At 41.0% G+C, this 57,671-nt stretch carries 53 protein-coding genes (2 of these 53 cut by a window edge); 38 read left to right on the forward strand and 15 right to left on the reverse strand.

Features of this window, described 5'->3' with window-relative positions; translation table 11 throughout:
* From IGI88_RS09320 to IGI88_RS09375, 12 genes are all read left to right on the forward strand, one after another.
* Nucleotides 1–488 carry the 3' portion of a hypothetical protein gene (locus IGI88_RS09320; RefSeq protein ID WP_061054483.1) on the forward strand. 412 nt of this gene lie to the left of the window's left edge, so the window shows 488 of its 900 coding nt (coding positions 413–900); its start codon lies beyond the left edge, outside the window; the stop codon is at nt 486–488.
* A gap of 178 nt (nt 489–666) precedes the next feature.
* Complete coding sequence (locus IGI88_RS09325) at nt 667–1,485, forward strand: MerR family transcriptional regulator (RefSeq protein ID WP_128432463.1); 819 nt, start codon at nt 667–669, stop codon at nt 1,483–1,485.
* Nucleotides 1,486–1,571: 86 nt separating this feature from the next.
* Nucleotides 1,572–2,048: an SAM-dependent methyltransferase gene (locus tag IGI88_RS09330; RefSeq protein WP_034872811.1), complete on the forward strand. Its 477-nt coding sequence runs from the start codon at nt 1,572–1,574 to the stop codon at nt 2,046–2,048.
* A 165-nt stretch (nt 2,049–2,213) separates the two neighbouring features.
* Complete coding sequence (locus IGI88_RS09335) at nt 2,214–2,795, forward strand: GNAT family N-acetyltransferase (RefSeq protein ID WP_061053737.1); 582 nt, start codon at nt 2,214–2,216, stop codon at nt 2,793–2,795.
* Between the two features lie 361 nt (nt 2,796–3,156).
* The gene (locus IGI88_RS09340; RefSeq protein WP_429960371.1) at nt 3,157–5,394 is read left to right on the forward strand and encodes an ATP-binding cassette domain-containing protein; all 2,238 of its coding nucleotides are present in this window, start codon (nt 3,157–3,159) and stop codon (nt 5,392–5,394) included.
* A gap of 235 nt (nt 5,395–5,629) precedes the next feature.
* Nucleotides 5,630–7,105 (forward strand): helix-turn-helix domain-containing protein, encoded by a 1,476-nt coding sequence (locus IGI88_RS09345; RefSeq protein ID WP_429960372.1) that lies wholly within the window; start codon nt 5,630–5,632, stop codon nt 7,103–7,105.
* Between the two features lie 373 nt (nt 7,106–7,478).
* Nucleotides 7,479–12,056 carry a hypothetical protein gene (locus IGI88_RS09350; RefSeq protein ID WP_429960373.1) on the forward strand — a complete coding sequence of 1,526 codons (4,578 nt, stop codon included), beginning with the start codon at nt 7,479–7,481 and terminating at the stop codon, nt 12,054–12,056.
* Between the two features lie 39 nt (nt 12,057–12,095).
* A complete protein-coding gene (locus tag IGI88_RS09355; protein WP_034871937.1) occupies nt 12,096–12,614 on the forward strand; it encodes a hypothetical protein in 519 nt (172 codons plus the stop codon).
* Nucleotides 12,615–12,638: 24 nt separating this feature from the next.
* On the forward strand, nt 12,639–13,202 hold the full coding sequence (locus IGI88_RS09360) for a hypothetical protein (RefSeq protein ID WP_008377887.1): 564 nt from the start codon (nt 12,639–12,641) through the stop codon (nt 13,200–13,202).
* Between the two features lie 34 nt (nt 13,203–13,236).
* On the forward strand, nt 13,237–13,566 hold the full coding sequence (locus tag IGI88_RS09365) for an LPXTG cell wall anchor domain-containing protein (RefSeq protein ID WP_008377889.1): 330 nt from the start codon (nt 13,237–13,239) through the stop codon (nt 13,564–13,566).
* A gap of 173 nt (nt 13,567–13,739) precedes the next feature.
* Nucleotides 13,740–14,135 (forward strand): hypothetical protein, encoded by a 396-nt coding sequence (locus IGI88_RS09370; protein ID WP_086299089.1) that lies wholly within the window; start codon nt 13,740–13,742, stop codon nt 14,133–14,135.
* Nucleotides 14,136–14,260: 125 nt separating this feature from the next.
* On the forward strand, nt 14,261–14,608 hold the full coding sequence (locus tag IGI88_RS09375) for a DUF7006 family protein (RefSeq protein WP_016611346.1): 348 nt from the start codon (nt 14,261–14,263) through the stop codon (nt 14,606–14,608).
* A gap of 373 nt (nt 14,609–14,981) precedes the next feature.
* On the opposite strand, the gene IGI88_RS09380 is transcribed toward IGI88_RS09375, so the two are convergent.
* Nucleotides 14,982–15,725, reverse strand: a complete 744-nt coding sequence (locus IGI88_RS09380; RefSeq protein ID WP_061053741.1) for an EAL domain-containing protein — start codon at nt 15,723–15,725, stop codon at nt 14,982–14,984.
* Nucleotides 15,726–15,861: 136 nt separating this feature from the next.
* Between IGI88_RS09380 and IGI88_RS09385 the strand changes: the two genes are divergently transcribed.
* From IGI88_RS09385 to IGI88_RS09395, 3 genes are all read left to right on the forward strand, one after another.
* Nucleotides 15,862–16,986, forward strand: coding sequence for a GGDEF domain-containing protein (locus IGI88_RS09385; RefSeq protein WP_223273077.1), 1,125 nt, complete (start codon nt 15,862–15,864; stop codon nt 16,984–16,986).
* 459 nt (nt 16,987–17,445) lie between these two features.
* On the forward strand, nt 17,446–17,763 hold the full coding sequence (locus IGI88_RS09390; protein ID WP_005232089.1) for a hypothetical protein: 318 nt from the start codon (nt 17,446–17,448) through the stop codon (nt 17,761–17,763).
* Between the two features lie 58 nt (nt 17,764–17,821).
* Nucleotides 17,822–18,364 (forward strand): DUF3267 domain-containing protein, encoded by a 543-nt coding sequence (locus IGI88_RS09395; protein WP_086299091.1) that lies wholly within the window; start codon nt 17,822–17,824, stop codon nt 18,362–18,364.
* 194 nt (nt 18,365–18,558) lie between these two features.
* On the opposite strand, the gene IGI88_RS09400 is transcribed toward IGI88_RS09395, so the two are convergent.
* Nucleotides 18,559–18,978, reverse strand: a complete 420-nt coding sequence (locus tag IGI88_RS09400; RefSeq protein WP_005232083.1) for a DUF2000 domain-containing protein — start codon at nt 18,976–18,978, stop codon at nt 18,559–18,561.
* Entirely contained in the window at nt 18,971–19,804 is an 834-nt protein-coding gene (locus IGI88_RS09405) for a helix-turn-helix domain-containing protein (RefSeq protein WP_429969528.1), read from the reverse strand. The genes IGI88_RS09400 and IGI88_RS09405 overlap by 8 nt, the downstream gene beginning before the upstream one ends.
* 367 nt (nt 19,805–20,171) lie before the next feature.
* Here IGI88_RS09405 and IGI88_RS09410 point away from each other — a divergent pair, with 367 nt between their 5' ends.
* Nucleotides 20,172–20,276 (forward strand): putative holin-like toxin, encoded by a 105-nt coding sequence (locus IGI88_RS09410; RefSeq protein WP_017144486.1) that lies wholly within the window; start codon nt 20,172–20,174, stop codon nt 20,274–20,276.
* A gap of 518 nt (nt 20,277–20,794) precedes the next feature.
* Here the strand turns inward: IGI88_RS09410 and IGI88_RS09415 are convergent.
* The gene (locus IGI88_RS09415; protein WP_086372608.1) at nt 20,795–22,219 is read right to left on the reverse strand and encodes a glycoside hydrolase family 1 protein; all 1,425 of its coding nucleotides are present in this window, start codon (nt 22,217–22,219) and stop codon (nt 20,795–20,797) included.
* Nucleotides 22,220–22,386: 167 nt separating this feature from the next.
* Here IGI88_RS09415 and IGI88_RS09420 point away from each other — a divergent pair, with 167 nt between their 5' ends.
* Together IGI88_RS09420 and IGI88_RS09425 are read left to right on the forward strand one after the other, a co-directional pair.
* Nucleotides 22,387–23,100 (forward strand): GntR family transcriptional regulator, encoded by a 714-nt coding sequence (locus tag IGI88_RS09420; protein ID WP_008377910.1) that lies wholly within the window; start codon nt 22,387–22,389, stop codon nt 23,098–23,100.
* 145 nt (nt 23,101–23,245) lie between these two features.
* Entirely contained in the window at nt 23,246–24,574 is a 1,329-nt protein-coding gene (locus tag IGI88_RS09425; RefSeq protein ID WP_005227522.1) for a PTS sugar transporter subunit IIC, read from the forward strand.
* A gap of 191 nt (nt 24,575–24,765) precedes the next feature.
* Here the strand turns inward: IGI88_RS09425 and IGI88_RS09430 are convergent, their stop codons facing one another.
* Nucleotides 24,766–25,518: a MurR/RpiR family transcriptional regulator gene (locus IGI88_RS09430; protein ID WP_016611334.1), complete on the reverse strand. Its 753-nt coding sequence runs from the start codon at nt 25,516–25,518 to the stop codon at nt 24,766–24,768.
* Between the two features lie 145 nt (nt 25,519–25,663).
* Here IGI88_RS09430 and IGI88_RS09435 point away from each other — a divergent pair, with 145 nt between their 5' ends.
* The 8 genes from IGI88_RS09435 to IGI88_RS09470 all read left to right on the forward strand — a co-directional run bounded on the left by IGI88_RS09435 (nt 25,664) and on the right by IGI88_RS09470 (nt 34,902).
* Nucleotides 25,664–26,989 (forward strand): 6-phospho-beta-glucosidase, encoded by a 1,326-nt coding sequence (locus IGI88_RS09435; RefSeq protein WP_005232076.1) that lies wholly within the window; start codon nt 25,664–25,666, stop codon nt 26,987–26,989.
* 2 nt (nt 26,990–26,991) lie between these two features.
* A complete protein-coding gene (locus IGI88_RS09440; protein ID WP_139960420.1) occupies nt 26,992–27,717 on the forward strand; it encodes a glucosamine-6-phosphate deaminase in 726 nt (241 codons plus the stop codon).
* A 14-nt stretch (nt 27,718–27,731) separates the two neighbouring features.
* Nucleotides 27,732–28,994 carry a PTS sugar transporter subunit IIC gene (locus IGI88_RS09445; protein WP_429960375.1) on the forward strand — a complete coding sequence of 421 codons (1,263 nt, stop codon included), beginning with the start codon at nt 27,732–27,734 and terminating at the stop codon, nt 28,992–28,994.
* 363 nt (nt 28,995–29,357) lie between these two features.
* On the forward strand, nt 29,358–31,397 hold the full coding sequence (locus tag IGI88_RS09450; protein WP_429960376.1) for a BglG family transcription antiterminator: 2,040 nt from the start codon (nt 29,358–29,360) through the stop codon (nt 31,395–31,397).
* Nucleotides 31,394–31,675, forward strand: a complete 282-nt coding sequence (locus IGI88_RS09455; RefSeq protein WP_429960377.1) for a PTS sugar transporter subunit IIB — start codon at nt 31,394–31,396, stop codon at nt 31,673–31,675. Before IGI88_RS09450 ends, IGI88_RS09455 begins: the two co-directional genes overlap by 4 nt.
* Nucleotides 31,676–31,691: 16 nt before the next feature.
* Nucleotides 31,692–33,056, forward strand: a complete 1,365-nt coding sequence (locus IGI88_RS09460; protein ID WP_086299099.1) for a PTS ascorbate transporter subunit IIC — start codon at nt 31,692–31,694, stop codon at nt 33,054–33,056.
* 22 nt (nt 33,057–33,078) lie between these two features.
* Complete coding sequence (locus IGI88_RS09465) at nt 33,079–33,936, forward strand: transketolase (protein WP_005232060.1); 858 nt, start codon at nt 33,079–33,081, stop codon at nt 33,934–33,936.
* A gap of 3 nt (nt 33,937–33,939) precedes the next feature.
* A complete protein-coding gene (locus IGI88_RS09470) occupies nt 33,940–34,902 on the forward strand; it encodes a transketolase family protein (RefSeq protein ID WP_086299100.1) in 963 nt (320 codons plus the stop codon).
* 112 nt (nt 34,903–35,014) lie between these two features.
* On the opposite strand, the gene IGI88_RS09475 is transcribed toward IGI88_RS09470, so the two are convergent.
* Together IGI88_RS09475 and IGI88_RS09480 are read right to left on the reverse strand one after the other, a co-directional pair.
* Entirely contained in the window at nt 35,015–36,484 is a 1,470-nt protein-coding gene (locus IGI88_RS09475) for a PH domain-containing protein (RefSeq protein ID WP_429960378.1), read from the reverse strand.
* Entirely contained in the window at nt 36,474–36,965 is a 492-nt protein-coding gene (locus tag IGI88_RS09480) for a PH domain-containing protein (protein WP_429960379.1), read from the reverse strand. Before IGI88_RS09480 ends, IGI88_RS09475 begins: the two co-directional genes overlap by 11 nt.
* 382 nt (nt 36,966–37,347) lie before the next feature.
* Between IGI88_RS09480 and IGI88_RS09485 the strand changes: the two genes are divergently transcribed.
* The gene (locus IGI88_RS09485; RefSeq protein ID WP_254907477.1) at nt 37,348–37,485 is read left to right on the forward strand and encodes a hypothetical protein; all 138 of its coding nucleotides are present in this window, start codon (nt 37,348–37,350) and stop codon (nt 37,483–37,485) included.
* A gap of 497 nt (nt 37,486–37,982) precedes the next feature.
* Nucleotides 37,983–38,825 carry a class I SAM-dependent methyltransferase gene (locus IGI88_RS09490; RefSeq protein ID WP_429960380.1) on the forward strand — a complete coding sequence of 281 codons (843 nt, stop codon included), beginning with the start codon at nt 37,983–37,985 and terminating at the stop codon, nt 38,823–38,825.
* Nucleotides 38,826–38,947: 122 nt separating this feature from the next.
* Here the strand turns inward: IGI88_RS09490 and IGI88_RS09495 are convergent, their stop codons facing one another.
* The 3 genes from IGI88_RS09495 to IGI88_RS09505 form a co-directional block, all read right to left on the reverse strand.
* Complete coding sequence (locus tag IGI88_RS09495) at nt 38,948–39,409, reverse strand: GNAT family N-acetyltransferase (protein WP_429960381.1); 462 nt, start codon at nt 39,407–39,409, stop codon at nt 38,948–38,950.
* Nucleotides 39,410–39,507: 98 nt separating this feature from the next.
* Entirely contained in the window at nt 39,508–40,077 is a 570-nt protein-coding gene (locus IGI88_RS09500) for a helicase (protein WP_429960382.1), read from the reverse strand.
* On the reverse strand, nt 40,067–40,975 hold the full coding sequence (locus IGI88_RS09505) for a helix-turn-helix transcriptional regulator (RefSeq protein WP_429960383.1): 909 nt from the start codon (nt 40,973–40,975) through the stop codon (nt 40,067–40,069). Before IGI88_RS09505 ends, IGI88_RS09500 begins: the two co-directional genes overlap by 11 nt.
* 93 nt (nt 40,976–41,068) lie before the next feature.
* Between IGI88_RS09505 and IGI88_RS09510 the strand changes: the two genes are divergently transcribed.
* The 4 genes from IGI88_RS09510 (at nt 41,069) to IGI88_RS09525 (ending at nt 45,755) form a co-directional block, all read left to right on the forward strand.
* Nucleotides 41,069–41,485 (forward strand): effector binding domain-containing protein, encoded by a 417-nt coding sequence (locus IGI88_RS09510; protein ID WP_016611315.1) that lies wholly within the window; start codon nt 41,069–41,071, stop codon nt 41,483–41,485.
* Nucleotides 41,486–41,512: 27 nt separating this feature from the next.
* A complete protein-coding gene (locus IGI88_RS09515; RefSeq protein ID WP_005232023.1) occupies nt 41,513–42,025 on the forward strand; it encodes a ClbS/DfsB family four-helix bundle protein in 513 nt (170 codons plus the stop codon).
* Nucleotides 42,026–42,299: 274 nt separating this feature from the next.
* Nucleotides 42,300–43,031: a class I SAM-dependent methyltransferase gene (locus IGI88_RS09520; protein WP_176285388.1), complete on the forward strand. Its 732-nt coding sequence runs from the start codon at nt 42,300–42,302 to the stop codon at nt 43,029–43,031.
* Between the two features lie 366 nt (nt 43,032–43,397).
* Entirely contained in the window at nt 43,398–45,755 is a 2,358-nt protein-coding gene (locus IGI88_RS09525) for an HAD-IC family P-type ATPase (RefSeq protein ID WP_429960384.1), read from the forward strand.
* 78 nt (nt 45,756–45,833) lie between these two features.
* Here the strand turns inward: IGI88_RS09525 and IGI88_RS09530 are convergent, their stop codons facing one another.
* Together IGI88_RS09530 and IGI88_RS09535 are read right to left on the reverse strand one after the other, a co-directional pair.
* On the reverse strand, nt 45,834–47,048 hold the full coding sequence (locus IGI88_RS09530; RefSeq protein ID WP_016611311.1) for an MFS transporter: 1,215 nt from the start codon (nt 47,046–47,048) through the stop codon (nt 45,834–45,836).
* Nucleotides 47,041–49,377: an alpha-L-rhamnosidase gene (locus IGI88_RS09535; RefSeq protein WP_420658052.1), complete on the reverse strand. Its 2,337-nt coding sequence runs from the start codon at nt 49,375–49,377 to the stop codon at nt 47,041–47,043. The genes IGI88_RS09530 and IGI88_RS09535 overlap by 8 nt, the downstream gene beginning before the upstream one ends.
* A gap of 174 nt (nt 49,378–49,551) precedes the next feature.
* Here IGI88_RS09535 and IGI88_RS09540 point away from each other — a divergent pair, with 174 nt between their 5' ends.
* A complete protein-coding gene (locus IGI88_RS09540) occupies nt 49,552–50,559 on the forward strand; it encodes an AraC family transcriptional regulator (RefSeq protein WP_420658053.1) in 1,008 nt (335 codons plus the stop codon).
* A 226-nt stretch (nt 50,560–50,785) separates the two neighbouring features.
* Nucleotides 50,786–51,712: a LacI family DNA-binding transcriptional regulator gene (locus tag IGI88_RS09545; RefSeq protein ID WP_008377949.1), complete on the forward strand. Its 927-nt coding sequence runs from the start codon at nt 50,786–50,788 to the stop codon at nt 51,710–51,712.
* Nucleotides 51,713–52,125: 413 nt separating this feature from the next.
* Here the strand turns inward: IGI88_RS09545 and IGI88_RS09550 are convergent, their stop codons facing one another.
* Nucleotides 52,126–52,314 carry a hypothetical protein gene (locus tag IGI88_RS09550; protein WP_005227564.1) on the reverse strand — a complete coding sequence of 63 codons (189 nt, stop codon included), beginning with the start codon at nt 52,312–52,314 and terminating at the stop codon, nt 52,126–52,128.
* A 954-nt stretch (nt 52,315–53,268) separates the two neighbouring features.
* Here IGI88_RS09550 and IGI88_RS09555 point away from each other — a divergent pair.
* The 4 genes from IGI88_RS09555 to IGI88_RS09570 all read left to right on the forward strand — a co-directional run bounded on the left by IGI88_RS09555 (nt 53,269) and on the right by IGI88_RS09570 (nt 56,333).
* Complete coding sequence (locus tag IGI88_RS09555; protein WP_016611308.1) at nt 53,269–53,793, forward strand: hypothetical protein; 525 nt, start codon at nt 53,269–53,271, stop codon at nt 53,791–53,793.
* A 244-nt stretch (nt 53,794–54,037) separates the two neighbouring features.
* Nucleotides 54,038–55,345, forward strand: coding sequence for a DUF3440 domain-containing protein (locus IGI88_RS09560; protein ID WP_008377955.1), 1,308 nt, complete (start codon nt 54,038–54,040; stop codon nt 55,343–55,345).
* 36 nt (nt 55,346–55,381) lie between these two features.
* Entirely contained in the window at nt 55,382–55,873 is a 492-nt protein-coding gene (locus IGI88_RS09565) for a hypothetical protein (protein ID WP_050790962.1), read from the forward strand.
* A complete protein-coding gene (locus IGI88_RS09570) occupies nt 55,800–56,333 on the forward strand; it encodes an IbrB-like domain-containing protein (RefSeq protein ID WP_034871891.1) in 534 nt (177 codons plus the stop codon). Before IGI88_RS09565 ends, IGI88_RS09570 begins: the two co-directional genes overlap by 74 nt.
* Nucleotides 56,334–56,384: 51 nt before the next feature.
* On the opposite strand, the gene IGI88_RS09575 is transcribed toward IGI88_RS09570, so the two are convergent.
* Both IGI88_RS09575 and IGI88_RS09580 read right to left on the reverse strand, forming a co-directional pair.
* Nucleotides 56,385–56,537: a hypothetical protein gene (locus IGI88_RS09575; protein ID WP_008377957.1), complete on the reverse strand. Its 153-nt coding sequence runs from the start codon at nt 56,535–56,537 to the stop codon at nt 56,385–56,387.
* Nucleotides 56,538–57,040: 503 nt separating this feature from the next.
* A protein-coding gene (locus IGI88_RS09580) for a LysR family transcriptional regulator (RefSeq protein ID WP_008377960.1) crosses the window boundary here: on the reverse strand, nt 57,041–57,671 show its 3' portion. Its footprint extends 236 nt past the window's final position; only the last 631 of its 867 coding nucleotides appear in the window; its start codon lies off the right edge, out of view; it ends in the stop codon at nt 57,041–57,043.

Genomic DNA, 57,671 nt, shown 5'->3' on the forward strand with positions numbered 1-57,671 from the left:
TCTGTCTGACAGGAAATCCTTCCACTGGCGTTTCAAATAAGGAAATCACAGCGGCAATCAAACAAGCAAGAGCCATTTTCTCTGGGATCATTATTGCTGGAAAAATGCACGGAGCTGGTGTCAATGAACCCGTGTTAGATGAAGAAATTGCGTCTGCGTTCATTCAAGCTGGAGCCGATGTTATTCTTGTACCCATTGCGGGCACGATTCCTGGGCTGAGTGAACAACACATGAGTGATCTAGTGGCCTTTATCCACCAAAAAGAGAAGTTGGTCATGGGCACCATCGGTACTACACAGGAAGGTGCAGATACAGGTACGATCCGTGCCTTGGCATTGACTAGCAAACGTGCCGGCTGCGACCTTCATCATATCGGAGATGCAGGTTTTTCTGGGACCGCTGATCCCGAGAACATCTTGCAACTATCCATCGCCATCAGAGGCAAGCGCCATACCTATCACCGAATGGCCGTCTCAGTGAACCGATAGGTGGAACAAATCGGCACATGCCTATGAAATGCAAGAAGTGTTAGAAGAATTTTTCGTTGAATGTTGAATAATGAAGCAAGACCGAAACAGAGAGTGAGTTCTTTGTTTCGGTTTTTTATAGTGAGTAGCATTGAAGTGTGGATAAAGTGTTTTTATAATAAATCTATCGGAGGTGCGTATGTTTAAGATAGGTGAATTTTCAAAGCTCTCTCAAGTGAGTATCAGAATGTTGCGTTACTATGATGAGATGGGTCTATTAAAGCCCGATAGGATTGATACGTTTACTGGTTATCGACTGTATTCGGCTGTTCAATTGCCTGAACTCAATAAAATACTCTATTTGCGTGATAGCGGCTTTAGTGTAGCAGAAATTGCGGTGTTGCTGAAAAACCAAGAGCAGGACTTCCTTGCAGAACAATTAGAAAGAAAAAAAGATGAAATTGAGACAACTATAGAGGCGGAAAAACAAAAATTAATCAAACTAGAAGTAGCTAAATTAGAATTGACGAAGGAACGAACAGAGCGCCATTATCAGGTCACAATGAAAGCAGTCCCGAGTTATCATGTGCTCTCCCTTCGCAAAGTCATACCAAATTATTTTGCTGAAGAGGAACTGTGGAGAGAACTAGCCACTTTTATGGAGCTTCATAAAATAAAGAATTTCGGACAATCATTTTCGATTTATCACGACCAAGAGTTTAAAGAAAAAAATGTCGATGTTGAATTGTGTGTGCAAGTGAAAGCAGGCCTGCAAGTAGATTCCAAAGTATTTTCTATCTACGAAACGGAGGCAGTGCCAATTATGGCGTGCACGATGGTGTACGGTGCATTCTCCAACATAGCCAACGTCTATTTGTCCTTGGCTGAGTGGCTACAAGAACATCCTTATTACCAAATGGACGGACCAGACAGGCAAATCGTGCATCGCGGTCCTTGGAATGAGCAGGAGGAAAGCAATTATTTGACTGAAATACAAATACCACTCATAAAACGATGAGTAGCAGATTTTTTCTATTTTCTCTTGACTCTCACATTGTGTCAGGCACTATTCTAAGAGCACAAAGAGGAAATGGAGGAAAGAAAATGACAGAATATAAACTACAACCGATCGGAATCATTCAAAACAATGAGGACGGATGCTTGCTCAAGCTAAAGAAAGAATATGTTCCAGCTTTGGCAGGGATTGAAGGATTTAGTCACCTTCAATTAGTATGGTGGTTCAGTGATTTTGCGGATGCAAAGTATCGAATGATTTTGGATGCTGAGCAACCCTATAAACATGCGCCTGAAAAAATGGGGATATTTGCTACGAGATCACCCATCCGACCAAATCCAATTGCATTAAGTGTTGTTCAAGTATTATCAGTCGATGTTGAGAAAGGAATTCTTTCTATTCCTTATATTGATGCAAACGACCAAACGCCACTAATAGATATCAAACCGTACACACCAAGTTTGGATCGTGTAGAAGTGCCCAGAGTTCCTTCCTGGTGCCATCATTGGCCGAACAGTTTAGAAGAATCTGCTGATTTTAATTGGGAAAATGAATTTAATTTTTAGAGGATAAAAAATAGAGGAATCAATCGGTAGATTGTTGGCGCAACAATGAAAATTTAAGAAATGTCGATGTTCGATTCAAGTAAAGAAAAAACGCGGTTTGTTTTTAAGGGACATCCTCCGCTATAATTGGGGGGAACATTAGGAAGAGCGAAAGGAGTACACCACATGCTAACAGGCAACAAAGTCACTTTAACCCCTGCGGAAATCAAAGATAAAGAAGCGGTCTATCAATGGTGTTTTCACTCTGAAACCACAAAATATCATTCCGGACCACCTTCTTATCCTAATGCACCGATCGCCACTGAAGCAGAGTTTTTTGAGGACTATCAAGAGTATTACTTTACTGGTGCCCAACCGCAAGATGGCAGAGGCTTTTTGATTCTACATGCAGGTGAACCTATTGGCTTTATTAGTTACTCCTCGTTTCATCTAAAAGACGGCATAGCAGAATTGGATATCTGGTTGAATCGAGAAGTTCATTGTGGTAAAGGATTTGGTACCGATGCGATCGTCACCCTCGGTGATCATTTACATGAAACATTCGACATTCAAAAATTGATGATGCGACCATCGAGAAAAAATATCCCTGCAGTCAGATCTTACGAAAAGGCTGGTTTTACGCAATCTACCCAAGACCTTGCTGACTATTTGTTGGAAGAGTATCTTGCTTTATATGCCGAAGGGGATTATGGGGCAGAAGAAACGGTGACATTGATCAAAACGTTTCCGTCAACTGTAGTGAGCTGATCTGGCTGATCTGGCCGATCTCTAACATTCGGCTTCAAACGATTAAAGGTTATTTCATGAAAACAGTCCATTTCACTTTGCAAGCAAGGGGAAATGGACTGTTTTTTACCTTTTAGCAATTTAAGGTCATTCAAAATACTCCTTCTTCGCTCTATCTTCTAACTTCGTTCGCACTCTAAATTCCTTCCTATACAATAGTTATCGAAAAATTGCATAAGCCCTCTATCCTTGCTATTCCAACATTGAGAACAAAACATAAAATAAACATAGTTTTTTTGCAAAATTCCGAGAAACAGCGAGAATGTTTGTGCTATAATGGTCGCTCACTGTAAAAATTCAATAGAATCTGGGAGGGTATAGCATGCAGGAATACATTACAATCCACAACGCCAGGCAGAACAATTTGAAGGGCTTTGACTTGAAGATTCCCAAAAGAAAAATCACGATTTTCACGGGTGTCTCTGGTTCTGGCAAGTCATCGATCGTCTTTGACACGATCGCACAAGAAGCTGGTCGACAGCTGAATGAGAACTTTTCGAAATTTGTCCGCAACTTTTTGCCAAAATACAGCCAGCCCGATGCGGATGCCATCGACAATCTTTCGATGGCGGTAGTAGTTGATCAAAGCCGTTTAGGCGGCAATTCCCGCTCTACATTAGGGACGATCACGGATATCAACCCCTTGATCCGCTTGCTTTTTTCTCGTCTTGGTCAACCGTATTTAGGTCCTGCATGGAATTTTTCCTTCAATGACCCTCATGGGATGTGTCCCACTTGCGAAGGGATTGGGCGGATCGTCGGGTTAGATTTAGAAAAGGCACTGGATCTTGAAAAGTCCTTGAACGAAGGGGCGATCCTGCTTCCTGGCTACAAAGTCGGCTCTTGGCTACTGAAGTCCTTCACCAATACGGGCTTTTTTGACAATGACAAGCCGTTGAAAGAATATAGCGAAGAAGAAATGAACCGCTTTTTGTATGCCCAAGGAGAAAAAATCGATTCCTTGTATATGGAAGGCATGAGTTCCACCTATGAAGGCTTAGTCGCTCGTTTTAATCGCTCCAATATCAAAGGTGGCAATGAAAGCTCCGCTGCTACGCAGAAGAAAATCGCTTCTTTCATGAATGAGCAGAAGTGTCCTGACTGTCAGGGAAAACGATTCAATCCACAAGTACTCGCGTGTAAAATCGCGGGCTATTCGATTGCGGACGTTTTGGCGATGCAAGTGGATGAACTATTGACGGTTCTTCAAGAAATCTCGGAGGAGAGTGTCCAACCCCTGCTTCAAAACATCCAAGCGAGAATCACTGATCTGATCAATATCGGGTTGGATTATGTTTCCTTAGACCGTGAAACAACGACGCTTTCTGGTGGGGAAAGTCAGCGGGTAAAAATGGTCAAACACTTGTCTTCTAGCTTGAACGATGTGATCTACATTTTTGATGAACCGAGTATTGGGCTGCATCCAAGGGATGTCCACCGATTGAATGAATTGTTAGTCAAACTACGGGACAAAGGGAACACCGTCATCGTAGTGGAGCATGATCCAGATGTCATTAAAGCAGCCGACCATATTATCGATGTTGGTCCTAAAGCTGGAAAAAATGGCGGCTATATTACTTACGAAGGAACCTTTGAAGGATTGCTGCGCTCAGATACACTGACTGGCAAAGCCTTTGGACAGATGGTGGATTTCAAAGAAGCCCCTCGCAGAAGCCAACAGTTTATCGAAACGAAAAAATCGACGCTGCATAACTTGAAAAATACAGCACTGCGGGTGCCATTAGGGGTATTTACGGTGGTGACCGGTGTCGCTGGTTCTGGAAAGAGCAGTTTGGTAAATGGTGTTTTTGCCAAAGAATACTCTGAAGCCATTACGATCGATCAATCAGCGGTGGCGGGGAATATTCGCTCTAATCCTGCAACCTATTCAGGAATCATGAATGACATTCGCAAGTTGTTTTCGCAAGAAAACAAGGTTTCAGCAGGTCTTTTTTCCTACAATTCCGAAGGTGCTTGTGAAACATGTAAGGGCCACGGGACCATCAAGATGGAGCTGTCCTTTATGGATTCCGTCGAGGTTTTGTGTCAGGCCTGTGGCGGCAAACGATTTAAAGAAGAAGTCTACCAGTATCGCTTGAAAGGCAAGTCGATCGATGAAGTCCTTGCCATGAGCATCACAGAAGCGGTTGAATTCTTTGAGGAAAAAGCGATTCAAAGAAAACTAAAACAGATTTTGGCTGTGGGACTAGGATACATGACCCTTGGACAGCCATTGAATACCTTGTCTGGTGGTGAATGCCAACGATTGAAGTTAGCAAAAGAATTAAGCAAAAAAGGCAATATCTACATTATGGATGAACCAACAACCGGATTGCACATGGCAGACATCAAGAGTATTTTGGCGATCATCGAACGACTAGTGGAAAAAGGCAACACGGTGATCGTGATCGAACACAACCTTGAGGTCATGAAAGCAGCGGATTGGCTGATCGATGTCGGTGTTGATGGCGGGATTCGCGGTGGTGAAATCTTGTACGAAGGAACCCCAGACCAACTGATTAATTGTCAATCGTCGATTACTGCGCAGTATTTATTTTAACGAAAAAACCAAGACTAGCCGTAAGCAGCTCTTTTCATCGAGTGTTGCTTGCGGCTTTTTTCATTCCATCGAAGAAGCGATTACAAGTTAGAAAATAAAATTCAGAACGCTATTTTTTTCATTATTAGTAGGTTTTTTGATAAAAATACTGTAAATTTGAGTATATAATTACCAAATAGTGGTCTATTTATGTAATAGTATAGAAAAGAATCTCTTGAAAAAAGGAGTGGAGTGGATGAGAGAGCTGCAATTGGCCTTCATCAGCAACCGCACAACCGCGCGGTTGTTTCGGCTGTTGAGTACGATTGAGCGAGATCGGGTGTTTACGATTGGCGACTTAGCTGAGCGCAATCAGGTAACTCAGCGGACGATTGCCAATGATATCAAATACATGAAAGAATATTTTGGGGACAGTATAGTTCTTGTTTCCGGCAATAGCGGGTTTGTTTTCGAAGAGAAAAAGCCTACAGAATATCAAAAAAGAAAACAAAGTTTGTTAAAAAATGAATGCTTATTTGAAATTATCGGGAATATCTTTCATGGCAAGTTAGCTAAGGTGGATGAGCTAGCACATCATTACCATTTTTCAGAGAGTACATTTCGGCGCTTACTCAATCAGCGCAACCCTATTTTGAAAAGCTATGGCTTACAATGGACCTCCAATCCTTTAACGATTGAAGGAAGCGAAGCCAACTTACGTAAGTTTTTCAAAGATTTTTATTATGAAGGGGTCGAAACGATCTATACATTGGTCCCAGACCAAGCATTGCATGACCTGATTTTAGGGCAATTGGATGACAAGTTCGGCTATTATGAAATCGGATCTGGGGCGACCCCCGCAGCGTTTTACTATACGTTTTATATTGCCATCAAACGCGCGAGCCTTGGCTATCATATCACTGTGCCCAAAGAACTGGTCAGGCAAGCGTATAAAGGGAATAGTTTCGCCAAACTTTATTCCTTGAAAAAAGGCATTGAAGAAATCTATCAGACCCAGTTGCCCAAAGAAGAATTTGCTTGGATCTACTTAGTCACCTTGTGCAAGCGAACCTTGGATCAAGAAGAACGAGAGGAAAAATTTTACCAACAATTTCATCAAGGTACAGCGATTGCAAACGTGGCCGAATTGTTTCTGCAGAACCATGATGTGCCCAAAGAGCAAGCCATTACGGTGGCGACGTTTTTACGTTCTTTCTTTTTATCGAGGAAAATAAACCATGCGACTGCGCCGGTTTTGAACAAGGAAATGGATGATATCAAAGAAGTGATCATGCGTTCCAACAGCGAGAATTATCAAAAGAACTTACAATTTCTTAAGGAGCAGAGCAAAAAACTCTCTTTGTCTAGTGCTTACTTAGAAGACATCTGTGTCAGTTTAACAATTTATAGCGAGTTGATTTTCGATTATTACGCACCAGCAAAAACCATTTATTTTCTCCTAGAAGGAGATCATTTTGTGTGCCAGCACATTCAAACTCGAGCAATCCAGCGGTTTGGCAGCAAGCACGAGTTGACCTTTGTGCAGCTGCAATATTTAACAAAGAAGACGCTAAATGGATCACATATTGATTTGATCGTGACCAATTACAATCGCTATCTCGTCGATTACAAAGTCAAAACAGATTATTTATTATTAAAATCTCTTCCAGATGATCGAGATTGGGAACATCTTGAACGGAAAATAAACCCGTATCAAAAACCGCTTTTTTAAACCCATTCCCGTACCTTTCACACAGTGAAAGAGGTAGGTTATTTATTCATCTATTTCAGGTGTTTATGAAAATAATGATTTTCTTTTGCTAAAGGACCACGCTATTCTTAGTTTAGTAAGGACCACGCGTGATACACTTACAGTTTTTTTCGTCTCAATAACCTTCGTTTTTAAGAAATAGGAACTCGTATGTAGATATTATTTTACAAAAACCCAATCTAACAACTTTCTTCAGACATTTGATTCGTCCAAATGTCTTTTTTTGTCGTTCCCCCAAAAACGAAGAATATTGAGACAACTTTGTGTGAAAAGGAGGAGACTGTTTCTTAGCTTCAACCTTCTTGACGCACCAAAGACTTGAAGAAAGGAGGATATGATGAAACTACTTACATTGTTTTCTGCAGTATTCCTACTAAGCAGCACGGCGGTCAACACGACGCTGGCGTTCCAGCAAGTTGCTTATGCAGAAACAGAGTCACTTTCTGAAGAGACGCAACACTCCTCAACTGAGGAAACCACTAATTCTGCTGATCTATCGGAAGACCAAGAAACAACCGAAGAAAGCAGTGAAGAACAATCTTCTTCGGAAGCCACGGATGATTCCACGACAGCTAGCCAAGAAAAAGCAGAGGAAAATGAAGCACTGCCCGAAGCAGAAACGCCAGATAGCTCAGAAGATGAAGCGGAAACAGAAGCTGAGAATGAGCAAGTCGAAAGGTTTGATGCTGAAGCTTCAGCGGTCGCATTGACTGTAGCAAGTGAGGCGCAATTGCGGGCAATTTTACTTGGGGAATCCTTCACCGATGAAGATGGCACGGAGTATCATTACGAAGAAATCGCCAATGATCAATCCTTGGTGCTTACTTTTGCCAACAACTTGGCATTAACTGAGCCAATCAGTGGTATCCAACGGGCAGACGTTACTTTTCGTAGTCAAGATACACCTGTGATCGTTTCGCAGACGGCGGCAGAGAACCTGATGCAGTTTGCGGCACCTGTTCAACTGACTTGGCAAGGGGTACAACAACAAGGCATTCAGTCGGCGCAAGGGCTGGCTCAAACAACTGGGGCTTCAACGATTACCTTTGAAGATACCCAACTGGAGCTGACCACTACCGCAGGACGCGTGGTGAATAACAACCAAGCACATCTTCATTTCAAAGGAACCAATGTGGTGACGACAGCGACGTCTTCCATTCCAACGTTATTCACGGCTGAAGGACTCTTGGTCGAAGGCCAATTGACGATCAATCATCGCTCATCAAATGCCACACCAATCTTTGAAATGAATCAAGTAGCAGTCGCTAGCCAAGCTGAAATTTCTGTCACCCGAAGTACCAACAGCAATACTGGCACTGTTTTTCACATGACAGGTACCGCAGCAAGCCTTGATTTTGGTCAAGGAAGTATGACCACGATTCGCCAATCTGGCGCAATGGTTTCCCTACCAAATGCCAATCAAGATAGTCGGTTGACGCTAGCAACCGGGGCAACACTAGATGTTGGCACGGGACAGGGGCTTTCTGGTAATTCCACCAGCACGCTAGGCGAAGTAAGGTTACAAGCAGGGAGTCAGTTAAAACTATCTGAGTACGGGACGGTCAGCGGGACGCCCGCCATCAATGTCGGACACCGCTTCATCGTTGAAAATAGTACCGCGGACCAACCTACCATTATTGAAGGAACGCGGACGGGCACAACGACCGGAGCTTTTATCCAGCTCCAAAGTGCAAATTCCTCCATCGATTTTGGGGAGAATACACAAACGCGAATATCGCAGCATGGACCGATGTTTACGGGTGTGGCTAGTACCACGATAGTGATTCAAGACCACGTGAAAATGAACAATCAGCATAGCAACGGGTTTAATGGCAACGTAGCAGTCAACAGTATTGCGATTGGTGATCAGGTGGATATAACCATAAGTGAACCTAGTAATGCCACTGTTGGTCAAGCGTATCGAACCTTTTTCGCAACGTCTTCGGTTCAAATCGGAAGTCATACAACAATTGACGTGCCGAGAACGCGAACGACCTCTTCAGCAAGTACATCGAATGTCGTCATCGGCTTAGCATCAAGCAACGGGAAAATCACCATTGGTGACTATTCTGAAATAGCCGTGAACCAGCGAGGGGCGTTTGTCAACGCAAGTTTGTCCCATGTCACTTTAGGGAAATACTCAAAACTAACGGGCGTATTAGGGAATGGTTTTACCGCTGGAACGATGGTCGATCAATTTGAGCTGCTTGAAGGGGCTGAAATCAATGTTGCTGAGCATTCAACGAGCACAGCAGCCAATTCTTTTTCCGTGCAACGACGTTTCTTCCTAGGAGAAAAAGCAGCGATCAATTATTCTCGCACATCATCAGCAGCCAATCCTTTCATTGCACTGGGTTCAACGTCGACGGCTTCACAATTTTTGTCAGAAGCAAATGCAACCATCACCCTCAATCAAGTAGGACCATTGGTGACTGGTCGCAGCACAACAGATATCTATATTGGTGAAGCAAATACGATCAGCCTACAAACCGCACAAGGCTTTACCGGTGGTACCTCATCTGCTGCTTCTTCAACCATTCGCCGGTTGCATGTGGGCGATCACTCTGAAATCACCGTTTCTGGACGAAGCAATGCAAATGTTGATTTTTTCCGGTTTAGAGAAGAAATCAAACTAGGTCGTGAAGCGGAAGTAACGGTCAATCATACAACGCGACAAGCTGCACGAGCCGTTTTTCGTTTAACCTTGGCGAATTCGAAATTTACGATGGAAGAAGGAAGTAAAGTCGAAGTTGATACTGGTGGACGATTTCTACAGGGAGTCGGAACAACAGATCTGTTATTCGGCGAAAATTCCTATACGAGAATAAACGCTGCTAGAGGAATGACAGGAAACACCACTGTTCGTTCAGTTACGCTTGCGCAACATGCTGAAGTGCATTTGACAGAGCCAACAACGACGGCGATTCAAAATTCAGCAACAAGTCAAAATTATTCCAGAATCCGAGTATCACAAAGAGTGGAGTTGCAAGACAATGCTACCATGACGTCAAGAAGAGATCGAACGACTTCAGATTCCCGATTTATTTGGTTGACTGCTAGTAATTCATTTGTTCGGATTGGTAAAGGGGCTACCCTCGACGTGGATCAATCTGGAGGAATCTTTAGAGTAACGACTTCCTCTAATTTCATTCTCAATGATGAGGCAACATTTAAAGGTGTTGCGAGAGGTTTAAATACTCAGGCGGGAGGCAATGCCTCAAGCAATCATTCGAATTCATTTGCGAATATCACAGTAGGGGCCAGAGCTAATTTTTCCATGACCGATAATCGGACAGGCATGGGAACATCGGCGGAATTTATCAATCGCCCGTTAGTCAATGTGCGGAATTCATTTTCGGCAGGAGAAGATTCTACGGTTGTATTGGAAACCATAAGAAATAAATCTGAAGTTCTTTATTTCAGACTTGCCAATGCACGATTGAATATAAACAATGTGAATTTGTTTGAAATTAGTCATCCTACGACAAGAACTGGTCAAGCCAATGCGCAATTGCAGCGTTTGATCCGATCTGCACAAAATACGGTTGCGAACGGTTTGAGAATCAATGTTGCGAGTCAAAAACTAGCAGTTTGGGAAAATGCTTCTTTAGATGAACCAACAGAAGAATTTATCAATATTTCCGGAACGATGCGAATCAATCGAAATGGGGGGAATACATTCCCTTATGGCGGCACAGGAAATGGCGAAGCGCGTTCCAGATTACTGAGTGGCGAGCAATTAGAGGGTTCTTTGGAAAGTCTGGAAAAACAAACGGACATTTACCAAGTGATTGCTAAGAATAACTTCAATAAGATTCGTTTTTCAGAACCAGAAGGCCTCATTGCCCGAATCGATGCATTGAGTGATCAGTCGACTGAAATCACTGGTTCCATGTACGAGGATACCGATGTCACCTTGATCTCCTATACAAATACCGATGGAGAAATCGTCGAATTGGACAAAAACTCTGAACGAATCGAATGGGGCGACTATCGGGATGAAAATCAGCTGTATCGCTATTTCCGCATTCCCTTAAGAGAAAATGAGCGATTGGAAACAGAGACAGAAGTGTCGATTTTCTTATCGAAACCTTCGATTGAGACCTATGTCGATGTGACCGCTCGTCAAACCGTGATTAAAGGTGTGAATTTTGAAGCATACAATATCACTTTAGATCGCTATAAAATTAATGAATTAAGCACGCAAGAAGAATTAGATGCTTTGATCCTTCAAGAAAGTCGCGCGCAAGCCGCAAATGTGTTGACGGAAGCGGATATGACGGATGACTTTCGCATCGTAGAAACGGATCTTACACGAGAAGTGGACGAAGACGGCAGTTACTTCGCTGTTCTTGAGGTGGGGAATAAAGCCTACCAGATGACTATCGGTATCGATGTGACATCGAAACTGGAGCATATGCGAGTGACGATCCCGACCAAAATGGTCTTTGAATCCTTGTACAATACGGCGGAATCGAATCGTAATTTTGAAAGCCAAGCGTATGAGATCCGCAATCAATCGCCAATTGCTGTGGATACCTATATCAATCAATTGGCGATCGATGATCCTGCCGGAATCGTCTTGTTAGAAGAGGGAGAAGATCCCCTCGATTACGCTGAAAGTGAAAGCGAAGAGGAAGACCCAACCCTTACTTATGACGATATCTCAACCCCGCTGTTGCGACTGAACCTAAAAACGGAAGAAACCCAGATTCAACTCTATGAAGCGATGGAAGAACAACACTTGGTTCGCTTAGAAGAAAGAAGCCGCGTGCCGATTTCCTTAACGGGGGATTTCTATGGGGACTATCCCCAGTGGGTCGTTGATTCAGAAGCCGATCAAGGCGGGTATTATGAAGACTTGCTTGTACCGAATTATCGCATCGTCTTACGCTTTGTTCCACGAGACTAAGAAAAAAAGATCGTACCAAATGGGAAGGAGGTGAATCCATTGGAGCAAACGAATCAAACCGAAAATAAAAAACGACGGAAATGGCTCTGGTGGTTGTTGCTATTGGCCGTACTTGCCGGTGGACTCGGGTACTATTTCTATCAATCAAAAGAAGCGGTTCCGTTGATCAGTGCAGACCTTTTGCCTGAATCTGGCGATGCCACCGATCAGCGATTATCTGAACGGGCGCAGGAAATTGCAGATGCGAATTATTTCACCCTGCAAATCAATCCAGAAGCCATTTTTGAAGATGGTCAAAGCACGGGATCCATCGAAATCGTTAATCCAGGCACCAATGTGTACCCAATCGCCGTGGATATCTCTTTACTGTCGAGCGGGGAAGTCATCTATTCTTCCGGTGCGATCTATCCAAATCAATTTGTTGAAAATGTCGCCTTGGCGACACCATTGGCAAAAGGCGAGTATCCTGCCAAAGCCACCATCAATATTTACGACCCTGAAAGCAAAGAAAAACAAGGGGTCACTGAAGCTGAATTAACGATTATCGTTAAGAATTAAAAAAGGAAAAGTGAGGAAATAAAAATGAAAAAATTTGTAGCAGCTATTCTAAGTACAGCAACGATCGCAGGAGTAATCGCAAGCGGCACCACCGCTTTTGCGACACAAACTATTGACGGACGTGAAGGCGATACGTCAGGAGATGTCCAAGTAAACGGGATCATCGGTGAATTCGATAATACAACACCTGGACCAAATCCCGATGATTTGAACCAATGGATCAATGTAACGATTCCAACGACTGCTTTGTTCTATACGACAGAAGCGTCAAGTCATACAGAGATCGTTTCGCCTACGTACACAGTGACAAATAACTCAGCAGTTGGTGTGATCGCTTCTGTTGCAGGTGTTGATACACCATTGAATATGTCTGAAGTAGACTTGTTAAACGTAAACGGGATTGAGTTGTTTGAAAACGGCACACCAACTGTAACAGAAACAGAATTGTTTACCCTTGAAGGCAACCAAGGAACGAATGAAGGGACGTTTGCGTTCACTGGTGAAGCAACTCCTGTCAATGCATCAGAAGAATCAAACCCAAGTTTCAAATTGGTCTTGAGTTTTGCGCCGGATGTAGAGGAAGACTAAAAACTGAAATCCCAGTAAAGAAGGGATCTATCGTATGAAAAAACGAAAAAGAATCATTTTTTTCATCGCTGCATTACTGGCTCTGACTGTCTGGGATCTATCAGAAACCGTTGTCGCAGAGGCGACAACAGGGCAGGTCACTGTGACTGGTCGAATTGGTGAAACAGCGAAGGAAGAGGAAGAAGCAGACGATGACAATAAGAAAACGATCGTCGCAGATGCTTCTCAAATCGGACAAGGGAAATTACCGCAAACAGGTTCTTCAAACACCACTCGTTTGATCATCCTTGGGTATGCACTCTTAGTACTGTTTGTCATTGCAGCGACAAGAAAAAAGAAGCACGGTGAAAGCGTCGCTCCTTAACTATCGTCATCGCTAGAAGCGTAAAGGAGAAACTGTGAGGAAAACTTACAGTTTCTCTTTTTTAATGAAAGAGTAGAGCGGATAAAAAATGAATCAAAAAGGTAAGCAGTCCTTAGTGATACCACAAACGCTGTATAAGTGAGGTCAGTGATAGTTTTGAAAGGATACAGAAGATGAAGATCAGGAAAGAAGCGTTTGAAAGAACCATCATAAATAGTGAATATATTGGCTACTATTATCATCTGCTGACTGCAGATTCTAGCCCCTATCCCGAAGGGGAACAAATAGATAAGATGCGTTACTTATTAGAAAATAATCACATAGAAGAAATAAAAGCGAATGCTCGCTATTTGTTCATTTTTCGTACGTATAAAGTACCTAGTGTCCTACAAAAAGAGTATCAGTTGTTGGAAGAATGCGTCTCGTACATCTCAAATTTGAACACCCATTTGTTGATGCCTCAAGAAGCAATTGAGCAAAGTCTTTCAATCAAGGCAGAAGATGAGGCGAAGGATCAAAAAGAGCATTACAAGCAGCTGGTCAGAGGGTTGCTGGATATTCTTCATTGACTACTGGACCTTGGTGTTTTTTCAGTAGCTAGAAAAAGTAGTGAATAGATAACGAAAAAGAATAGGCTGAGACTTAGGAAGAAAATAAGGGGGCTTGTTCCCCTCAAAGAAAGGAGCAAAGAAGCTTGACTGTATTTACTTCAAAGATAGAATATCTTGATGGATTTCAAAAGAAATTTACGGATTCCAATCGTGAAAATGGTGCCTTAGCCTCTTATGTAGAAAAGCAATTAACGTTACTTGATCAATTGGTAGCAGGGATTTCTCCAGAAACATTTTGGGCGATCACCCCAGATATTCTGGGAATCGATGCCAAACTGGTTTTAGTCACAGAAATGATGCGATTTGACGATTTTTCCGATGACGAGATCATCCGAATCGTCGAAAAAGATTATCGCTTTTATCTGAAAGAATTGTGCGGTTACAATCTAGGAATGGAAACGAAGCATTCTCTGGTTTTCAACGTGAGATAAATCAAGGAGGGGAATAGTCGGAATCACTTCTAGCAAAACGATTTGGTAAGAAGTGATGAGTATTTTTAATGTTTCTGCAATTAGTAAAGGTGTGCGATTGAAATAGAAGGTTTGTATCGAAAAAAAGGGTGAATAGACAAAAAGCATTCAGGAATTGGTTTCTTGAATGCTTTTTGTCTATTCATCTATCTGAAAAAGGTCTTTGCTTTGGTTTCTACTCCCTCTCATGTAAAATCACCGTTAAAACGATGCCGAATCAGTAAAAATTCTGCAAATAAAATTATTTGTGTTATATTTGAAGGGCATCTGTTCATTTTTTTAATATTCGTTTATTTTTAATCGCGTATAGTGAGAAAAATAAACGACGCGATGGCTATTTTTTTCGCATTAATTGATTAGCTGGGGAAGGTTTGTCCAAATAAAACCCTTGTTGAAGAAAAATCTCTTCTTCAAGCAAGTACTCATGGATATCCGAGGTTTCGACCCCTTCGACAATAAATTGGATTTTACGATTGCTGGCGATATTTCGCCAGAAGTCGATCAAAAAGAAAATCTCCTTTTGGGACAGCACTCGCAACGAGATAGGCGAAAATTTGATCACATCGATTTTATCCAGCATCGGTGCAATATTTGTCAGTGAATGAATGCCTGTCCCTACATCATCCAATGCGACAGAAAAGCGCATCTTTTTTATTTGGTTGATTTTGTTCATAAGAAAAGACTTGGGATCACAGGCGATAGAAGGTTCCGTATCGTCTTCGGTGATCTCAATCAAAATACGATCATGGTAGGGTGCTAAGTCAGCTAACATCAGAAAGGTTTCTGGGTAGCTGAGTTGTTGCGGGTGGATATTAAGACTGATTTTTGTTTCTTCATTCGGGTGAAGTAAGCTGAAAATTTCATTTCGGTACCATTGCAGTAAGCGAGTGTGTAGCTTTTTGTATTTGATCACTTGCTGGAAGAAGGAAAGGGGAAACCTATTTCTTTCGGTACTTCTCAATAATAATTCGTAGCCAATCACTTTCTGACTATCTGCTTTCATTTGAAAGATAGGCTGGGCATCAAAATATAATTGAGGAAATATCGATAAGAGTTCTTGTTCTATTTTCTCAGACATTGGTTTCTGCTCCTTTCTGGGGTAGTTTTATTTTTGGTTTCATGAAGTGCAGGAAAGGAAGATCGAGTTCTTTACCTGCATTGTTAAAGAATCGAGCCTTTCAAAATCATGGGCGAAGGATTTTAAAGAAAAATCTATGAAAGAAAGAAGGAATAGTGTGTTTGTCCATCTGATTTATGCTGCGATCTATTCTGTTTTAGTTGTAAGCTTGCTCATTTCGTATGATCTGTTTATCAAGAACTTCAAAGAATTGAATTTACGCTTGTCATTTAAAATTCTTATCGGTGTCGTTCTGTTCATTTCGCAAGTCTACTTTATTATATCATTTTCTTTGAACAGTATCGGTTATGTTGCGTATGAATATACGATTCCAATCTTTATTTATTATTTTGGTATCCTCAAAGAAAAAATATATCTGATTGGGCTGGTCCCCGTCATCTTGCTAACTTTTTTTGCATTGATCAATAAATTCGAATGGGGAGCCATGCTCTTTATTATCGGATTAAATTACATCATTTTAATCATTACTTGCTTATTAAAGAAAAGATTTTACGGACAGACAAATCATACTGTCTTTTATCTATTTTCGATTGTGGTTACGGTTGTCTCGCCGATGGTCAATGCATTGCTTTTTCATCGCCGTGAAGTTGGTCTTTGGGATGCTGTCACTTTAGGGATTGGATCAGTGGCAATCGTTTCTTTATGGAAGTATTATCTGCAGAATCAAAAAAACTTTCTCGAAAAAATCAATACGAAGATCATTGAGCGCAATTATGATGAGTTGACGAAGGTAAAAAATTTCCGTAGTTTGAACGAAGATATTTCAAAATTGGTGATAAACGAGAAGGATCAGCTGGTCGTGGTGATGATGGACTTAGATCATTTTAAGCAGATCAATGATCACCATGGACATCAAATCGGCAATCAAGCCTTAACCTTCTTTTCGGATAAACTGACGACATTTCTCTATCAAAAAAGTCCTTCCCATTTAATCGAAGTCTATCGGTATGGTGGCGAAGAATTTTTAGTCCTATTTAAAGAGAATACTTCCGTGTCAGTGAAAAAAATTATTGAAGAATTTCATTTGTTCTTAAGTAATGAACAGTTGAAACTAGAGGGAACACAACTGACCCTTTACTTTTCAGCAGGGATTTCAGAAGCAGGTCCTACGTTAGACATTTCAGAAATCTTTTATCAAGCGGATCAAGCATTGTACGAAGCCAAAAGGAAGGGCAGAAACCGCACGATTATATTTTCTTGAGACGCTTGCTTTTCTAAAGAAGGTTCCGCAGTCTTTTCTCAAGTAGATTGGGTGTTGTAGGAAACCAAAAGGAAAGACAAGGCCGTATGATTTTTTTAGACGAATGCTTTTCAGAAGAAGTTTTAATAAAGAGACAATGTTCGCAGGCTTCTTTGTCCAGCGTCGTAGCTTTTTCAAAAGGAAGAGGGGAAGCAATCTGGTAAGTATAATGGTTTACTAAACGGTTTCCGATTATCTTGAGAGGTTAAGCGAGGATAGAAAGGCAAGGAGAGTGCTTTTTAAGAAGTGGGAAGAAACCACTTCTTTTTTTGCACCAAGCATTGGGTAGCCGCACTTGGCAGCATCGAATTGGTTTTCTGCGTGTTTACACCCTTAGAAAGTAATGGTATATTTATTTGATAAGTAAATAAAATTATTTTTTTCCTGTGTGTAACGAAGACTGACTAAGGAGACTTCCCTATGAAACCAATTCGGCGATCACTGTACCAAAGTGCTTTATACGTAGCTATTCCTTTGATCGTGAGTCTACTGATTGGCTACTTAGCCAAATGCTCACTCCTGATTCCTGCATCCATTATATATGGCGTTCTCTTGGTGTTTATGATCCCTTCCGACAGCTTTTTATCAAGCAGCGTGGACTACCAAACGAAAAGCATGAATCCAAGTTTTCGTCCTCCGCCATTAAAGAGAAGGATCGAAGGTGCGCCAGAAACGATCAATTTCCTCTTCGTTTTAACGGCACTGGTTTTGTGTTTGCTGCTCTTGTTGGTTGGGTAAAGGGAATTCATAGAAATTAAGTACTAAGAAGAATGTCGAAAAGAAAAGGAGAACAGCGATGAAATTACTCAAACAAATTAATTTAATGGATGATAAAAAAACAATAAAGAGATTGAATCTCGCGGCGATCCCTAGTTTTATTTTTTTCTATGTGTTCTTTACACTCTTTGTCTTAGGTGGTCATGGGTCAAATGCTGAAACTTCGTTTATTTTCGATCTTTTGCTCTTAATGGTTGCGTATTTTATTCTCATCATTGTTCATGAATTGATTCATGGTGCCTTCTTCAAGCTTTTTGACCCTAAAGGGAAGGTAAAGTTTGGGTTCAAAAATGGGGTAGCATATGCCACGAGTCCCCATTCCTTTTATTCAAAAGGGAAATTTGCCATCATTTTATTGGCGCCATTCATTGGCATTTCTGTGGGCCTCTTTCTATTATATTTATTTGGCTGGTTGACGGCATCTCTTTTTACCTTGATTGCTACCGCACATGCCGCTTCTTGTGTGGGAGACTTTTACTTTCTTTTTCTGATTGTTAAAGCACCAGCGAACAGTTGTGTAGAAGATACTGAAGTGGGGTTGAATATTTATCAAGGAGAGTAGTTTATTTTTTCAATTGATCTTGGCAAAATCAAAGAGCAAGAAAATGTATGCTAGAAAATCTCTTACAAAAAAACAAACACCTCAAAAGTGTTTGTTTTTTTGTAAGACTGTTTATAAATAACGTATATAGCAAGAAGACTGTTCGGCCGACAAAAAGAAAATTTGTTTTAAACGACCGTTTTCTTACTAGCGCTTTACCGATACAACGGCAAACTACCAGCGACTTTATTGATACTCTTTTTCTTGCCTTTTAAACAAAGACCAAAATAAGCCAGTGTTTCTGTGGGAATCGTCTCAAGCGTCTGACGGTATTGCTCGTAAGAATTGGTGGTCTGAGCAACGTCGGAAAAATCAATGATGGTTACTTCTGGATCTGCTTGCTGACTGATCGATTCACGAATGGTCTGCAACTGCTCCTTGTTCGTTTTTAAGATAGGAATGGGAAAGTTGACAATGCCAAGGTGTTTTCTGCCTGTCGAATCGTAAATATCTTCTCCGATTCCTTCGGGAAACAATTTGCCCAAGGTTGCGCCTAAAATTGCAGCAGTATTTGCAACTAAGCCAATCGGTAATTGTTCATCGATAATCATGACACATTTTTCTTGGTTATTCATACGTTCTCACTCCATCTTCTTGGTAAATTGTTTGGTAAGCTTTCGGGGTGACCCCAATCAAGCTTTTAAAGATACGGGTAAAATGACTTTGGTCACTAAAACCTGTCAGAAAAGCGACTTCTGCAATTGCTTCTTGTGCTTCCAGTCTTTTCTTGGCAGCATTGATGCGCACCGTACTTAAATATTGAAACGGCGACAGCCCATACGCTTTGGTAAATTGCCGAATCAAGACGTACTGATTCATTCCAAGAACGTCACTTAATTCACTCAAGGACAATTTTTCGGCATAATGCTGATCGATATAGGTTTTTGCCGCTGCGGCTTTATTTGAAACCGGATCTGTTTGTTCGTGGGTGAAATCCGCATACTGAACAAGCAGGTCGTGAAGGAGACAAGTAAAGCGTTCTTGCCTTTCAAACTCATCGCCGCGATCCGACAGCAGCAGCCGATGAACTGCATGAAGTTCCTCTTTTTCTTTCACTTGGCGAATGACCGGTTCAGGAAAGTGGGGCGTCAATTGAGTGTTAAAAATTTTTTGTACTTGTACCGCCATGTTCTCCGGGGTTAAGTGGATATTGCGGTAAACCAGCTTCTCCTCCGTGAGTTGCTGGCAGCGATGGGCAGCCTTTGGTGGAATCAAAATCAAGTCGCCTGCTTCAACGATATAGCAGGTATTTTGACAGGTGAATTGACGCGTTCCAGCTTCCATCAAGCCAATCACATAATATTCGTGCCAATGGTTAGGAAACTCCTGCTGGATGCCGTTAAATAATAAAGCCTCTACACCAAGGGTGCTATCTTGAATGATTTTTCGTTCATTTCTCATCTGCATTCTCCTTTTTGTTACTATAACAAAAGTGGTTTTTGGTGAATAGAATGATATTGACTTTTGACTATTTTTCTTGATGGAAGGCCCTTGATTGGGATTGAGAAAAGGGGCTGGAGAAGGTCGGAAAAGAGTGGACCAGGATTGAAGAGAGAACAGCGGGTTATTTTGACGATTTTATGTAATGAATCAAAGCAAATGGACCATGCACCGTGAAAAAATAATGACAAATCCTTGGCATTTGAAAGTTTTATTGATGGAAGTATGGTACCATTTGACTGCAGTAAAGTTTGTGACGGTGGCTATCTTTGAAAGGTGGTGGTGCTTATGAATGTAAGTACTAACTCCTCAGAAAGGAGAAGCCTTTTTGTCCACAGCGGAAGCAATCGGGCTAATGATCAGTTTTGGTACATTTACCGCCATGCTGATCTTTGGTATCCTAGCCGCAGTGAAAAATGACAAAAAAAAATAACCGTCGACTTTAACAGGGAAACGGTTATCTTTTAAGTTAAAAAAACTGTCACCGTCTTAAATGGCGCTGCAGAGGGGTTGTGGCAACAACTCCTCTTTACATAGTTAGTATAGCAAGAAGAGAGTGATTTTTCAACTTTAACAAGGATATTTTCAAACAAAATCGATAAGCGACATAGGCAAAACCTTATTCTCAATTGGAATAAGGTGTTCGATGTAGTCATTTTTGAAAAGTGTTCGAACATCTAAAAACGAATGCAATGTTTAAAGAAAAGGGAAGCATTATTATCGAAACTAGCGGCTAATAAGTTCCAGATAAATTCTGGTACATTTATTGCCGTGCTGCTCTTTCGTATCCTAGCCACAGTGAAAAATGACAAAAAAATAACCGTCGACTTTAGCAAGGAAACGGTTATTTTTTTACTAATAAAACCCTGTCGCCTTCTTAAAAGGTGCTAGAGAGGAGTTGTGGCAACAGGTTTCTTCTATACAGATCACTATCGATCATATTCGTGAATGCTAATCTACCAATCGCTCGAGATCGTAGGAAAAACCGTTTTGCTTACTTAGTTCCTTGTAAAACAAGCCACTTTTCTTTATTGTACGTTTCTGTGTGGCTAAATCTAAAGAAACTAAGCCGTAGCGGTTTTTATATGCATTGATCCATGACCAACAATCAATGAATGTCCATAGATGATACCCTTTTATATTACAGCCATCTTGAATTGCTTTCCATAAATAGGCGAGATGATCTTGGATAAATTCAATGCGATAGTCATCAATCACCTGACCATTTTCATCCATGAACCGTTCTTCATTAGCAACACCCATACCGTTTTCTGAGATAAAGGATTCAATATTTCCATAGTTATTTTTGATGTCCATACATAAATCATAAATTCCTTTTTCATAGATTTCCCATCCACGATATTCATTCATTCGACGACCAGGCATAATATGCGGTTCAAAGAACCATTCTGGTAAGAATGGACTTTCTAAATTAACGGCAGAAGTTCTTGCTTTGACACGGCGTGGTTCATAGTAGTTTAGACCAAGTATCTGCGCGGTATTCTCTTCAATAATTTTTAGGTCTGTGTCATTGAAATCAACGGGTAATTGGTCATATTCCTCCAGCAAAGAGACTAGTTTTTCTGGAAATACTCCTTTGACCATGGGATCTAAGAAACTACGAGTATAAAAAAGATCCGCAATTTCTGCTGCTTTTTTATCTGCTGAATTTTGGCTTCTTGGGAAAGTCGGACTCAAATTGAGAATTACTCCGATTTTGCTAGATAGCTGGTATTTTTTAAAAGTTTGAATGGCTTTTGCATGGGCTAATATGGTAAAGAATGCTGCTTGAGCACCACGTTTAAAATCAATGAGATTTGGATAGTGAAAATCTTCTAAATAAGAGCCCAAGATTGGCCCCAAAGGTTCGTTAAAGGTGAACCAATGATAAACTAAGTCGCCAAACGCTAGAAAACAGGTATCAGCAAAATTTACATAAGCTTCAACAACTTCACGTGATTCCCATCCCCCTTTATCTTGTAATTTTGCTGGCATGTCAAAATGATAGAGATTCGCAAAAACTTTGATATTATTATTTTTCATTTCGGTAAAAAGATCTCGATAATAGGCTATCGCTTTCTCGTTCGCTTTACCAACCCCATCATTTGGAAACATTCGTGCCCATGAGATAGACACCCGAAATGAATTGTGCCCGGTTTGTTTCATCAATTGAATATCTTCGTGGTAACGATGGATATGGTCTGTCGTAATACTAGGTCCAATTCGTTTATAAAAACGATGAGGTTCTTCGTGAAACCACCGATCCCATACGGTCTCTGCTTTTCCTGTTTCTCCACGCCCTTCAGATTGTTCTGCTGACCAAGCGGATCCCCACCAAAAGTCATCTGGAAATGTTAACTGAGTATGTATTGACATTATCGTTTCCTCCTGTTCGTTTTTAACAGTGTAACATTGCTTTTGATATAAATAAATACTTTTTATTAAAAATATATATCTTTTTATGGTGGGTATGGTTTTAGCTGTAAAAAGACAATTTTTATGTTAAAGTATAAGTAATAGAGATGAGTATGAGGGAGTAAGTTATGAAGAAACAGCCAAAATATATGGAGGTTTATACGGAGGTAAAGAAAAAAATTGCCAATGGAACCTATCAAATCGGTGAAAAATTACCTACGGGCGATGAACTTGCGCATGAGTATCAAACAAGTAAGCTCACTGTGAAGAAAGGTATTGATATGCTAGTATCAGAGGGAGTTTTACGAACACGTAGTGGATTTGGAACGGAAGTTCTACGCAGACCAATTGATAATTCGAAAGTGTTTGGACCAAATGAAGGTCTTTTTGATTTAGTAGGGGAAGAACATGTGACTTCTGAAATCCATACGTTCTCAATTGAATTGCCATCGAATGAAGTTGCAGAAATTTTAGAAATAAATCAAAAAGAGTATGTCTATAATATTATTAGAAGTCGTTTTATTGATGAACAGCCTTATTCTATTGAGCAAACGTTTATGCCACTTTCTGTTATACCGGGGTTAGAACCAAAGCATTTGAAACGTTCCGTATATGGCTACATTACAAATGAGCTTAGTCTAGAGATTAAATCTTCCCATATTTGGATCAAAGGGGATGTGGCAAATGATTTCGATGCGGAAATTCTTTCTGTAAAACCAGGCGAGTTTATGATAGAGGTAGACAAAGTGGTGTCATTGTCTTCTGGTATACCGTTTGAATATTCTCTTTCGAGACATTTATACAAAGATTTTATTTTTGAAGCAGTTTTTGTTGAGAAGTGAAGACTAACGAATTTCGTTGGTCTTTTTTTGACTTTCAAAAAAAGATATATAATTTTAAATAAAGATATTTACTTTTTGGAAGAGCTGGTGTATGATCATCCCATAAGCAATCGCTTACAACTAAAAAAGGAGACTGATTGGAATTATGAGTAAAAAAGATGCTATTTTTGAAAAGTTCGGAATAATAGCCACAAGGTTAGGGAACCAGATTCATCTTCGAACACTAAGGGATGCTTTCGCCACTTTTATGCCTTTTATGATGTTGGCGGGATTTGTTACATTGATCAACTATGTTATTTTAGAGCCAACAGGATTTATGGGAAATATTATTGATCCAGCAACATTAACGACGATTCAAGAGATCGGGACTTCCATCAGTAATGGAACGCTAAGTATAACGACACTATTAGTTGTTGCGGCAGTTTCTTATCATATGTGTGTTAGCAGAAATTATACAAATCATATTGCTGCTGTTCTAGTCGCTATTTCAACGTTTATTGTTCTCACCCCTATGATGACGATGTTTACACCAGAAGGAAGTCAAGAAGCGCTGGAAGTAGGTGGGGTTATTCCTGTCACTCATACTGGTGCGTCAGGAATGTTCGTTGGAATTTTTGTGGGCTTAGCTGCTACGGAACTCTTTATTAAGTTATCTAATAATAAAAAGTTACAAATTCAATTGTCAGGAAATATCCCTCCAGCTGTGTTGAAGTCTTTTAACGTCCTTATTCCAATCATGATTACCGTGACTACCTTCGCAATTGGTTCATTTGCTGTCAATCAATTATTCAATATGGATGTTAATTCGTTGATTACTACTCTAATCACTGGGCCTTTAAGTAGGGTAACGACAGGTTTACCAGGGTTCCTCTTAATTACCTCAATTGCAAATCTCTTTTTTGGGTTTGGAATTCATCAAGCAGTGATATCAGGTTCACTTCTCGATCCGTTCTTGATTCAAAATATGCAAGAGAATATGGCTGCTTATGCGAATAGGGAAGATATTCCACATATCATAAACATGGCATTTAAAGATACGTTTGCTGTTATGGGAGGGTCAGGAAATACTATTGCTTTGCTAATTGCTATTTTTATCTTTAGTCGTCGTAAAGATTACAAAGACTTTGCAAAATTATCCGTAACTCCAGCACTATTTAATATCAGTGAACCGATCATTTTTGGTTTACCAATTGTTTTCAATATTAGTTTGATTATTCCATTTGTATTGGCGCCGATTTTTTCTCTAACAGTTGCATATTTTGCGACAGCTGTTGGTTTGATTAATCATGTAGTCGTGCAGATACCTTGGACCACTCCTCCCGTCATATCTGGATTTTTAGCAACTGGTGGCGATTGGCGAGCATCAGTCTTGCAAATTGCGATCATTGCTGTGAGTGTTTTTATCTACTTACCATTTTTACGTATCGATGAAAAAGTTACCTCAACAATAGGAAATGAAGAGGCAAATGATTGAGAAGAGGAAACTTCACAAGATTTTTTGAAGTCTTCTCAAACCAAAGGGAAGAGAAACAAATAAATTGAACAAATTTGTATATCAAAAAGAGACCACATAGATACATGTGAGTCTCTTTTTTTTGTGGAAATATCAATCAGTGAACTTGTGAATAGAGGGAAAGAATTACCTGAAGAATTTTTTTTACAAATCTATTGAGTTTCCATTCTTTTTCTCACGGTTTTGGCTAACTTTTCAATAATATACATTGCCGGTATCTGGGTTGTAATATCAGCTTCATTAATTTTTTCTAGCGAAATATTATAGGTTATTGAAATATCAGCTAATTTAGAAAGTGTTGAATTAGAGCTGCTGGTAATTCCTATTACTGAGCTTTCTGATAGATTCAAATGATTTAAATATTGAATGATTTCTGTGGTCTCGCCGGAAACGGATAAAGCGACGATACACATTTTTTTTGCTAACTCAGTGGATAGGTAATTAATAGGATAATTACTAGGATCTTCAATGCGAATCGCCATGTTAAATAGTGACGAGAAATAAAGAGAACCATATTCAGCAACAACATTTGAGGAGCCTACGCCAATAAAAATAATCAGCTCTTTTTCCATCAATAAGTGAACTGCCTCATCAAATTTATCTTCAAAGAATTTGTCTTGTGTCCGTGCTAAAAAATTCAAGAGTTCACTCTCAAAATCAAGTGTTTTTACCTCTTTTTCTTCTTTAAGAGATTCGAGATACGCACTAAGGTAAATTTTAAATTCAGAAAAACCGGTACAGCGAAATTTTTTACAAAAGCGTAATACGCTGGCAGTACTCGTATGACTTTTCTCAGCTAATTCTCGAATACTCATGGAAGCAACTGCATTTACCTCTGAAATAATTGCTTTATATACCTCAATATCCGTTTCATTTAAGTCTGGTTGATAGTCAAGAAACAACATAGTAATCCCCTCCTGTTACAAATTGTAACAGGATTGTAACCGGTGTCAATCGTCTGTTTTTGTAACCGTTTACTTAAAAGCGGTATTTAAGGGGATAAAAATAATCTATACTGACCATGTAGTTAAGTTAAAGGAGTGTTTCAGGATGGATAAAGGAATAAAAATTGCAACAATTGGCGGTGGATCAAGTTATACACCAGAATTGATAGAAGGATTTATTAAACGATATGCTGAATTACCGATTTCAGAATTATGGCTTGTGGATATTGAACAAGGAAGAGAGAAATTAGAAATAGTTGGGGAACTTGCTAAACGTATGGTAAAAAAAGCGAACCTTCCAATGAAAATTTATATGACTCTTGATCGTGAAGCGGCATTAAAGGATGCGGACTTCGTTACGACGCAATTTCGTGTAGGTCTTTTGGAAGCGCGAGCGAAAGACGAGAGAATTCCTTTAACATATGACACGATTGGACAAGAAACGAATGGTCCAGGAGGGCTTTTTAAAGGATTACGCACGATTCCTGTTATCTTAGAAATAGTGAAAGATATGGAGCGCCTTTGCCCAGAAGCATGGCTGATCAACTTCACTAATCCAGCTGGCATGGTGACAGAAGCTGTCTTACGCCATAGCAATATGCGTAGAGTAGTAGGTTTGTGTAATGGACCAATTGGAATAGAACGTGGCATTGCAGAAACATTAAAAGTACCCAAACAAGAATTATATGTTGAATTTACTGGGCTAAATCATATGGTTTTTGCGAAAAAGATTTATCATAAAGGGATTGATGTGACCCAAAAAGTACTTACATTGATGACGCAAGATACTGGCGATGCAGTTGGTCTGAAAAACATTGCTGATTTAGAATGGGAACCAAATTTTTTCCGAACACTTGGCATGATTCCCATCGGCTATTTAAGGTATTACTATCAAACAGCTACTATGTTGTCTGAGCAAAAACGATCAGCAGAGAAAGAAGGAACTCGTGCAGAAGTTGTGCAGAAAATCGAACATGAGTTGTTTGAACTTTATAAAGATGAACATCTAGCAATCAAACCACCTCAATTGTCAGAACGTGGGGGCGCTTATTATAGTGAAGCAGCATGTAATTTAATTAATTCCATCTATAATGACAAACGTGATATTCAAACGGTCAATACAAGAAATAATGGTGCCATCAGTGATATCGATTGTGATTCAGCGGTTGAAGTAAATTGTTTGATTACAAAACAAGGACCGATCCCTTTGACTACAGGTGAATTACCTATTCCTATCAAAGGACTAGTTCAACAAATTAAGTCTTTTGAACGTATAGCGGCCCAAGCAGCTGTTACGGGAGACTATAACACTGCTTTATTAGCGATGACGATCAATCCCTTAGTTCCAAGTGATAGGACAGCAAAGCAACTACTTGATGAAATGCTTTTAGCACACAAAGAATATCTGCCGAATTTTTTTAAAGGAGAATGACAATGAAAGTAAAATACTATGTTGAGGCAAATTACCAAGAAGTCAGTAAGATCTGTGCAAAACTCATTTTAGATGTCTTAAAAGAAAAGCCAAATGGGTTATATTGCTTTGCAGGTGGTGATACACCCGTAGGAACGCTTAACATCATTGCAGAAGCAGCAATCAACAAAGAAATAGATTTATCCCAGGCAAAGTTTATTGAACTAGATGAATGGGTTGGAATCGATCCGAAAAATGAAGGCAGTTGTCTATCCTATTTAAAAAGAAACTTATTCAATCGGGTTCCTATTGACCTAAAGCAACTTCACACATTTGATCCTTTAGCCGATGATTTAAATGAGGAATGCAAAAAAGCTGATAAATTTATCGAGGAGAATGGAGGATTAACACTGAGTTTGCTTGGGGTTGGAGTAAATGGTCACTTAGGTTTTAATGAGCCTGGTTCGTCCTTCGAAGATAAAGCTCATATAGTGAACTTAGACGAATCAACCCAAAGTGTTGGGAAAAAATATTTTTCAGACGAGAAAGTTGATCGTACGAAAGGAATTACGTTAGGGATAGGACAATTATTACAATCTGGAACAATGATCGTACAAGCTAGTGGAGCAAAAAAGAAATCTGCGATACAACAATTTCTATGCGGTACGATTACAAAAGAGTGTCCAGTTACTTCTCTATGGTTGCACAAAGATCCTGTATTGGTGGTTGATAAGGAAGTCGTGAACTAAAAGGAGGAAAAAAGATGCAGGTCATTGAGAACAAGGTATTGCCTATATTGCTGAAAATAGGCAATAGTAAACACTTAGTTGCTATAAGAAATGGGATTTCCATGACGATTCCTTTTACTATTGTTGGAAGTATCTTCCTAATCATTGGTAACTTTCCAATACAGTCATGGATGGATTTTGTGTCAAATTGGGGGCCGCAGTTGAATGCACCAGTCAATGTTACGTTCGGAATCCTTGGACTGATATCTGCAATTGGAATAGGCTATCATTTAGGAAAAGAGTTTGGTGTTGATGCTATTTCTAATTCGATACTCACAACTATCGGCTTTCTTCTAGCAACATTAAACGATGACTGGACGATAAATTTGGCTAATTTTGGTGCTAGTGGTATGTTTACCGCGATCATTGTTGGGGTATTTGTCACTCATGCTTTTAAATGGTTTGTCACTCACAACATTGTAATAAAAATGCCAGAAGGTGTGCCGCCCACTGTAGCAACTTCTTTTGCAACGTTAATCCCAGGGGCATTTATTCTGACCGTTATATGGATCGTCAGAACTTTATTAGGGGTTGATATCAATGAAATCATTACTATTGTTTTCCAACCTTTAATGCAAGGGATGGGAACACTCCCAGGCATGCTGTTATACACACTTCTCGTTTGTTTGCTATGGATATGTGGAATCCACGGAGACAATGTTTTGTCTGGAATTGCGACCCCTGTTTTCCTAAGTTATCTTGCTGATAATACGGCAGCTTTTCAAAGTGGTGCAGAAGTACCTCATGTTTTTGCCGATGGATTTTGGATTGTCTTTATGTGTTTAGGCGGAACTGGAGCAACACTCGGTCTAGTGTTAAATATGCTCCACTCCAGAAGTAAGATGTATAAGTCGATTGGACGATTATCTTTGCCGTCAGCTATTTTTTGTATCAATGAACCGGTTATTTTTGGTTTGCCTATTGTGATGAATCCTGTAATGCTTATTCCGTTTATAGCAACGCCTATGGTCCTATGTATCGGTACGTATATCTTAATGAATATTGGTATAGTAGGACCGATTGTTATTCAAGTTCCATGGACTATTCCTCCTATTATTGGTCCTTATTTAGCTACTAATGGTAGTATTGGAGCAGCCGTTTGGTCTTTTGTATCGATTTTCATTTCATATTTTATTTATATGCCATTTTTCAAAATATTGGAAAAGCAGCAAGTGAAAAATGAAACCGCAGAGGTGCAAGAAACGGAAACAACGATTCCTGTGAGTATAAGTGAGTAGATAGAAGAAGCCTATTTTCCATCATTCATTAAGATAAGTATTTTTAGGTATTAGAAAATAACTTTAAAAAAGTATATTGGAAAAAAGACGATTGTCCTTCATGATTCTGATAGTTTCAATAATAAAACAACAAATAGCATCATTATCTAAGCGAATCAGTAAATGATTCGCTTTTTTTAATGTTGTATTTTTTATCATTTGCTTCTATCAATAAAACCTTCTCGAATACTTTATTGGATGTTATGGTAATCCTTGAAATCTCCTCTTCGGTCCATCGTTTTAAAAAAACGGAGCTTCAGTTGTACCGAGAAATGATGGCGATTTCATTTTGTGCAAGCTATAGTTTAGGTGGGGGTAGCAAATATGATTCATTTCAAATTGACGTATCTGTTTTCAGAACCAAATATTGAGGCGTTTCTTCAGTTGACGAAGTGGAGGGATGAGGAATTTCTGGCGGAGATTGCCAAGATCAATCAAATCACTGAACAGCGGTTGAATCAACGAATCACGATGCATGAGGGAGAAGTTTTGATTCCTTCGCTGATTCAGCGAAAATGGCCGGAAATTCTTTTCGATGTCCAGAAGAACACGTTGTTTTTTTCGGAAGAAGAGCGGCGGTCCATGATTTATCTTCTGACTTTTTCAGCAGTGAAAGACTTATCCGTCTACCAGTTTCAAGAGCTGTTCTATGTCAGTAAAAATACGATTTTGAAGGACTTAAAGGGGATCAGAGAGGAACTTGCAGCTTTCAAGATTCAACTATTGTACTCTCGAAAATATGGCTTTTATCTAGAGGGAGAGGAATATCAGATTCGCGCTCTTGCTTTTCGAAAAGTCAGTGCGTTATCCAATACGAAAAATGGGAATTTGCTTTTATTTGAGGGAATCTATGAGCAGAATAAAACGATATATATTCAAATAAGAGATCGTTTGTCCGCAACATTGACTGCCTTCAATCTGGTGATCGTACCGAGCCGCTTCGAAGAAATGCTTTATTTTCTTAATTATTTATCCTTTCGGATGGCAGAAACGGCTGTTTCTTTAGCGGAGACAGAAACATCGCTGCTACAGTCGCTGCATGTCCATCAAGTTAGTCAGCAGTTTTTAGCAGAATTTCCTGCCATCAAAGATCGGAAAACAGAAGAACTTTATGTAACGATCCTGTTGAAAACGATTCTGCAAGGAGATATCGAAGATACTTCATTAGAGTTTTTATTGGAATGTGCCAGTAAGATCATTCATGAAATGGAACGGCTGGCAGCTATCGAGTTTGTGGACTATCGCACCCTTTTGATGAACACATTCTATCATCTTGTCCCGGCGTATTTTCGAATCCGCTTCGGTTTTCCACTGGAGAATGTACTGATTGAAGAAATCAAGCTGCAATACAATGAGTTGTTTGAACTGACGAGACGAGCACTGGGTTCTTTAGAAGACCTAGTCGGTACGATCCCTGATGAAGAAATCGGTTATTTTACGATTTTGTTTGGTGGAGAAATCAGTAAACAAAAGGCCAAACGTGATTACTTCCAATTGAATGCATTAGTTGTCTGCCCAAGCGGCATCAGTTCATCCTTGATTTTGGAATCAGAATTAAAGGAACTGTTTCCCCAGATCCATTTTTTTCCGGCTCGTTCGATCGAAGAGTATGAAAATGTTCGTTTCAATGACGAGATTGATCTGATTTTTTCCAGTGCCCCGATCAAAACCAAACGACCATGTTATGTGATCAATCCGATTATGACGCCCATTGAGAAGGATGAACTGCTTAGAAACGTACAAGCGGCATTCTTTCCTTCAAAAACTGGTTTGCATTCCATTGACGATGTGTTAGAAGTGATTTTGCCCTATGTTGATTTAAAAGCAGGCATCAGTAAGCAAAAGCTGAGAAAAATTTTGCAAAGAAAAATCAATCGAGAATTGAATAGAAGGGAAGACCAACGTCCGATGTTATCAGATTTATTAACAGCAGAAACCATCCAATTTACTGAGGTGCCGCTGACTTGGCAAGAAGCCATTCGAGAAGCTGCTGCGCCATTAAAAAAGACCAATAAAATTGAGGAACAGTATATAACCGCCATGATCAATAAAGTGGTAGATCACGGTCCTTTTATCCATATTGGAAAAGGCATCGCTTTGCCCCATGCGCGTCCAGAAGATGGGGTCAATGCGATCGGGATGTCGTTATTAAAAGTCAAAGAGCCAGTGCTTTTAAATGATGATCCGCAACACCCCATTCAAGTGTTTATATGTTTGGCGGCGGTTGACAATGAGCTCCATCTAAAAGCGTTAGCGAGTTTAACAAAAATTTTGTCGAATAATGAAAAACTAACTGCGTTACTTTCCGCAACCAATGCGGATCAAATAATTGAAGTGATCAGAGAAGGAGAAGATGAAAAATGAAATTTGCAGCAGTGTGTGGGTCAGGATTAGGATCAAGTTTTATGGTGGAGATGAATATCAATTCTGTTTTAAATGAATTGGGTGTCTCAGGTGTGGAAGTGTCCCATTATGATTTAGGAAGTGCCGCACCCAATATGGCGGATGTTTTCTTTGTTGGTGGCGATTTAGCCGATAGTGCGCAGCATCTAGGTGAGATCGTGGTGTTAGACAGTATTATCGATCTCGATGAATTGAAGCAAAAGGTTCAAGCCGTTTGTCAGGAAAAAGGATTACTATAAAAAGGAGTAGACAGTCATGAACGAATTTTTAGATATTCTTGTTGATATCGCGAGTACCCCAGCGATCTTAGTTGCGCTGATCGCCGTTTTGGGGAATGTGCTGCAGAAAAAAGACATTGCCACGATCGTCAAAGGGGGCATCAAAACCTTTGTTGGGTTTCTCGTGGTCACTGCCGGGGCTGGGGTGATCGAAAGCTCTCTGGCGCCATTTGGGGAGATGTTCCAAGCAGCCTTTAACATGCAAGGGGTCGTACCTAATAACGAAGCGATCGTTGCGCTAGCGTTGACGACATACGGCACCTATACCGCACTTATTATGTTAGCCGGAATGGCCTTCAATATTTTGATTGCCCGTATCACTCGCTTTAAATACATTTATTTGACTGGGCATGCCACGTTGTATATGGCTTGCATGATTGCGGTGATTTTGAGCGTTACTGGAATGAATACTTTTAATCTAGTTTTATTTGGCGGCTTAGCGTTAGGGATCTGTAACACGATTTTCCCAGCGATCGCACAACCGTTTACTCGAGAAATTACTAAAAATGATTCCGTCGCATTGGGGCATACGGGGAACTTCGGCTACGCATTGAGCGGGTTGATTGGGAAATACGTCGGCAATAAGGAAAAATCTACCGAAGACATCAATTTTCCGAAAGGCCTGTCTTTCTTGCGGGACTCTACTGTTAGTATCACGATTACGATGGCTATTGTATACGTGATCGTAGCAATTTTTGCTGGGAGTGAATTTATTACAGAAAATCTTAGCAATGGCACGAACTCGATCATTTATTCGTTGCAGCAAGCTGGTTCGTTTGCCGCTGGTGTCTTTGTGATTTTAGCTGGTGTCCGTCTGATTTTGGCAGAAATCGTACCAGCCTTTAAAGGGATTTCCGAAAAGCTTGTTCCTAATGCGATTCCTGCATTGGATTGCCCGATCGTCTTTCCTTATGCGCCAAATGCTGTTCTGATTGGTTTTCTAACCAGCTTTGTCGGTGGGATCGTTAGTTTGATCATCATGGTCTTCACAGGAACAACCGTTATTATTCCAGGTGTCGTGCCCCATTTCTTCTGTGGCGCAACAGCAGGTGTTTACGGCAATGCAACGGGTGGTGTGCGAGGCGCCGTGATTGGTTCCTTTATTCATGGGATCATTATCAGCTTCATGCCGATCTTGTTGATGCCAGTCATGGGGGATCTTGGGTTCCAAGGATCAACTTTCTCTGATACCGACTATGGAGTTGCAGGGATCTTCCTAGGAAACTTAGCCAATATGGGCGGTCAAATCGCCATCTTCTCAGGGATAATTGCGGTAGTCGCGGTCTTGATCGGATTGACGATTTTCAAGAAAAACAGCCGGGCAAAATCTGTTTCTGAATAAATAGAGGATGGAGGGATAAATAGTGGCAATCAGTGAACAAGAATACCACGAACTCGAAAGATTAGCGGCAAAGATTCGTTTAGATACCCTTTGCAGCATCAAGAAAATGGGGCAAGGCCATCTGGGCGGTTCCTTTTCAATTGTTGAATTATTAGCCGTTTTGTACGGCAAACAGCTGCGGGTCAATCCACAAGATCCACAGTGGGCGGATCGTGACCGACTCGTTTTATCAAAAGGACATGCTGGCGCCGCACTGTACAGCGCATTAGCAAATACGGGCTATTTTGATCGGTCGTGGTTATGGACGATCAATGAGGGCGGCACGAGACTGCCTTCCCATCCGGATCGCTGGAAAACGCCGGGGGTTGATGCCACCACAGGTTCACTGGGGCAGGGGACTTCAATGGCTGCCGGGATCGCGACGGGTCTGCGCTTGGCAGGGAAGGACAATTTTGTTTATTTGATCGTCGGGGACGGCGAACTAAATGAAGGACAGTGCTGGGAAGCCTTCCAATACATTGCCCACTTCAAACTGAATCACTGTATCGTCATTATTGATGACAATAAAAAACAGCTAGATGGGCCAACCAAAGACATTCTTGATCCCTTTGACATCCAGCAGAAGATGACTGCATTTGGCTTTTATACAGAAAAAGTTCCAGGAGCAGACATGCAAGCCATTGATGAGGCAATCGAGCGCTGCAAAGCGATCGAAGACCAAGCGGTTTGCATTGTCTTGGACAGCGTGAAAGGACAAGGCATTCCTTTCTTTGAAGAATTAGATGCCAATCACTCCGTGAAGTTTACCACGGATGAAATCAATCAAGCGGCAGAAGCGGCAATCAAAGAATTGACGATAAAAATCGAAGGAGGACGCTAAGGCATGTTTACATTAAGCAAAACCACTGCTGCTGGTAAAGAGCTGCGAACATGTGTCGTTGACACATTGGTGGAACTCATGGATGAAAATAACCAGCTAGTTGCGTTGGATGCCGACCTTGGCTCTGCCAGCGGCTGGACAGCGATTGCCAACAAACATCCCCAACGCTTTATCAACATGGGGATCGCGGAAGCCAATATGGTTGGCGTCGCTGCTGGCTTGAGTTTAACTGGCTATACACCTTTTATCCACACTTTTGGGCCATTTGCAACGCGCCGGGTATTCGATCAGCTGTTTATTTCTGGCGGCTATGGCGGCAATACGATCAATATTTACGGTTCTGATCCGGGGTTTGCAGTCGGACACAACGGCGGCACCCATACGACATGGGAAGATGTGGCTTTGATGCGAATGATTCCCCAATCGATCGTCTGCGATGCAGCGGATGAAGTCCAAATGGCGTGGATCATAAAAACTTTTAGCCAATTATCAGGCATTCATTACGTACGAGGCAATCGGAAAGCGGTTCCGACGATTTATGAAAAAGGCTCGACCTTTGAACTAGGAAAAGGCAATGTTTTAAGACCAGGCGATGAACTGTTGTTGATTGCCAGTGGCCAACTGGTTTCTGAAACACTGCAAGTGGCAGAAGAATTAGCAGAAATAGGAATCAGCTGCGAAGTGATCGACATGTTCACCATCAAACCGATCGATAAAGAATTGATCATCCGCGAAGTTCAGGGAAAACGGCAAGTCATCACCATCGAAAATCATTCTATCACCGGTGGACTAGGGAGTGCCGTCGCCGAAGTGCTTGCTGAAACTGGCAGTGCTGTTCCCTTAAAACGTATTGGTGTCAACGAACGATTTGGCCAAGTCGGCACACCCGATTTCCTGCAAAAAGAATATGGCTTAGATGCTGCTTCAATCAAGCAGCAAATAGTTGAGGGGAAGGTCAGGGAATAGAAAAAGGAAGCATCAACGAATCAATGGTTGGTGCTTCCTTCTCATTTATTTCAGGACTTGCAAAAAACGTCAAACAACGCGTCAGTTCTGCTGTTTGACGTTTTTTTATGAACTACGACAAAAACCAGCGCCGTAACTTTTCTGCTTCGGTTAATGGGAAGTAGAAAAGCTTACTTTCGGTGAAGGTATCTTCGGTTTTGATGGTCAACTGTGACTTGCCCAGACCTTTTTTGTGCTGCCAATACGTCGTGGTGACGGTGAAATCTTGGATTTTATTTTTCTTCAGATAAGCGGTCACCTTTGTTAAGCCGCGAATCGTTTGACACAACAATACATGGTTATCTAAAAATTGATACCCTTGTATTTTGCCCCGCCAGATGCTTGATAACACGAAGGAGCCAAAGAACACGAAGAAAATCAGCGCTAACCACCAGAAAAAGAAGGCGGAGATTCCTACAACAAGCAGCCCGATAAGCAGTGGCCAACGGCAAAAGTACCAAAAGTTGGGTCGCGGATTTTTCACTAGAGCGGTTTGTTGAAACGACCATTCAGGTAAAAAGCGGGCCAATGTTTCGGTCAGCTGCGCCTCTTTCAAAATGGGGAACAGATAGACCGTATCATCGCTTTCTGAAGAACTGCCAGCAGCCAGCAGTAACTTGACGGAGCTTAGATGAAAGATTCGGCGATAAAGATTTTGTTCGACACTTAGCCCTTGGATCCTAGCGAGGGGTATCGTTTGGTGTCGTTTAGAAAACAAGCCTTGCGTGATCAGCAGCTGTTGTTGGTTCGTTTCCACCGTAAAGCCATAATAGCGGAAAATATTTCTAGCAATCGCAAGAAAGAAAAACAAAATTAACAGCCCCAGCAAAAGCGCAGCACCAAATAAAAGGCCGAGTTGCTGCAAATCCGATGCATAGGCAAAGAGATTGGGAATGTTGTCGATCACGTTGTAGCCGATGACTAGAGCCAAGGTGAAAACAGAAAAATCAGTGATAGAAAACAAGAAAATCTCCTTGAATTTCAAAGTGAATGTTTCTAACGGCGGATTTGCTGTTTCCTCACCCGAAAAAACAGTAGCGTAATTATTGGTTGGTTCTTCTCCACTAGCTGCTTGGGCAGTCGGCTCTTGTGGTGTCGCAGCTGCTTTTTTTGACGCTTCGATGGAGGCAATGAGAACCAGCGGCAACGCTGGGAAAAGAATTTCGGCTTCGCCACTCGAACTTGCGGCGCTTTCCAATTTCACTTCAGCTAGTTTAAACGGACGTAAATAAAAGTAATGATTCTCTTGAATGGTTTGGATGCGTTCAAACGGCAAAATCGTTTGTTTTTGGATAAAGAGTCCTTTGTTGACTAGCACACTCGTTTGATCGATTTGAAAGGTAAAGCGGGTGTATGACAGTACCGCAAAAATCAAACAGACCAGTAAAAATAGCAGAATGCCTCCCAGAATCATTGGCAAAGAAGGGGCGTCGTTGAATAATTTGAATACAAGCAGAAACGCTAGTACCAGAAAATTTTTGCAATTTTTGAACCAATAAAGACCGATACACAGCAACGGCAGTCGTTGTTTTTCATAGATCATCTTTGACCACCTCGACTAAAGTCATAATGGTTTCTCGCAAGCGTTCGGCTTGCGCCACTGGTAGGCCTTCAATGGTGTGGTTGGTGGCAGCCGTATGGATCTGTAAGGAGACTAAGGAGTATTTTCGCAAAAAGATCCCTTGGTCTGTTTCGATATGCTGGATTCGGGGGATCGGAATATACGTGGTGCTGCGGAATAGATAGCCGTGTTGAATGGCGATATCATTTTCTTGGATCTCGTAGCGATGGAATTTGTAACGGTAGCTCATCAGCACAAAAGAAAGCAGATGGCTGATCAAAGTCAGCGCCAATAAGCTTGACCAAAGGGTGATCACCCAGAAATGCAGCCAGTTTTGCGTGGCTAGAAACCAAAAAGAAGCAGCGAAAATCAGGCTGAAAATAATCAGTGACGTAATCCTTCGCAACCGCCAAACACGAATGATGGTCTGAGGCATTTGTTCATTTAATAAGGGATAATTCAAGGGAAACATCCTCTCTACATAGAAATAAATAGGGTTACCCACAAATATAGTGGAGATAGAAGAAAAAAACAAGGTCAGGAATTAAAAATAGTTAATTGTGATTTAAATATTGTTGCGAATAGGTAAAAAAAGAAAAAGCCACGTTTAGCTAACCAATGAGAATGAGTTTGTTCGTCATGAAAAAAGCGAATCTGCTATTGACTCTCCCTCAAGAGGAGCCAGTATGCTTTAGTAGAATGGGGCGATTTCTGTAGAAAATGATTGAGGTTGCTGGGCTGTCAAAAGAAATCAATGGACGCAAAACAAATGATCAACTGACCTTTTTGGTATTGGAATACCGCTGGTCGTACTATTTTTGACCAATAGGATTGGTGGAGATAAAGTGAGGGGGGCTGTTTCTTATACATCCCAAGATAGTGATTTGGCCTTCAAGCAGATAGAAGAAGTGCCGGAAGCAGTTTGTATGGTCCATAATGGAGCCTATGCTGCAGTTATTCAGTTTGTTGAAAACAACGGCTAACGAATCACAGGGCCTTTTCGTGAAAGCTATATTGATGGCATTTGGAAGAAAGAAAGTGAAGAGGAATGGCTGACTGAGATCCAGCTTCCTGTTGAAAAAATCAGCAGGCGACAGTAAGCAGAGATGTAGTTTGATGCAGTTTTTTTGTTAGGCAAGGTGTGAATTGCAGTAAGAACTTCTTTTATCGAAGGAAAGCAGGCGAATCTCATTGACAAATCGGCTGGCTCCTTCTAAACTAAAAGCAGAAAAACAAGAGAAAAAGGTGATGGCTCCGGCCTATCTGCTGTTATTCCTTCGTTAACAGGGGTAGGACTGGAAAAGAGTAAATAAAATCAATTTCATAGGCAAAAAATTGACTGCATGCAGTTTTATTTGAAGTGCCTATCATTGATTTTATTTTACTCTTCGCTTTTTGATCTTCATCGTTTGAAGGTTGACCGCAGAGTGAAATCTGCGGTCTTTTTTGTTTTTCAATTATTTTGAAAGGGGAAAAGAAGATGTACCAAGAATTGAGAAAAGCAATCGAGCGGCCACCGCTCTATAAAAAAATGGCAGAGGCGTTTTGGGACGATGCGTATATTTCCAAGCAAATGTTAAAGGCTCATTTGGATCCTGATTTTGAGGGAGCGAGTAGAAAGGTTGACTTTATCGACGAATCCGTTCGATGGATCAGTCGCCTTGTTCCGCCAGAAAAACAGACGCAACTTCTTGATATCGGCTGCGGACCAGGGATCTACGCGGAAAAATTTGCAGCGCTGGGCTATGAAGTGACAGGCGTTGATTACTCCAGAAGATCCCTTGCCTATGCGAGAGATTCTGCGAATAAGCGGGAACTAAATATTACCTATCTATTTGATAACTATTTGGAGATGGCATTGCCTCAGCAATTTGATTTTATTACCTTGATTTATTGCGACTATGGTGCCTTAAATCCAGAGGAACGCAAACTACTACTAAAAAATGTGCTGGCGCATCTAAAACCGGGTGGCAGATTTTTGTTCGATGTATTTACGATTACACAGTTTTTAACGCTTAATGAAGAGCAGACCTGGGAAAGTCACGAATCAGAAGGTTTTTGGCGGGGGGAGCCCCATCTTGTGCTAAATCAACGATGGAAATATCCTGATCACGTATTGCTAGAGCAAACAACGATTTTAGCAGAAGGTGAGACCACAAATTATTATTTATGGACGACCTATTTTGCAAAAGATGCATTGATAAAAGAAGCTAGGGCTGCCGGTTTTGATATTTGTGAGATATTCGGTGATGTCAAAGGTAGTCCTTATAGCGAAGAAGGCTCGACAATAGCGATGCTACTGAAAAAACCATTCCCTATCTGAAAGAGTAGTTTTCTGTAAATAGAAACAAAAAGAAACGACGATTTTTCGTCGTTTCTTTTTGTTTGGCTCGGAACTGATTGATCAATTTTTTCGTACTAATGCTCGGGACTATTCAACACCACTCATTCAGCGAAACGTCGAACCATCGTAATATCTGTTTCCAAATAGCCCATTTTTTTGTATAGCTGATACGCAGATTGATTATGGGCAAAAACGTGCAAGCCGATCTCAGTGATGCCTTGCTGGATCGCCCACTTTTCCAAAGCTTGTAACGCTTTGGTGCCATAGCCTTTTCCTCGTTGGTCTTCCTCGATGATAAAGTCATAGATGAAGGCTTTCTGGGCAGCTGTGTTGATCCAAATCACCCCGATCGGTTCACTAAAATCAGCTGCAAATAAAGAAAACAAGTGATTGTTTTCAGTGGCAGTCCCTTGAGGAAGCAAAGAAGCAAAACTCTCTTTGGCGAGGGTGAGGGCCTCGTCTTTGGTCCATGTGCCCGCTTGGACTTTGTCATTGGCGTATTCTAAAACAGCATTGGCTAAGTAGGCAGCATAGTCGCTGTCTTTCATTGGGATTAAGTTCATCTGTTTCTCCTTTCGTCCTTTTGGGTCCTCCCTATCCTGCAGAATGATTGTAGTAAGGGGAAATGGGGACGTTTGATTGGTAACTATTTGTTTCCCCTTCAGATGAAGGTCTCTGACAACGGGTCTCGTCGTTTAAACAAAAATAGGTCATCCGGGGAAAATTGGTGGCGTGCATCGCAAGTATAGCCTCGCAACCAGTCACAACCATCGATGCGGCGAATGTAGAATCCTTTGGGGAAATCGTCGGCTTTTTCCAGTGGCATAGAAGCGATCGTGATTGCAGCAGCTGGCGCTTTTCCGTGGGATTTCAGTCCGGTACTATTTGCCAGTTGACGATAGCTGAGGCGAAAATGTAAGGCCATTTCCAAGGTACAATCGGTCAATCCGTAAGAAAATGCAGCTGCAAAAATCTCCGTCAAAGCCCCACCTTGTGTGAGTCCCAGTTCTTTAAGGGAAACAATCACACAAGTAGTACGCTGTTTATCGGCACTGAGGGAGAGGTGGGGATGGCGCAAGAGCTGGTTGGCATACGCGTTTAAGTGAATCTGCTGTTCTTCCAACTGCTGGCAAAGGCGGGCTAGCGAAACCCCGCCATAGTCTACGATCACTTCTTTCAAATCAAACACTCCTTTCAATAGGGATCCATTTCTTGAAAAATCAGTTCGCACCCTCGTTCTCAGTCAAATTGGCATAAATCGCAGCAACTTCTTCTTGGTAACGATTCTTTAGTCGAGGGGGACTTAAAATGCGTAGGCTTTTTCCAAAAGAGAACAAATAGGGCACCACCCAGCTTTCCTCGGGTAAATCAACGGTAACCACAGCAGTGCCTTCCTCCGTCAAAGTAATATCCTGATGATCGAACTCATCATATACCCGATAAAGAACGTCGGCTTGAAAGAATAGACGAGCGGGATAGGTGTCAACAGTCAATTCAATGGCAGAATTAGGCGCAGTGACCGGAAAAAAATGCTGTTCAGTGACGCGGACCTGACTCATACGGCTGATTTTAAATGTCCGAAAGGCATTCTTTTGCTGGTCGAAGGCTTGCAGATACCATGCTTGCGAACGAAAAAGCAGTTTGTAAGGCTGACAGACGCGTTTTTGCGGTCCCTGTTTACTGATATAGTCAAAGGTGATCACGTGGTTCGTTAAAATACTCTTTTTTAATAAATCAAACGTGTCGTTGCCGTTTTCTCGCCGATGCCAAGTGGAAAAATCAACTTCTAGCCAGTCTGCATCGTTTTGCTGGAATAAGGATTGCAGTTTTGCCAATGATTCTCCGCTGATCTGTGGCGTCAGCTGGCGAATCCCTTTCAACGCCAAAAGCAGGTTTTTCCGTTCTTCCTCTGATAATAACACTTTATCCAACACAAAACTGCTTAACAAATAGACGCCGCCATTTCGACCCGTTTCGGTATAGATGGGTACGCCAATACTGCTTAGGGTATTGATATCTCTGGTGATGGTGCGAGTCGAGACTTCAAATTGTTTAGCTAATTCAGAAGTGGTTGCTTTTTCATGATTCAACAGGTGGTAGATAAGGCCGAACAGGCGTGTCGTGCTCAATTGATTTACTCCTTTTATAAAAAGATGATAAAACACTGACAGAAGGTGTCTAGGTTTCTATCGTATCATAAAGACAAAGAAGGAGGAACTCCAATGAAATTTTCGATAATGGCAACGGAAAGAACCAATAATTTTACTGATCCAGCGATTCAAGCAAAAATCATTGGCTTATGGGAGAAAAACAGCGAGGCGGTCAAGAAAGCCGCAGAAAAAGGAACGGTCATCGCTTGCGTTTACCACGAGTATGAGTCAAACTATCAAGGAGACTATGCCGTTTCGCTTTGTTTCGAAGAAACGGAGCAAGCAGACTTTGACACAGAAAAATATACTTGGAAAAAGTATCCGGTCGATCGGCGCGATGCGCAGGGCATTCTGACTACTTGGCGTCAAGTCTGGTCAGAGGAAGAAAACCAGCAGTTGCAGCGCAGGTATTCCTTTGATTTCGAACAGTATGCGCCAGACGGCGAAGTAACGATTTTTATCGCCATTGAAGAAAGCGACAAAGAGTAACCATTTTCCTGAATAGGAGGACAGTCAATGAGACAGTACGAAAGCAAAGCAGACTTGATCCAAGAGATCACAGAACGTTACCAAAAATTTCGCCAAGAATTTGTTGAAATTCCCGAAGCGTTACGAAATCAGCGAACAGCTGGGGTCGATAAGACGCCTTCAGAAAACTTGTCTTACCAAATCGGCTGGGTCAGTTTGTTATTGTCATGGGAAGCACAGGAACAACAAGGGATGAGCGTTCACACACCTGCTGAAGGGTATAAATGGAACAACCTTGGCGGATTGTATCAATCCTTTTATCAGACATATGGCAGTTTGACCTTAGCACAGCAGCAAGAGCTCTTAGACCAAAAAGTGACGGCCCTTTGCCAGTGGATCGAGGGCTTATCCGATCAGGAATTGTTTGAAGCAGGGCAACGGGATTGGGCAACCACCAAAGCACAGTGGCCAGTCTATAAATGGATCCATATCAATACAGTAGCACCCTTTACCAATTTCCGAACGAAAATCCGAAAATGGAAAAAGGAAGCACTGCATTGATCAATAGAGAAATGAATGAATCGAACAGGAAAATCACACCCTTTTCATAGTGTGATTTTTTGCTGTACATAAAAAAACGGTTTATTGAGAAACAATGGCAAAGAAGCGCCAGCGACTTGCTATCAATTGTGAGAGACTGAAAATCGTGCTATGATGGCGTTAATCAGAGCAAGGAGGAAAAAGCTGATGTGTGGTGGCATTATTTCCCAAAAAATTGCCTAAGCCCATGTAGATCAAGACCAGCAAAAAACGATTTACATGGGAGGAACAAATGATGAAAGAAAACAAATATGATGACCAAACGTTTTTTACTAAATACAGTGAAATGACTCGTTCACAAAAAGGCCTGCAAGGAGCTGGAGAATGGCAGACGCTAAAACAAATGTTGCCGGATTTTAAAAAGAAGCAGGTGCTTGATCTAGGTTGTGGGTATGGATGGCATTGCCAATATGCTGTAGACCATGGAGCGGCAGCAGTACTAGGAACTGACATTTCTCAACGGATGCTTGAGGAGGCCAAGAAAAGGAACCCTGATCCGAAAATAACGTATCAATGTGTCGCAATGGAAGAAGTGACACTTCCTCCAGCCACAATAGACGTTGTTTTAAGTTCATTGGCGTTTCACTATGTGGCAACGTTCGAAACATTGATCAAAAGCATATCGGTCTGTCTGAAACCTGGTGGTGTACTCGTATTTTCGGTGGAGCATCCGGTTTATACTGCGGAAGGATCGCAAGATTGGCAGTATGATAGGCAGGGGGAAATCCAGCATTTCCCAGTCGATCATTACTATTATGAAGGCAAGCGGGAAGCGCAATTTTTAGGTGAAACGGTGACCAAATACCATCGTACCCTGACAACCTATTTAATGACCTTATTGCAAAACGGCTTCATTTTAGAAAAAGTGATTGAGCCGCAGCCGCCAGAAGAATTACTGGAAGTACCGGGAATGAAAGACGAAATGCGCCGACCGATGATGCTGCTAATAGCTGCTAGAAAAAGCTGACTTAAAGAATTGTTAAACAGTTGATCTGTGAAGATCAGCTGTTTTTTTGTTTTGTGTCATCGTAAGAAACAACCGATGAAGCCTGTGATCGCTTGATGTGTAGTGGGGTGAGTTAACAAAATAAACTGTTATTTTAATTCCTAAAGTGACGCGAAGGTGACAAAAATGAAACGCCATTACTTAAAAGGGTATGCTATATTTTAGACAGTACTTGTTTTTTTACGGAAAAAAGCCGATAGATGATGGCGTAACTTACGCAATCGCCGCCAATTGGTTTTATAGAAAAAACGCAAAACCATTACCTAGTCCGATGCACGTTTGCTGAATATTCAGCAAACGAAAAGTAAATGACTATGATTAGAAAGGGTGAGGATCATCGAAAACAACCAAACCATTGGCTTAACGTCAGGGGAAGTCAAGGCGCGGGTGCAGCGCGGTCAAGTCAATAAGACAAAAAAGGATACGACGAATACGTACCCGAAAATCCTGTTTACCAATATCTTTACCTTTTTCAATTTAATCAACTGTGTCCTATTCTTTCTCGTCTGTTTGACGGGTTCTTATCAAAACGGTTTGTTCGTCTTTGTTGTCTTCAGCAATGTGATCATCAATCTCTTTCAAGAAGTTCGTTCCAAACGAACGCTAGATAAGCTGGCACTGCTAAAAGTTGCCAAAGCCGATGTTTATCGGGATGGTAAGCTGGAGAATTTGCCGATCCACAAACTCGTAATGGATGATGTGTTACGACTGAAAAGCGGGGATCAAGTGCCGACGGATGCCAAAGTCATTCAAGGATCTTTAGAAGTCAATGAATCCTTGCTGACTGGTGAAATGGATACGATCCACAAACAGCCGGCAGACGAGTTGTTTTCTGGCAGTTTTATCACTGCTGGTGAAGCGTTGTGCCAAGTGATCCACGTAGGCGCTGATAACTATATCGCAAAAATCAACAAAGAAGCCAAGACCATCAAACGACAAAAATACTTGATCCAAGGCAGTTTGAATAAAATCATTCGTTGGATCAGCTTGATTTTGGTACCGTTATGTACCCTCTTGTTTGTCAAACAGTTCTATTTCTCTCATGCGGCTTTCAACACCGCCATCTTACGGACGGTGGCGGCAGCTGTAGGGATGTTCCCCGAAGGTTTGTTTTTATTGACCAGTGTCACATTGACCATCAGTGCCGTCTACCTGGCGCGCAAAAAAGTGATGGTGCAGGAATTGAACTGCATTGATGCTTTGGCACGGGTCGATGTTCTTTGCTTAGACAAAACCGGCACGATCACCGAAGGCAAGATGACGGTGGAAAAGACGATTTCCTTTCAATCGGAAACACCGTTGGCAGAAATCACCGGCAACTTAATGGCGCAGCTACCCGATCAGAACCCAACGGCAATGGCGCTACGAACCTTTTTTTCAGAAAAAACGACGTACCAGATGCAGCAAGTCGTCCCCTTTTCATCTGACCGCAAATTCAGTTGCGTCACGTTTGAAGGGCAAGGCACTTATTTCATCGGAGCTGCGTCGATTTTACTGGGAACCAACCATGAAACTGTCTTAAAACAGGAAAGACAGCTGGCAGAAGAAGGCTACCGAGTGATCGTTTTGGCGCACAGTGCGCAAGGCTATGAGGAGGCAGGACTGCCGACGGATATTGAACCGTTAGGATTTTATTTACTGTCAGACACGATTCGTGAAGATGCCAAAGAGACCTTAGAGTATTTTCGTTCACAAGCAATCCAATGCAAGATCATCTCTGGCGATGATCCAGTGACAGTCAGTCAAATCGCGAAAAAAGTCAATCTACCAGGGGCTGCTGATTTTATCGATGTATCAAAATTAACTGCAGCCGAATTAAAAGAAGCTGTCAGCAACTATCAGATTTTTGGTCGAGTGACGCCGCAACAAAAGAAAGAAATGGTACTCTTCTTGAAAGAACAAGGGCATACTGTCGCGATGACTGGCGATGGCGTCAACGATGTTTTGGCGCTGAAAGAAGCCGACTGCTCCATCGCGATGGCTTCCGGTGTCGATGCTGCGCGTCAAGTATCAAATTTGGTGCTTTTGGAAAATCAATTCGATGCTTTGCCATCGGTCATGGATGAAGGCCGCCGAGTAATCAATAACATTACTCGCTCAGGTTCATTGGTGCTAGTGCAAGTCTTATTCTCCATCATGATTACTATGGGGACGTTGTTATCAGGAACGACATATCCTTTTGAGCCGATCCAATTAACGATCATCAATGCCTGCTTTGTCGGCATTCCGACCTTCTTTTTAAACTTTGAACCAGACTTCAATCGGATCAAAGGGGACTTTATGACAACGATTTTCAAAAATGCTTTTCCAACAGCATTGACGATTACGGTAGGAACTCTGCTGATCATCAACTTTGGCTATTGGTTCAACAGTAGCAGCAAAGCTCTATCGATCATGAGCATTATTTTTACCGCTTGGAACTATCGCTTGATCCAGAAAAAAGTCTATCCAGCGATCAACAGCTATCGAACGATGATTTTTTTCAGCACCCAGATCTTGTACTTTGCTGCCTTGATCGTCGGTCGTGACCTCTTTAACCTAGGCAATACCAGCTATCTCAACCTCATTCTCTTGATTGCCTTGTTGAATTTTTCCGCCTATATGCAACGCTTTGCGGATAAGGGAATCGAGTTACTGATGCGAAGGTATACGAAGAAACGAGCACTGCAGAAAGTGCAAAACTAATAGAATAAGCCTGAAATGAGTGTTATCCATCATTTCAGGCTTATTTTTTAGCAAAAGGAGCTTTAAGCAATCATATGATTAAGACTGTACTTGTGAAAGGGAATCCTTGTCTAGGGGAGCTTGATTCAATGCGCGTTTGCCGATATTGGTTACTAAGATGATCAGACTGAGGATCACGCAAGCAATTCCACCGAATAAGAAGGCTTGTTCACCCGGATTAATCGTTAACCAACTTAGGATGATAGGCGAGAAAATACCGCCCAGTGAGTTCAAAAATTGGAACACGGACATAGCAATTGCAATCTCAAAAGGCCTTGCTTTCAATGAGATATAGTAAGGAATGGTAGCCATAACCATAGCCATAGCAAATCCTGAGAGAATAGCACCGATCGACATGGTCAGTACCGTTGAAGAAAAACGGCTGATCAGAAACGTCAAAGCTAACGATAGAAATCCTAATGCAAGTGTTTTATCTTTTGTCACGCGATTGATGTATTTCAAACTGAAGCCGGCAATGAACCCACCGACTGTTCCAATTGCATTGACTAATCCAGTCGTACTTGTACCGCCAATTTCTTTATGGTTGATCAAAATAGAGAGATTACTTGGATAAATTGTGTAAATAAATGACATGAAGAATGCGAGTCCTGCAATAACAAAAATCAGTTTACTCATTGATTTTAAAACATCAATGGGGGCTGAGGTTGACTGGTTCTTTTTGTCAGTTGCAGTTTGTTTGGGAATTTTATCCATAGGCAGATTCACTAGTAACAATAAGAAAACCAGGATCGTTATTAGAAAAATATAGTAGGTATTTTGCCAATTTGAGGCACCTAACAAACCGCCACCCAGCATCATTACAACGGAGCCTAACGAAGTAATTGCTGTTCCGATACCCATTAAGCCGGCTCGTTCTTCTCCTTCAAAGTACTCTGAGAGCAACATAGGACTGAGTGTATTCATAAACCCAATCCCAATGCCCAAAATAAGCGCAAACCCCAATAGGAGATTGATGCTTGAATGAAAGAAGATAGGGACTAATCCCCCAATAGCTGTTAAAAGGATTCCGAAGAGAGCTAAGATTTTTTTGGGGCATTTCATCGCTAATACTCCTACGAATAATGTGGTAATCAAAGATCCTAAACTAGGGATCGTACCGATCATTTGGATCTTTGCAATCGGCTCATTAGGAAAATCAGCAATAATGGCACTGTAAGCATTAGTCACAACTAAGGCACTCATACTCATAAAACTCAGACTAATGATGCCGATTTTTAACCTCAATTTACTCATATATTTTCTCTCCTTTAATCGTTAAATGATGTTTTCCAGATGTTAAAACTTTTGAGGTCTCTCCATATTGGAAGATTGCTTTCGTATTTTGTGGCACACTTAAATGGAATTGGTCATTGCTCCGTTCGATTTCAATGTCACCGTATGCCGTTGTATAATTCAAGTGATAGCTTGAGATCGCGGTTTGCTCAAGCGGTGAAATTGTAAAAGAAGTAAAACCGGGTTCTGTTACTTGCAATCCTGCCAAACGTCTCACTAGCCAATCCCCAACACAACCAAATGCATAGTGGTTGAAAGAAAAATCACAGACTGTACCATCAGGTTGAATCGATGCCCATGACTCCCAAATCGTGGTTGCCCCATGATTGACTTCGTAAAGCCAAGAAGGACATTCCTCTTGTAGTAAGAGCTTCAGTGCCAATTCTTGATAGCCATAATCACAAAGAACGTCAAGGAGATAAGGGATGGATAAAAAGCCAGTGTCTAAGCAATAATTGTTTGCAATAATCAGCTCGGTTAGCCTTGCTGCTGCAGCTTTTGACGCTGTTTCGTCTAAAAGATCAAACGCCAGTGCGATCACATAGCTTCCTTGAAAATCAGCGGTAAGGTGATCATCGCGCCAGTAATATTTCTGAAAAGCTGCTTTTACTTTATTACTAAAATCACTCCAATTTTCTTCCTCTTCATCCAGTAGCTGGCTGATTTGAGCAAAAAGTTGAGATGAATGTGCTAGAAAAGCCGTACCGAAAAGGTCTTTCGTGACGAATGCTGTTTCCATCGGACCTTTAGCGTCCTCACCGATCATGAAGCTAGGAAACATCCAGTCACCAAAATGAAACTTTGTATCCCATAAATACTGTTTGTCATCCGTCTTGTCCCCAGCGGCGCTTTTTCGACTAAAGGAGAGCCAGCGCTTCATGGCTTGATAATTTTCGACTAAAATCTCTAACTTGCCGTACCGTTGATACAATGTCCAAGGAAGTAAAACGATTGCGTCGCCCCAACCAGCAGAAGACAAAGAACCAGTAAGTGACTCTCCTTCAAAATAATCTCGGGGGGCAGGGGTATAGTCGACGATTTGTCCATCTGCTTGTTGCTCCAAGCGGACATTGTCTAGCCACCGCCCTAAGAAGTCATAAACATCCATAAAGAATGTTGCTGTTGGACCGAACACTTGAATGTCACCTGTCCAGCCGACCCGTTCCCGTTGTGGACAATCTGTCGGAATCGATAGCATATTCCCTTTTTGACTCCATTGAATATTTTCGATCAGCTGATTTACTTTTGGATTGGATGTAGTAAAAGAGCCGGTTGTTTTCATATCAGAGTAAATGGCGTATGCCCAAACAGACTGTTTATCTGGCAGGACGTCAAGCCCGTCAATTTTGATGTAGCGAAATCCGTGAAAGGTAAAGTCAGGCTCTAGCCAGGCTTCACGGCCATTGCCAATAAACACATCTTTTTGGTCTTTGTTTCTACCAACGATATTATTGAAAAAATGACCCTCCCGATCGAGCACTTCGCTATGCTCAATGGTGATTTCCTGTCCATCAGCCAATGGAATCTGTAACTGGACGCGACCTGCGATCACTTGGCCGAAGTCTACGATCACTGCGTCTTTTTCCCACCAAATACCCTTTGCTGCAAGCTTTTCTTGGCGTTTGACTTGCGGTCCTCTTTGAGGAGTCAAATGGTCGAAGCCATAATCTGCTTTTGACACTTTCGTAAATCCAGTTAGGTCAAAATCGGTTTCCCAGTTTTCCTTTTCTAAACGTAAGTCTTGTTTTTCACCAATGAAAAGATCACTGTAGACGTATTTGCCGTGGCTGCTAAAAAAATCTTCGTCGGTCACAATGATTTCATGCGTACCGTCGGTATAGTGGATTTCGATTTCTCCTAAGATACCTAGTCGATCACCGAATTGAGCACTGCCGCCACTGACACTGACCCTGCCGGCGTACCAGCCATCAGCTAACGTTACCGACCAAACATTTTTTTCTTTTAACAAGTGAGTCACATCGTAGGTCTGATATTGAAGATACTGCGTGTAAGAGGTATAATCTGGCGCAAATAATGCTTCTGACACCGCTTGTCCATTGATTTTTGCTTGATAGATGCCGTGTGCCGTCATCGTAAGGGATGCTTGTTTGATAGACTTGTTTTCAATAGTGAATATTTTTTTCAAATAATGTGGTGGGAGTAACCTTTCTTCGGGGGGATCCTGCACAACTTTTTTTCCTGAAAACATATCCGCCAAACTGAATGGTGGTTCTTTTCGAGTTGGCTCTTGCTGCGGTTCGATCCAAGTCGCTTGCCAATTTTTTGTCATAAACGGTCCTTCTTTCTTTCAAAATTTGCCCTAAATGAAGCTTGCAATTCTTTTAATGGCTTGTTAGTATTACTACTAAGTTTTTGATACCTAAATTGTAAGCGCTATTCTTTTTTGTGTCTTAGCTATTATTGCCAACCCGATTAGTAAAAAAAGACATTGGAGGATTTCACAATGGCGACACTAACGATTCTTGAAAAAGCATTAAAAGAGGTTTATTTGGCTTGCCCAGAATTAGAACTCCAGGTACCGTTTCATGACAAAGTCATTCCCAAAAATTTAGCTTCTAGCAAACGACTGATCCTAGAACAAATTTTCGCGGAATTCAGACCAGAACTCTCGGAGCACTACTTGATCGAAGAAAATGCTGACATTCAAGTGATCAAACACATTCGCTATCTACCAGCAAATTATCATGCACATGAATTTTTCGAGATGATCTATGTGGTAAAAGGTAGATGTTATAATTTTTTTGAAAATCAGACCTATGAATTGAAGGAAGGGGACATTGTAGTAATTGCACCACGGACGATCCACGCAATCAGTGGATTTTCAGATGGCTTGGAAGCAGTCAATATTTTAATTCGCAAAAGCACCTTCAACGCTTCTTTCTTTGGGTTATTAGAGGATAAAGATATTTTGTCGCACTTCTTCCTGAATGCGCTTTATGAAAACAGCAAGCGATTTCTTTATTTTCATACACTCCCCACAGCAGGGCTGACGGACGACATTCTATTAATGACAGAAGAGATCAACAAAACGGATGGCTATTCACAAAGAATGCTGAAGAACATTCTCGATACCTTTTTTATCAAGCTTTTAAGAGGGTTTCAAACCAATCAAGTCAGCCTAGATACTGAAGCAGGAGAGGAGTCAGAAATAATCGATATGCTTCAATATTTGCAGAATCATTTTGCAGAAGTATCAATTGCCGACTTATCTAAGAAGTTCAACTATAGCCAGCGACAAATTGCACGTATTCTAAAACATAAAACTGGTAAAACTTTTTCACAATTGATATTGGAAATGAAAATCAGCAAAGCCAAAGTCTATTTAAAACAAACCAACTTACCCATCCAAGAAATTGCTGAACTCGTCGGTTATGGCGATTTGAGTAATTTTTATCGCTATTTTTTTAAAGTAACGGGTTGTTCGCCAAAGCAGTTTAGAGAAATGAATTGAGCGCTTATCAAAGAGAACTGCTCTTCTAGAGATGTTGAGCAGTTTTTTCGTATGCTATGTAGTAGTTAAAGAAAAAATAATGTGGGCAATAGTCTTGCTATGAAACTCGTTTCATACCGTACAATCAACCAAGGGACCTTTTCAGAAAATTTGTCGAAAGTGAATCAGTAAATTTTCTATGGTAGACTTAGGTCAATCGTAAAACAAACAGATAGGAATGAAGGAAATGGCAACGATACGCGATATAGCAAAAATCACTGGTTTTTCGATCACGACAGTCTCTCGTGTGATCAATGGCCATCCTTATGTCGATGAGCAAAAGCGAGCAGCGATTTTGGCGGTGATGGAAGAACTGGATTACAAACCGAATAAGATCGCCCAAAAGCTCAGCTCGGGGAAAACCTATAATATTGGGGTCATCGTGCCGTTTGTCAATCACGCCTTTTTTGATGGGATTCTAAATGGCATTATGGAAGAAGCCTTTGCTAAAAAATACAAAGTGACGTTATTGCCGACCAATTTTGATCGGAAATTGGAACTAGAATATCTAGAAGAATTCGCTGCAAAAGGGTTTGACGGATTGATCGTCATTACCCGCGCAAATCATATCGAGACGTTTTATCCCTACATGGAAAAAGGACCGATCGTTTTTTGTGAAAATTCGACCGGTACTGCTGTTCCTTTCGTTGCGATCGACTTGGTCGGCTCTGTGACAGCTAGTATCAATTATTTAAAAGAACAAGGCGTAAAACGTTTGGGACTGACGCTCGGGCGCAGCAAACGTCTTAGCTGCAATTCAGTCAATACCATCGCAAAAGCCAAGGAGCTGTTTCCTGCTTTTTCGGAAGCCGATATTTATTGGGATTGTATCAAAGCCCAAGACGGGATTTCCGCAGCAGCCTTTTTTAAAGAACGAGGAATCGATGGGGTGATCACAAATGGAGACGAAATCGCAGCAATGATTTTGAATCAATACTCCCACGGGACAGCACCCATCGTGATTGGGCAAGAAAACCTGCTTATCAGTCAAATGCTGCATTTTTCTTCCGTTGAGTTTCATCTGAATCAGTGCGGCAAAGAAGCCTTTCGCTTGTTTCAAGAAAGAAAACAAGAACAGATCATTCTGCCTTATGAACTTATTATTCGTGAATAATCATTGTCATAAAAAGAACACACCTTATTACGAGAGGTGTGTTTTTGCCTGATTTTTAAAGGGAATTTGAGGAGATAAAATAAAAAAATGAAGAAAAAATCAATTTTGAATGCTTGCTTTTCACAGAGTAAAGGGCTACCATTGGTCTGTGGCTTTTTCGCCACAAAAATAGGAAACGTATCAGACAAGAGTACTTGGGGAAGATTCTCTTGGGGGAAGCCTGATACGTTTCCTTTTGTTCATTCTAACACTATTTATATATAAAGTAGAGAGATATTGAGTAGATAAATAAAAATACTGCTGTAATTGATGAATAGGAAAAGAGCAAGCTCACAAAGGACTACTTTCAAATCGTTTTCCTACAACATGTTGGATGGCAAATGGCTCCTCATGTTTTGGTTAATAAAAGAGGATCAACTAACTAATTGTGTGGCACCAACTAGAAAATTACATAGCTTAGCAACACCTGTTTCAGCTGTTTCTTTGATTAGAACAGTTGCAGTATTTTCGTAAACATGAATCACACTAACTTCTTGTAAACCGGTAAAGCCAATAACATTTGCCTGATAGTTTTGACCAGGGAACACTTGGTATTTTTCCATGTTTTTATCTCCTTCATTATTCTTATTTCAAAAGAATAATAATTAAAATTTAAGAAAAAGTAAAGTGAAACGATTTTTCATTCAAAAACATAGCCCTTTGGCGTTTGTCTCGAGTAGTTTCGATCTTTTTCTGCAATTTTTCATTATTTTTTTCAATAAATATGCGGTGGCTTATTGAACTTTATTCAAGAATATATGCCTCTTTTTTTAGCAGCAATCACAGATTTCATCTAAACGAATGGGAGAAAACAGCAGCTGAATTGTTTGTTTTGTACCGGATTGGGGCTTATAATAAAAATAGGAAGAAGGATCGACGTCATCGCTTCCTAAATCAATTGAAAAGGGCGTGGAAGTTATGGAAAACGTATACCGAAATAACTTTGTCAAAAGAACTATTCAACTGATGTTTGCACCAAAAAAAATCAGAAAGCGTCCACCAGAACAATGGATCAAAATGCCTACCGACCGAGGTATTCGGAGAAAGGACGCGTGATCCAGCATCTCGCAGCTATGCGTGAAATAGTATTTGAAGAGAAAAGAACGTTAGGAAGTCCCGAACGCGGGACTTCCTTTTTTGTGTCAGTGACATTGGGAATTTAACGAGAAAGTAGTTGCCAGCAGGTTCTCTTGTGAAGGGCTCCTTTCAGAAAAGGATATAAAAGGAAGCTTGCACTTTTCCTAGCGCTCAATAGACGAACCGAAGAAATCAATAGATAGCAGTGTTAGTGGATAAAGGATCGAAAGGATTCTTTCCAGCTGTTTTCAATTTTAAATTGGGTTTTCCAAAAAGTATGATATTCAAAGTGGCGTTAGTCTACCTACGTGATCAGAATGGATGATTGATAAAAGAAGGGGAATATAAAAGCCACTTTTTTCGCACATAGATTCTGTTAAAATAAACTTAGAGGTTCAAACCTGTAAAATAATCTTATAATTTTTAAAGAAGGTGAAAGCATGGACTACCCAGAAATCGCAGGTCATTTCCAGACAACATCCTTTGATCCCCAACCGTTTGTGCAAACGGCGATCGATGATCGAAAGATAAGAGAGAGGCTAGTGGAGAATATCGTTGATGGTCAAAATCATATCAATGAGTATTTTAATAGTTATTTGATCATTAAAGAAGTAGCCGTTAAAAACCCTGAGCTGATTTATGATGAATGGGAACGGATCTGGGCCTTGCATACCCATAAAAACTCCTATCATCGGTGGATCGCTCATGATTTGATCAGTCAACTTTTGGTGATTGATCATGAAGACAAGTTTGAAGGGATCAAGCAAGAGTATGTACTGCTGCCTAAAGGAGAAAAAATTAGTAATTTCTTGAAGATGACTGAAAACATCAAGGAAGCCAGTCGATACAAAGACCTTCAGCAAGAGATTCAGCGTTTACTTGAGGATCAAGAATGGCTGTCCCACTTCAATGAAAAACAAGTGAAGCGTATTGAAAAAGTCCTTCAAACCCTTTTGGCTGAATGAATCAAGAAAAGCAATAAAACTTGTTTCAGAAGGAATTTTTCTACTATTTTTTCCCACTATTTTTCTTGATTACTAGGAATAGTAGTGAACAATGGGGAACACATTGCAATGATAGCTAACAATTATTTGCATGTATCGAATGCAAAATCTCCCTTAAGTCCTTGTAAGAAGCTAAGTGAAACTTTATACTAGAATGTAATACTTATTCAAAAAAAGGACAAATAAAATGAGGACATGAGCTTTTATGAAGAAATATTGTAAGGATAATGTGCTGGAAGCGGCGATGACGCGCCTGGAATATATTTTTGATACCTTTCCCCATGTTTATTTCTCTTTCAGTGGTGGAAAAGATAGCGGTGCCATGATTCAGTTGGCTGACCAAGTCGCCCGACAAAAAAAGAAAACTTTTGATCTGCTGATTTTAGATATCGAGGCAAATTATGATGCTACGAGAACGTTCATGGAAAAAATCAAAGCGTTACCAACTATCAATCAAACCTTTCACTTCTGTTTGCCCTTTTACGAGGACAACAACACTAGCGTATTTCAGCCACAATGGCTGATGTGGGATGAACAAGAACGTGAGAAGTGGGTACAGATGATGCCAAAAGATGCGATTTCACTTGCTGATTTAGATGAATCATTGATGGAAATCTATCAGAGTGCAAATATGAATCCAGATAAGTTCTTACGAAACTTTGCTCACTGGTACGCAAACTATCATCAGTGTGAACCCGTTGCTTGTGGCGTTGGCATCCGAACACAGGAAAGTCTATACCGATATCGGTCGATCACTTCGCCAAAGTATAACTTTCGGAAGCAATGCTGGATCAAACGGCAAGTAGCAGATTCCATGGTCGTCAATTTTTACCCCATCTATGATTGGAAGACAGAAGATGTCTGGGGCGCCTATGCCCATTTTGACTGGCCGATAAATGGCTTTTATGAAAAATTATATGATCATGGCGTTCCGATTCATCAAATGCGAATCTGTCAGCCTTATGGTATGCAGCAACGAAAAGGCTTATATCAATATGCTCTGGTGGAACCGGAAACGTGGGAACGGGTCGTCAACCGCGTGTCAGGAGCCAATTTTGGTCGATTGTATGCCCAGACGGGATTATTGGCGCATTACAATACGAGAAAGCCAAGTCATATGACTTGGCAAGAGTATGCGGTCTTTTTACTGGAATCAATTGGACTTTATTCAAAGAAATTACAGGACCATTATTACCGCAAAATCACGATCTTGATTGATCATTATCGAGAAAAGCACGGAATCGAAGTGGAAGACATTCCCGATGTGACCAAACGTAAGGAGTGGCTGAAAAACGAAGTACTCTGGCATGACTGGAAAGGGATCGCTCGTGCGTTAGAAAAAAATGATTTTTCTTTGAGCACGCGACAATACAGTCTGACGAAAAAAGATGAGACGGAATTGTATGAGTTGGCGGTCGATTTTGGGGCGGCGTTGGGAATCGAGCATTTACCCAAGTATCAGTTAAAAAAATTGAATGCCAAATATGAGTATTTAACGAAAAAAATCACCTAACGATGGACGAATGTGTCCCTAGAGAGGAAGGGTTTTGTGAACGAACGATTGGTTTTATTTTTTCCACCGTATAAGAAAAGCCAATTCTATCAATTGATGGGGGCATTTTTTGCGGAACGGGTGTATCAGCAGCAATTTCCGTACTTAGTCAATGATGAGAACTGCTACTGGTATGTGATTCTTGATGACGAAAAACGGGTGACCGCTTTTTCTTATTATGAAAAAGGCGTCAATAAAGTGGAGCTAGGGGAATTTTATGAAAAAGATCCAACTGCTCAATTTAAAAAGTTTCTTTTACGGAAAATGTTGGTGGATATCAGCCGCAATTACCCAGAAGCAGAGATTCTCGCTTCTAGTAACCAGCCTAGTGAAATTGCACTTTTGGAGTCAAAAGGGTTTGCGGTCTATCGACAAACAAAAAATTATTCATTTCTAAAAAGGAGTGTAGTACCTCATGAGCGATATCGATTTTCCAGTGTTAGCGGCGAAGCTGATCCCAGTCAGCAAGATTCACGCGAATACGTATAATCCCAACACCGTGGCTGCTCCAGAGATGGATTTGCTGGAACTGTCGATTCGGGAAGATGGCTTTACGCAGCCACTGGTTTGTTACCACGATAAGGAGCAGGACAAGTATATTTTGATCGATGGGTTTCATCGGTATGTCGTAGCAAAAGACCGCCTGGCGTTGCCAAGCGTTCCGGTCACAGTGATCGATAAGCCTTTTGAGAATCGCATCGCTTCAACGATTCGCCACAATCGAGCACGTGGTACCCATGGCATCGAGAAGATGGGAAACATCGTGCAGCAGTTGGTCGCTAACGAGTGGTCGGATGAACGAATTGCCAAGGAATTGGGGATGGACCGCGAAGAGGTCTTTCGCTTTAAGCAGCGCTCAGGCTTAAAAAGTGCCTTTTCCAACCATGAATTCAGCAAATCTTGGATTGAGTTTGAAAAAAGATACTATAAAGGCAAAAAAGAGACCTGAGAGGTTGAAAAAACTATCTAAAAAAGCTATCTATTAGAAGACAGCGATTCGTTAATAATTCTTTTTAAATTTTGAATAGGTGTTTTTTACAACGATAACGATCAGATTGATCACCATCGACAAACAAAGCGTCCCTAAGAGAATGGCCAGGATCACACCTAATGTGTCTCTTAGAAAGCTGAAGATCGCTTCAATGATAAACATAGTTTTTCCTCCTTTTCTCATCGTCTATTTTTTCTGACAATTGCAAAAATAGGCTCCTTGAGCAATAACTGCCTGCTACTAAAAACATGATCGAACGGTTTTCAAGTCCAGCCTTTTTTGGTGATTGTTCTTTTCCAAAGTAGAGTATACATTGGAAAGGATGAAAGAACGTTTCTATTTTTTATAATCGGTAAAAAATTCTGAAATGTAAAGAACAACAGTGGCTTTTTTATCTCCTGCGGATAGTATGAATAATCGTACCATTTTGCATAAAAAAAGTAAAATGATAACAAAAAGTGAGTGGCGAAACAAGAGGTAATCATCTGATTGAATAATAATAAGCGAAATGAAAAGCTATGCTGCACAACGTCTGTAGAACAGAAAGAGGTTGTGCGGCTATTTGTTTTCACGCTGCTTCTTTGCTGCTAGAATAAATACTATCATTTTTTTTTTGAAGAATAACTGCATAAAAATCGATCGTGATCAAACTGATTTTATAACAATTACAGTAAGCGCATTTTTAACTCAAAGACAAACTTTTTTGTAATATTCGGGAAAAGTGTCAATGGTTGCTTTGACAGTAAGCCAATCGTCATGCGGAGATTCGGTAAAGGCAGTGATAAAATTTTTACTTGAGCGCATGTTTGATCAATGATCGAACGCGGGACTAGACCGCAGAAGCCTGTTTGTTCAATCAAATAAGGAATCGTCGTGCTGCTGCTGACATATTCCCATTGGAGCGAAGGTACACACTGGTCAAGGTAGCCCTCGATATTTCTAAGTGCAGGACAGTCACCGCCGGAACTGTATAGATGGATTCCTGTAAGGTCGGCTAATTCCTTAATGATCAATGGGTTCGTGATCGAAGTGATGCAGCAGATTTCTTCTTGTAAAAGTTCTTCATAGACAAAGGAATCTTCGTGAGGAAGTGAGCATAACGCAAAATCAATACGATTTTCTTTTAATGCATCGGCTAATGCCAGCGTGGATCCCACCATGATCTCGAATTTTATTTTTGGGTATTGGTGGGAAAATACATGGAGAAGCTCCGGTAAAATCAACATGTCATAAGGGGGGACGATGCCCATCCGTAAAGAATATTCGACTGTGTTCGAAGCATTGAGCAACTGTTCT

It is taken from the genome of Enterococcus sp. AZ179 (assembly GCF_050498885.1).
GTDB lineage: Bacteria > Bacillota > Bacilli > Lactobacillales > Enterococcaceae > Enterococcus_D > Enterococcus_D entomosocium.

Excerpts from the sequence above, each read along its gene's own strand:
- IGI88_RS09325 (WP_128432463.1), top strand. The coding sequence starts at position 667 with ATGTTTAAGATAGGTGAATTTTCAAAGCTCTCTCAAGTGAGTATCAGA.
- IGI88_RS09330 (WP_034872811.1), top strand. The coding sequence starts at position 1,572 with ATGACAGAATATAAACTACAACCGATCGGAATCATTCAAAACAATGAG.
- IGI88_RS09335 (WP_061053737.1), top strand. The coding sequence starts at position 2,214 with ATGCTAACAGGCAACAAAGTCACTTTAACCCCTGCGGAAATCAAAGAT.
- IGI88_RS09340 (WP_429960371.1), top strand. The coding sequence starts at position 3,157 with ATGCAGGAATACATTACAATCCACAACGCCAGGCAGAACAATTTGAAG.
- IGI88_RS09345 (WP_429960372.1), top strand. The coding sequence starts at position 5,630 with ATGAGAGAGCTGCAATTGGCCTTCATCAGCAACCGCACAACCGCGCGG.
- IGI88_RS09350 (WP_429960373.1), top strand. The coding sequence starts at position 7,479 with ATGATGAAACTACTTACATTGTTTTCTGCAGTATTCCTACTAAGCAGC.
- IGI88_RS09360 (WP_008377887.1), top strand. The coding sequence starts at position 12,639 with ATGAAAAAATTTGTAGCAGCTATTCTAAGTACAGCAACGATCGCAGGA.
- IGI88_RS09365 (WP_008377889.1), top strand. The coding sequence starts at position 13,237 with ATGAAAAAACGAAAAAGAATCATTTTTTTCATCGCTGCATTACTGGCT.
- IGI88_RS09370 (WP_086299089.1), top strand. The coding sequence starts at position 13,740 with ATGAAGATCAGGAAAGAAGCGTTTGAAAGAACCATCATAAATAGTGAA.
- IGI88_RS09380 (WP_061053741.1), bottom strand. The coding sequence starts at position 15,725 with ATGTCTGAGAAAATAGAACAAGAACTCTTATCGATATTTCCTCAATTA.
- IGI88_RS09385 (WP_223273077.1), top strand. The coding sequence starts at position 15,862 with ATGAAAGAAAGAAGGAATAGTGTGTTTGTCCATCTGATTTATGCTGCG.
- IGI88_RS09390 (WP_005232089.1), top strand. The coding sequence starts at position 17,446 with ATGAAACCAATTCGGCGATCACTGTACCAAAGTGCTTTATACGTAGCT.
- IGI88_RS09395 (WP_086299091.1), top strand. The coding sequence starts at position 17,822 with ATGAAATTACTCAAACAAATTAATTTAATGGATGATAAAAAAACAATA.
- IGI88_RS09400 (WP_005232083.1), bottom strand. The coding sequence starts at position 18,978 with ATGAATAACCAAGAAAAATGTGTCATGATTATCGATGAACAATTACCG.
- IGI88_RS09405 (WP_429969528.1), bottom strand. The coding sequence starts at position 19,804 with ATGAGAAATGAACGAAAAATCATTCAAGATAGCACCCTTGGTGTAGAG.
- IGI88_RS09415 (WP_086372608.1), bottom strand. The coding sequence starts at position 22,219 with ATGTCAATACATACTCAGTTAACATTTCCAGATGACTTTTGGTGGGGA.
- IGI88_RS09420 (WP_008377910.1), top strand. The coding sequence starts at position 22,387 with ATGAAGAAACAGCCAAAATATATGGAGGTTTATACGGAGGTAAAGAAA.
- IGI88_RS09425 (WP_005227522.1), top strand. The coding sequence starts at position 23,246 with ATGAGTAAAAAAGATGCTATTTTTGAAAAGTTCGGAATAATAGCCACA.
- IGI88_RS09430 (WP_016611334.1), bottom strand. The coding sequence starts at position 25,518 with ATGTTGTTTCTTGACTATCAACCAGACTTAAATGAAACGGATATTGAG.
- IGI88_RS09435 (WP_005232076.1), top strand. The coding sequence starts at position 25,664 with ATGGATAAAGGAATAAAAATTGCAACAATTGGCGGTGGATCAAGTTAT.
- IGI88_RS09440 (WP_139960420.1), top strand. The coding sequence starts at position 26,992 with ATGAAAGTAAAATACTATGTTGAGGCAAATTACCAAGAAGTCAGTAAG.
- IGI88_RS09445 (WP_429960375.1), top strand. The coding sequence starts at position 27,732 with ATGCAGGTCATTGAGAACAAGGTATTGCCTATATTGCTGAAAATAGGC.
- IGI88_RS09450 (WP_429960376.1), top strand. The coding sequence starts at position 29,358 with ATGATTCATTTCAAATTGACGTATCTGTTTTCAGAACCAAATATTGAG.
- IGI88_RS09455 (WP_429960377.1), top strand. The coding sequence starts at position 31,394 with ATGAAATTTGCAGCAGTGTGTGGGTCAGGATTAGGATCAAGTTTTATG.
- IGI88_RS09460 (WP_086299099.1), top strand. The coding sequence starts at position 31,692 with ATGAACGAATTTTTAGATATTCTTGTTGATATCGCGAGTACCCCAGCG.
- IGI88_RS09470 (WP_086299100.1), top strand. The coding sequence starts at position 33,940 with ATGTTTACATTAAGCAAAACCACTGCTGCTGGTAAAGAGCTGCGAACA.
- IGI88_RS09475 (WP_429960378.1), bottom strand. The coding sequence starts at position 36,484 with ATGATCTATGAAAAACAACGACTGCCGTTGCTGTGTATCGGTCTTTAT.
- IGI88_RS09490 (WP_429960380.1), top strand. The coding sequence starts at position 37,983 with ATGTACCAAGAATTGAGAAAAGCAATCGAGCGGCCACCGCTCTATAAA.
- IGI88_RS09495 (WP_429960381.1), bottom strand. The coding sequence starts at position 39,409 with ATGAACTTAATCCCAATGAAAGACAGCGACTATGCTGCCTACTTAGCC.
- IGI88_RS09510 (WP_016611315.1), top strand. The coding sequence starts at position 41,069 with ATGAAATTTTCGATAATGGCAACGGAAAGAACCAATAATTTTACTGAT.
- IGI88_RS09515 (WP_005232023.1), top strand. The coding sequence starts at position 41,513 with ATGAGACAGTACGAAAGCAAAGCAGACTTGATCCAAGAGATCACAGAA.
- IGI88_RS09520 (WP_176285388.1), top strand. The coding sequence starts at position 42,300 with ATGAAAGAAAACAAATATGATGACCAAACGTTTTTTACTAAATACAGT.
- IGI88_RS09530 (WP_016611311.1), bottom strand. The coding sequence starts at position 47,048 with ATGAGTAAATTGAGGTTAAAAATCGGCATCATTAGTCTGAGTTTTATG.
- IGI88_RS09535 (WP_420658052.1), bottom strand. The coding sequence starts at position 49,377 with ATGACAAAAAATTGGCAAGCGACTTGGATCGAACCGCAGCAAGAGCCA.
- IGI88_RS09540 (WP_420658053.1), top strand. The coding sequence starts at position 49,552 with ATGGCGACACTAACGATTCTTGAAAAAGCATTAAAAGAGGTTTATTTG.
- IGI88_RS09545 (WP_008377949.1), top strand. The coding sequence starts at position 50,786 with ATGGCAACGATACGCGATATAGCAAAAATCACTGGTTTTTCGATCACG.
- IGI88_RS09550 (WP_005227564.1), bottom strand. The coding sequence starts at position 52,314 with ATGGAAAAATACCAAGTGTTCCCTGGTCAAAACTATCAGGCAAATGTT.
- IGI88_RS09555 (WP_016611308.1), top strand. The coding sequence starts at position 53,269 with ATGGACTACCCAGAAATCGCAGGTCATTTCCAGACAACATCCTTTGAT.
- IGI88_RS09560 (WP_008377955.1), top strand. The coding sequence starts at position 54,038 with ATGAAGAAATATTGTAAGGATAATGTGCTGGAAGCGGCGATGACGCGC.
- IGI88_RS09570 (WP_034871891.1), top strand. The coding sequence starts at position 55,800 with ATGAGCGATATCGATTTTCCAGTGTTAGCGGCGAAGCTGATCCCAGTC.
- IGI88_RS09575 (WP_008377957.1), bottom strand. The coding sequence starts at position 56,537 with ATGTTTATCATTGAAGCGATCTTCAGCTTTCTAAGAGACACATTAGGT.